Annotated in this window: 44 protein-coding genes (2 of these 44 cut by a window edge); 18 read left to right on the top strand and 26 right to left on the bottom strand. The window is 50.4% G+C overall.

Features of this window, described 5'->3' with window-relative positions:
• The 4 genes from G8768_RS09410 to G8768_RS09395 all read right to left on the bottom strand — a co-directional run.
• Nucleotides 1-2,430 carry the 5' portion of a TonB-dependent receptor gene (locus tag G8768_RS09410; protein ID WP_166844445.1) on the bottom strand. The gene continues 699 nt to the left of window position 1, outside the view, so only the first 2,430 of its 3,129 coding nucleotides appear in the window; the start codon lies at nucleotides 2,428-2,430; the stop codon falls past the left edge of the window.
• Between the two features lie 160 nt (nucleotides 2,431-2,590).
• Complete coding sequence (locus tag G8768_RS09405) at nucleotides 2,591-3,979, bottom strand: MATE family efflux transporter (RefSeq protein WP_166844443.1); 1,389 nt, start codon at nucleotides 3,977-3,979, stop codon at nucleotides 2,591-2,593.
• Nucleotides 3,980-4,030: 51 nt separating this feature from the next.
• Complete coding sequence (locus G8768_RS09400; RefSeq protein ID WP_166844441.1) at nucleotides 4,031-5,812, bottom strand: DEAD/DEAH box helicase; 1,782 nt, start codon at nucleotides 5,810-5,812, stop codon at nucleotides 4,031-4,033.
• 341 nt (nucleotides 5,813-6,153) lie between these two features.
• A complete protein-coding gene (locus tag G8768_RS09395; RefSeq protein WP_166844439.1) occupies nucleotides 6,154-7,005 on the bottom strand; it encodes a hypothetical protein in 852 nt (283 codons plus the stop codon).
• Nucleotides 7,006-7,374: 369 nt separating this feature from the next.
• On the opposite strand from G8768_RS09395, the gene G8768_RS09390 reads away from it, so the two are divergent.
• Entirely contained in the window at nucleotides 7,375-8,076 is a 702-nt protein-coding gene (locus tag G8768_RS09390; RefSeq protein ID WP_166844437.1) for a flagellin, read from the top strand.
• Nucleotides 8,077-8,096: 20 nt separating this feature from the next.
• On the opposite strand, the gene G8768_RS09385 is transcribed toward G8768_RS09390, so the two are convergent.
• The 7 genes from G8768_RS09385 to G8768_RS09355 form a co-directional block, all read right to left on the bottom strand.
• Nucleotides 8,097-8,522: a GNAT family N-acetyltransferase gene (locus tag G8768_RS09385; protein ID WP_166844435.1), complete on the bottom strand. Its 426-nt coding sequence runs from the start codon at nucleotides 8,520-8,522 to the stop codon at nucleotides 8,097-8,099.
• Between the two features lie 21 nt (nucleotides 8,523-8,543).
• A complete protein-coding gene (locus G8768_RS09380) occupies nucleotides 8,544-9,689 on the bottom strand; it encodes a cupin domain-containing protein (RefSeq protein WP_166844433.1) in 1,146 nt (381 codons plus the stop codon).
• A gap of 36 nt (nucleotides 9,690-9,725) precedes the next feature.
• Nucleotides 9,726-11,090 (bottom strand): adenylosuccinate lyase, encoded by a 1,365-nt coding sequence (purB, locus tag G8768_RS09375; RefSeq protein WP_166844431.1) that lies wholly within the window; start codon nucleotides 11,088-11,090, stop codon nucleotides 9,726-9,728.
• A 166-nt stretch (nucleotides 11,091-11,256) separates the two neighbouring features.
• Complete coding sequence (gene hflD / locus G8768_RS09370; protein ID WP_166844428.1) at nucleotides 11,257-11,886, bottom strand: high frequency lysogenization protein HflD; 630 nt, start codon at nucleotides 11,884-11,886, stop codon at nucleotides 11,257-11,259.
• Between the two features lie 5 nt (nucleotides 11,887-11,891).
• Nucleotides 11,892-13,049: a tRNA 2-thiouridine(34) synthase MnmA gene (gene mnmA / locus G8768_RS09365; protein ID WP_166844426.1), complete on the bottom strand. Its 1,158-nt coding sequence runs from the start codon at nucleotides 13,047-13,049 to the stop codon at nucleotides 11,892-11,894.
• A 120-nt stretch (nucleotides 13,050-13,169) separates the two neighbouring features.
• The gene (locus tag G8768_RS09360) at nucleotides 13,170-13,640 is read right to left on the bottom strand and encodes an NUDIX hydrolase (RefSeq protein WP_166844424.1); all 471 of its coding nucleotides are present in this window, start codon (nucleotides 13,638-13,640) and stop codon (nucleotides 13,170-13,172) included.
• A gap of 109 nt (nucleotides 13,641-13,749) precedes the next feature.
• Complete coding sequence (locus tag G8768_RS09355) at nucleotides 13,750-14,403, bottom strand: pseudouridine synthase (protein WP_166844422.1); 654 nt, start codon at nucleotides 14,401-14,403, stop codon at nucleotides 13,750-13,752.
• Nucleotides 14,404-14,596: 193 nt separating this feature from the next.
• Here G8768_RS09355 and G8768_RS09350 point away from each other — a divergent pair, with 193 nt between their 5' ends.
• Nucleotides 14,597-16,822 (top strand): NADP-dependent isocitrate dehydrogenase, encoded by a 2,226-nt coding sequence (locus tag G8768_RS09350; RefSeq protein WP_166844420.1) that lies wholly within the window; start codon nucleotides 14,597-14,599, stop codon nucleotides 16,820-16,822.
• Nucleotides 16,823-17,073: 251 nt separating this feature from the next.
• Here G8768_RS09350 and G8768_RS09345 read toward each other — a convergent pair whose 3' ends face one another.
• Complete coding sequence (locus G8768_RS09345; RefSeq protein WP_166844418.1) at nucleotides 17,074-17,328, bottom strand: cold-shock protein; 255 nt, start codon at nucleotides 17,326-17,328, stop codon at nucleotides 17,074-17,076.
• A 268-nt stretch (nucleotides 17,329-17,596) separates the two neighbouring features.
• Here G8768_RS09345 and clpS point away from each other — a divergent pair, with 268 nt between their 5' ends.
• Together clpS and clpA are read left to right on the top strand one after the other, a co-directional pair.
• On the top strand, nucleotides 17,597-17,980 hold the full coding sequence (gene clpS, locus G8768_RS09340; protein WP_166844415.1) for an ATP-dependent Clp protease adapter ClpS: 384 nt from the start codon (nucleotides 17,597-17,599) through the stop codon (nucleotides 17,978-17,980).
• A gap of 383 nt (nucleotides 17,981-18,363) precedes the next feature.
• Nucleotides 18,364-20,643 carry an ATP-dependent Clp protease ATP-binding subunit ClpA gene (gene clpA, locus G8768_RS09335; protein ID WP_166844412.1) on the top strand — a complete coding sequence of 760 codons (2,280 nt, stop codon included), beginning with the start codon at nucleotides 18,364-18,366 and terminating at the stop codon, nucleotides 20,641-20,643.
• Nucleotides 20,644-20,781: 138 nt separating this feature from the next.
• Here the strand turns inward: clpA and infA are convergent, their stop codons facing one another.
• The 4 genes from infA to trxB form a co-directional block, all read right to left on the bottom strand.
• Nucleotides 20,782-21,000, bottom strand: a complete 219-nt coding sequence (infA, locus tag G8768_RS09330; protein WP_166844410.1) for a translation initiation factor IF-1 — start codon at nucleotides 20,998-21,000, stop codon at nucleotides 20,782-20,784.
• 100 nt (nucleotides 21,001-21,100) lie between these two features.
• Nucleotides 21,101-21,829 (bottom strand): arginyltransferase, encoded by a 729-nt coding sequence (locus G8768_RS09325; RefSeq protein ID WP_371315436.1) that lies wholly within the window; start codon nucleotides 21,827-21,829, stop codon nucleotides 21,101-21,103.
• 98 nt (nucleotides 21,830-21,927) lie between these two features.
• Complete coding sequence (gene aat / locus G8768_RS09320) at nucleotides 21,928-22,635, bottom strand: leucyl/phenylalanyl-tRNA--protein transferase (RefSeq protein WP_166844408.1); 708 nt, start codon at nucleotides 22,633-22,635, stop codon at nucleotides 21,928-21,930.
• An 8-nt stretch (nucleotides 22,636-22,643) separates the two neighbouring features.
• Nucleotides 22,644-23,591 carry a thioredoxin-disulfide reductase gene (trxB, locus tag G8768_RS09315; RefSeq protein WP_166844405.1) on the bottom strand — a complete coding sequence of 316 codons (948 nt, stop codon included), beginning with the start codon at nucleotides 23,589-23,591 and terminating at the stop codon, nucleotides 22,644-22,646.
• A 273-nt stretch (nucleotides 23,592-23,864) separates the two neighbouring features.
• Here trxB and G8768_RS09310 point away from each other — a divergent pair, with 273 nt between their 5' ends.
• From G8768_RS09310 to cysG, 6 genes are all read left to right on the top strand, one after another.
• Nucleotides 23,865-26,168, top strand: coding sequence for a DNA translocase FtsK (locus G8768_RS09310; protein WP_341801014.1), 2,304 nt, complete (start codon nucleotides 23,865-23,867; stop codon nucleotides 26,166-26,168).
• Between the two features lie 89 nt (nucleotides 26,169-26,257).
• A complete protein-coding gene (gene lolA, locus G8768_RS09305; RefSeq protein WP_166844401.1) occupies nucleotides 26,258-26,890 on the top strand; it encodes an outer membrane lipoprotein periplasmic chaperone LolA in 633 nt (210 codons plus the stop codon).
• A complete protein-coding gene (locus G8768_RS09300) occupies nucleotides 26,880-28,232 on the top strand; it encodes a replication-associated recombination protein A (protein ID WP_166844399.1) in 1,353 nt (450 codons plus the stop codon). Before lolA ends, G8768_RS09300 begins: the two co-directional genes overlap by 11 nt.
• Nucleotides 28,233-28,403: 171 nt before the next feature.
• The gene (gene crcB / locus G8768_RS09295) at nucleotides 28,404-28,784 is read left to right on the top strand and encodes a fluoride efflux transporter CrcB (RefSeq protein ID WP_208020149.1); all 381 of its coding nucleotides are present in this window, start codon (nucleotides 28,404-28,406) and stop codon (nucleotides 28,782-28,784) included.
• A 41-nt stretch (nucleotides 28,785-28,825) separates the two neighbouring features.
• Nucleotides 28,826-30,106 carry a serine--tRNA ligase gene (serS, locus tag G8768_RS09290; protein WP_166844397.1) on the top strand — a complete coding sequence of 427 codons (1,281 nt, stop codon included), beginning with the start codon at nucleotides 28,826-28,828 and terminating at the stop codon, nucleotides 30,104-30,106.
• A 43-nt stretch (nucleotides 30,107-30,149) separates the two neighbouring features.
• Nucleotides 30,150-31,574 carry a siroheme synthase CysG gene (cysG, locus tag G8768_RS09285; protein WP_166844395.1) on the top strand — a complete coding sequence of 475 codons (1,425 nt, stop codon included), beginning with the start codon at nucleotides 30,150-30,152 and terminating at the stop codon, nucleotides 31,572-31,574.
• An 82-nt stretch (nucleotides 31,575-31,656) separates the two neighbouring features.
• Here cysG and G8768_RS09280 read toward each other — a convergent pair whose 3' ends face one another.
• The 3 genes from G8768_RS09280 to G8768_RS09270 all read right to left on the bottom strand — a co-directional run bounded on the left by G8768_RS09280 (nucleotide 31,657) and on the right by G8768_RS09270 (nucleotide 39,290).
• Nucleotides 31,657-32,739, bottom strand: coding sequence for a 3-deoxy-7-phosphoheptulonate synthase (locus G8768_RS09280; RefSeq protein ID WP_166844392.1), 1,083 nt, complete (start codon nucleotides 32,737-32,739; stop codon nucleotides 31,657-31,659).
• 104 nt (nucleotides 32,740-32,843) lie between these two features.
• A complete protein-coding gene (locus G8768_RS09275) occupies nucleotides 32,844-36,404 on the bottom strand; it encodes a UvrD-helicase domain-containing protein (protein WP_166844390.1) in 3,561 nt (1,186 codons plus the stop codon).
• A gap of 15 nt (nucleotides 36,405-36,419) precedes the next feature.
• Nucleotides 36,420-39,290, bottom strand: a complete 2,871-nt coding sequence (locus tag G8768_RS09270; RefSeq protein ID WP_166844388.1) for a PD-(D/E)XK nuclease family protein — start codon at nucleotides 39,288-39,290, stop codon at nucleotides 36,420-36,422.
• 144 nt (nucleotides 39,291-39,434) lie between these two features.
• Between G8768_RS09270 and G8768_RS09265 the strand changes: the two genes are divergently transcribed.
• On the top strand, nucleotides 39,435-40,238 hold the full coding sequence (locus tag G8768_RS09265) for an NUDIX hydrolase (RefSeq protein ID WP_166844385.1): 804 nt from the start codon (nucleotides 39,435-39,437) through the stop codon (nucleotides 40,236-40,238).
• Nucleotides 40,239-40,746: 508 nt separating this feature from the next.
• The gene (trmH, locus tag G8768_RS09260; protein ID WP_166844383.1) at nucleotides 40,747-41,430 is read left to right on the top strand and encodes a tRNA (guanosine(18)-2'-O)-methyltransferase TrmH; all 684 of its coding nucleotides are present in this window, start codon (nucleotides 40,747-40,749) and stop codon (nucleotides 41,428-41,430) included.
• A 29-nt stretch (nucleotides 41,431-41,459) separates the two neighbouring features.
• Here the strand turns inward: trmH and G8768_RS09255 are convergent, their stop codons facing one another.
• The 4 genes from G8768_RS09255 to G8768_RS09240 form a co-directional block, all read right to left on the bottom strand.
• On the bottom strand, nucleotides 41,460-41,942 hold the full coding sequence (locus G8768_RS09255) for an Lrp/AsnC family transcriptional regulator (RefSeq protein ID WP_166844381.1): 483 nt from the start codon (nucleotides 41,940-41,942) through the stop codon (nucleotides 41,460-41,462).
• Nucleotides 41,943-42,065: 123 nt separating this feature from the next.
• Nucleotides 42,066-43,382: a methyl-accepting chemotaxis protein gene (locus G8768_RS09250; RefSeq protein WP_166844379.1), complete on the bottom strand. Its 1,317-nt coding sequence runs from the start codon at nucleotides 43,380-43,382 to the stop codon at nucleotides 42,066-42,068.
• Between the two features lie 230 nt (nucleotides 43,383-43,612).
• Nucleotides 43,613-46,021, bottom strand: a complete 2,409-nt coding sequence (locus G8768_RS09245; protein WP_166844377.1) for a bifunctional serine/threonine-protein kinase/formylglycine-generating enzyme family protein — start codon at nucleotides 46,019-46,021, stop codon at nucleotides 43,613-43,615.
• 48 nt (nucleotides 46,022-46,069) lie between these two features.
• Nucleotides 46,070-46,942: a PP2C family protein-serine/threonine phosphatase gene (locus G8768_RS09240; RefSeq protein WP_166844367.1), complete on the bottom strand. Its 873-nt coding sequence runs from the start codon at nucleotides 46,940-46,942 to the stop codon at nucleotides 46,070-46,072.
• Between the two features lie 470 nt (nucleotides 46,943-47,412).
• Here G8768_RS09240 and G8768_RS09235 point away from each other — a divergent pair, with 470 nt between their 5' ends.
• The 3 genes from G8768_RS09235 to G8768_RS09225 all read left to right on the top strand — a co-directional run bounded on the left by G8768_RS09235 (nucleotide 47,413) and on the right by G8768_RS09225 (nucleotide 50,141).
• A complete protein-coding gene (locus tag G8768_RS09235) occupies nucleotides 47,413-48,321 on the top strand; it encodes an FHA domain-containing protein (protein WP_166844364.1) in 909 nt (302 codons plus the stop codon).
• Nucleotides 48,322-48,449: 128 nt separating this feature from the next.
• Nucleotides 48,450-49,799 carry a DUF5610 domain-containing protein gene (locus G8768_RS09230; protein WP_166844362.1) on the top strand — a complete coding sequence of 450 codons (1,350 nt, stop codon included), beginning with the start codon at nucleotides 48,450-48,452 and terminating at the stop codon, nucleotides 49,797-49,799.
• 93 nt (nucleotides 49,800-49,892) lie between these two features.
• Nucleotides 49,893-50,141, top strand: a complete 249-nt coding sequence (locus tag G8768_RS09225) for a glutaredoxin family protein (protein ID WP_166844360.1) — start codon at nucleotides 49,893-49,895, stop codon at nucleotides 50,139-50,141.
• A gap of 36 nt (nucleotides 50,142-50,177) precedes the next feature.
• Here the strand turns inward: G8768_RS09225 and G8768_RS09220 are convergent, their stop codons facing one another.
• A complete protein-coding gene (locus G8768_RS09220; RefSeq protein WP_166844358.1) occupies nucleotides 50,178-52,190 on the bottom strand; it encodes a transglycosylase SLT domain-containing protein in 2,013 nt (670 codons plus the stop codon).
• A 247-nt stretch (nucleotides 52,191-52,437) separates the two neighbouring features.
• Between G8768_RS09220 and G8768_RS09215 the strand changes: the two genes are divergently transcribed.
• Nucleotides 52,438-54,366, top strand: a complete 1,929-nt coding sequence (locus G8768_RS09215; RefSeq protein ID WP_166844356.1) for an ATP-binding cassette domain-containing protein — start codon at nucleotides 52,438-52,440, stop codon at nucleotides 54,364-54,366.
• A gap of 30 nt (nucleotides 54,367-54,396) precedes the next feature.
• On the opposite strand, the gene G8768_RS09210 is transcribed toward G8768_RS09215, so the two are convergent.
• The gene (locus G8768_RS09210) at nucleotides 54,397-54,831 is read right to left on the bottom strand and encodes a universal stress protein (RefSeq protein WP_166844353.1); all 435 of its coding nucleotides are present in this window, start codon (nucleotides 54,829-54,831) and stop codon (nucleotides 54,397-54,399) included.
• 153 nt (nucleotides 54,832-54,984) lie between these two features.
• On the opposite strand from G8768_RS09210, the gene G8768_RS09205 reads away from it, so the two are divergent.
• A complete protein-coding gene (locus G8768_RS09205) occupies nucleotides 54,985-55,509 on the top strand; it encodes a hypothetical protein (RefSeq protein ID WP_166844351.1) in 525 nt (174 codons plus the stop codon).
• Nucleotide 55,510: 1 nt separating this feature from the next.
• Here the strand turns inward: G8768_RS09205 and G8768_RS09200 are convergent, their stop codons facing one another.
• Entirely contained in the window at nucleotides 55,511-56,290 is a 780-nt protein-coding gene (locus tag G8768_RS09200; RefSeq protein WP_166844349.1) for a hypothetical protein, read from the bottom strand.
• Between the two features lie 356 nt (nucleotides 56,291-56,646).
• On the opposite strand from G8768_RS09200, the gene topA reads away from it, so the two are divergent.
• Nucleotides 56,647-57,671 carry the beginning of a type I DNA topoisomerase gene (topA, locus tag G8768_RS09195; RefSeq protein WP_166844347.1) on the top strand. 1,627 nt of this gene lie beyond the right edge of the window, so 1,025 of the gene's 2,652 nt are visible here — the first part of the coding sequence; the start codon lies at nucleotides 56,647-56,649; its stop codon lies beyond the right edge, outside the window.

Here is a 57,671-nt window from a genome sequence, read left to right as displayed (position 1 = left end):
GGTGTACGCATAAGAGAACGCGTAATCGAAGCCGTTATCAAACTCTTTGCTCAATGCGAAAGAAACAACGGTGCTTTCACCGGAGTCGCCTTTAACATTGGTCAGCAGGAAGTCTTGGCTGCGACCGTTGATGGAGCCGTAGATTGGACGACCGTCAGGTGCGGTACCTACGGTTTCACGAGTGGCGTCGATGATGATGGCGGAGTCTTTATTCTCGGAGTACAAGAAGTCAGCCTGGAACAAGTGGCCATCGTCAAACTCGTAGCTACCACCCAGTGCGTACTTAACAGAGTGAGGCAGTTCGAAGTTTGGATCCATGAAGTTCAAACCACCGTTGAAACCTTCACCACGACCTACGGCGTCGATCAAGTGCTGAGGAACATCACGGATAGGGGAGCCGCCGTTGGCATACTCGTAGCCAAACAGTGAATCACCACTGCGATCCTGAATCTGCAGAACACGTACGCCGTCGTTGGAGTAGTTGTTGGAAATCCAAACGTTCGGGTTACCACCGGAGTAGACACCGACACCACCGTGGATTTCCAGGTTGTCGTTAACATTCCACTCGAAACCAACACGTGGCTGGAACAGATCCTTGCCGTCCATGTTTTGAGCGTTAGAGAAACCATAGTTCTCTTCAACAGCTGGGTTAACGGTTGGCAGATCATCACTCTCGTACCAGTCATAACGTGCACCAACTACCAGAGTAACGTCAGCGCTGCTGAAGGAGTACTCGTCCTGGAAGTAAACGGTGTTTACGTCGTAACCGAACTCAGCTGCACCGTCGGCAGGAATGTTTGTGCCGCCAGCGTTACCGTAGTAGATACGTGAAGGGGTGCCAGCTTCGAAATCATCGATGCTGTTAAAGCGGAACTCACCCTGGGAGTGCTGAATAAACAGGTTAAATACATCGAACTCTTCACGTTCATAACCGAAAGTGAAGTTGTGATCGTTGTAAGTGTAGGTACCTGAGAACTTATAAGACATGGTCTCATAGCTCAGCTTGTTGGATTGACGAGAATCGTCACCACCCAGGAAAACATTGGCGCGGGCGCCATTGTTGGTTGTGCTGATGCGAACTTCACCAAAGCCTTCGGTATCGCGAGAAATCTGACGGTTATCCAGATCTACGTAACCGATTTTGACTTCAGTACTGAAGTTGTCGCTCCAGTCAGAGAAGAATTGGGCAACGTAAGAGTTCAGCTCGGCACCACGCTCATAGTAGTGATTGGTGAATTCGAACTCGTCGGAATCGCCATCTGCTTCACTGATGTTAAAGCCGTCGTTGTAGTTGTAGGTAAAGGCGGCACGGTGGTCATCGTTGATGTTCCAGTCAACCTTAACCAGGAACTTCTCGTCTTCGTTTGGAATAGAAGGAACCGGCAGGCCTGGATCGTAGCCGTAAACATCGCGTGAGATCTGCAGAATGCGATCGAAATCAGCCTGGCTCAAACCCTGAACTTCAACAGCCGCACCAGAACCAACGGGGCCACGGTTGAACAGGTTAGCGCTTTCCTGCTTGTAGTAAGAGGCGAAGAAGAACAGTTTGTCTTCAATCAGGGGGCCGCCAACGTTGAAGCCGTAACGTTTTCTGTCAAAGCTGCCGCGATCGATAGAATCGCCTTCCAGGCTGTCGCCAGACATGGAATCGTTGTTGAATTCATAGAATACGCTGCCAGTGAATTCATTGTCACCGGATTTGGTTACGGCGTTGATGTTACAGGCACTGAACTGACCGTACTGAACATCAAATGGCGCCAGCTCAACCGAAGTCTGGTTAATCGCGCGGAATGGAAAAGGCATGCGCTCGGTTGGGTAACCGTTGCTGTTCAAACCGAAGTTATCGTTCAAGCGAACGCCGTCTACGGTCAGAGAGTTGAAGCGAGGGTTTGCACCGGCACATTGAATGGCGTCGGAAAACGCTTCATCAATATAAACGCGGGGGTCCTGTTTGATCAGGTCTTTAATATCAGCGTTAAAGGTCGGAGCATTTTCCAGGTCCACAACGTCGAAAGAGCGGCTGATGCCCATGGCCGTGTTGGCCAGCTGAGTTGCGGTTACCGTAACTTCTTCAATATTGGAAGAAGAGTTCAGCTGAGTGGTGATCGGGTAGCTGCCACCCAGTTGCAGGAATACATTGTCGACAACAGAGGTGTTGCCATTTTTGCTGATGGTTACCTTGTATGGGCCGCCAACAGCCAAACCTTTTGCCACAAAACGACCAGAGTCATTGGTCTGCATTGTGCTGGTACGATTGGTCTTAAGGTTAACAATGGTCACGGAAGCTGAGGTGGCCGGGTTACCTTGGGGACCAAATACCTGACCGCGAATCGCGGAGGTGGTCTCCTGGGCCTGAACACCTGCGCTCAGGCCAACAGCAAGGCCAACAGCAGCAGCTAATAGTGACTTCTTCTGGTTGATACCAACCATAAATCCCCCTAGTGATTGAGTAAAACTTGAATTCAAATTTTCTATTTCTGCGAAACTTTTTGGCCGGACAGGGGTCAGGCCAGACTAATCGCCGCGATTATACGGAGGATATGATTACAATTAAATGACACATTTGTGTCTGATTGAAATTATGGCTATATCAGCCATTTATGGTGGTTGATATAGCCATATTTCTACGACTAATGTGTTGTAGACGCCACATTAAAAGCACTGCGGCGAGGCTCAGAGAAATGAGCAGGGAAATCCAGAAGCCCTTTGGGCCGGAAGCGGCTGTGATCAGGTCAGTGAGACCCAGCGTATAGCCCAGTGGCAGGCCCACACCCCAGTAGGCAAACAGGGTGATATACATGGTCACCTGAGTGTCTTTATAACCCCGCAAAGCCCCGGCTGCCGCGACCTGTAGCGCATCGGAGATCTGATACGCAGCGGCGAACAACAGCAAGCCGGTGGCCAGTTCCCGTATTGCCAGTTCGTCACTGTAGATTCCGGTAATCGGCCAGGCAAACAGATAGATTAAAATCGCATTTGTGGTAGCGATGGCGGTGGCCAAAAGCATGGCCTGGCGCCAGGTGCGCTGGGCTTCCATTGGCCGCTTTGCGCCAAGGCGCTGTCCCACCTGAACTGTAATGGCAATACTCACGCTCAAAGGCAGCATAAAGGTGATTGCCGAGACGTTCATGGAAATCTGATGTCCAGCAATAACCGTGGCCCCGAGAGAGCCGATCAGCAGGGCAATAATGGAGAAAATCACTACCTCGGCAAACACGGCTGCGCCAATGGGTAAGCCGAGGGCAAGGATCTGCCAGGCGGCATTCAATTGTGGGGGCATAAAGCCGCCACGGAAGAGTTTGAGTTCCCTGAACTGGGGGGCCTTGTGCATATACAGGGCCAGGGCAAGCGTATTCAGCCACATCACCGTTGCCGTTGCCCAGCCGCAGCCGGCGCCCCCCATGGCTGGTAGGCCGAAATAGCCGTGCACGAAGATAAAGTTCAGAGGGATGTTGGCAAAGAACGCCAGGAGATTGATCTGCATGACCGGCTTGCTGTGGCCGGTGCCTTCGCTGCTGGCTCGAAGCACTTGATAAACGGCTGCCGCAGGCAGGCCGATGACCATAGCATCCAGATAGGCGATCACAATCGGGTGAACACTGGGGTCAATGTCCATGGCTTTGAGCAAGAAGGGTGCCTGGGTTACCAGAGCGGCGGCGCCAATACCCAGAGCAATGGCTATCCAGATGCTTTGAATTGTGTGCAGCCTGGCGGTGCCGGGATCGCGGGCGCCCCAGGCATGGGCAACCAGGCTTGATGTTGCACTGAACAATCCGACTGAAAACATCAAAATGGGAAGCCAAAGACTGAACGCCACCGCCACGGCCGCCAGATCGATTGAGCTGACGCTGCCGGCCATAATGGTATCGACTACTCCCATGCCGGAAATGGCCAGTTGGGAGATCAGGATTGGCCAGGCCAGTCGGACCAACTCGGGGAGTTGGTCGAAGCGTGATGTTGCTTGTGGCTGTGTGTTCATAAGTCCATGTATTCAGTTAACACTGTGCATGTGCAAATCGGGTTCGCCTGTTTATTTCCCTTTGGGGGAGTCGCCTTTCGGGCGCTTTGGTTTGCCTTGTCGTTTGTCAGAGTTAGCGGCCTTGCCAGGTTTCTTTTTACCCTTGTTTTTACGTTCCGGTTTTGAACCGCTTTTTTCGTGTTGTGATTCGCCGGCTTCGTCATTGCGGCTGAAGTTACTCGGCTGCTGACGAATACGCATTTTGCGAAGCTGCTGGAAAATTTCCTTTGGCATACCCTCTGGCAGGTCAACGGTACTGTGATCACCGTGCAGATTAATTCGACCGATATAATCGCTGTCAATGCCGGCTTCATTGGCAATGGCGCCTACAATGTCGCCAGGACGAACACCGTGTTCTCGACCCACGTCAAGTCGGTAATTGATCCAGGTGACGTTTGAGGTGTCTTCACCGCTGCCTTGGCGTTTCTTTTTGTCCTTTTTCTCGCGGGGCTCGCGAGGTTCGCGACGAGGTTTTTCCTCTGGCAATTGCAATGGGCGATCTTTCTGGGCCATAAAGGCCAATGCGGCAGCGATTTCAGAGCCGGAGCGTTCGAACTGATCGCTGCATTGGCTAACCAGGTCCTGGAAGAAATCCAGAGTTTCATTTTCCAATACGGATTGCAGTTGTTCTTTAAACTGATCGGTGCGTTGCTGGGAAATTTCGGCAGAACTTGGCAAGCGGTGCTTGTCAATTTTCTGGCCGATGGCACGCTCAATGGTGCGCAGCATACGAGTTTCTTTGGCGGTGATAAACAATACGGCTTTACCACTGCGGCCAGCACGACCCGTACGACCAATGCGGTGCACATAGGCCTCGCTGTCGTATGGAATGTCGTAGTTAATTACATGGCTGACGGTCGCTACGTCGATACCGCGCGCGGCCACATCGGTGGCGACAATAATATCGAGCTTCTGTTGTTTCAGACGGTTAATAGCACGCTCGCGCAACTGTTGACTCATGTCGCCGTTCAGTGCGGCGCTGGCGTAACCTCGAGCTTCCAGTTTTTCAGCGACTTCGGCCGTGGCGTTTTTGGTGCGCACAAAAATAATGACGCCGGTAAAGGGCTCAACTTCCAACAGGCGTGTCAGTGTTTCGAGTTTTTCATGTCCGCGCACCTGCATATAGGATTGTTCGATGCGTTCAACGGTGGCCGTTTCGGCTTTAATTTTTACGGTAACCGGATCGTTAAGGTACTGCTCGGTAACGCGTTGAATTTCTTTCGGCATGGTGGCAGAGAAGAGGGCCACTTGTTTGTCTTCCGGGCAGTTGTCCAGAATCCAGTTGACGTCATCAATAAAGCCCATGCGCAACATTTCGTCGGCTTCGTCCAGAACCAGTGCTTTCAGTGCATCCAGCTTGAGGGTGCCGCGACGCATATGGTCCATAACGCGACCGGGCGTGCCCACAACAACCTGGGCGCCACGTTTCAGCTGGCGTAGCTGGCTGCCGTAATCCTGTCCGCCGTAAATGGGCAAAACGTGAAAACCTTTCAAGTTCGCAGCGTAACGACTGCACGCCTCGGCAACCTGGATAGCAAGTTCGCGAGTCGGTGCAAGAATAAGAATCTGAGGCTGTTTCAGTTTTACGTCGACTTTGCTCAATAACGGCAAAGCAAAGGCGGCGGTTTTACCGGTACCGGTTTGTGCCATGCCGAGAATATCCTTGCCCTTGAGCAGGGGTGGGATACTGGCGGCCTGGATGGGGGAAGCTTGCTCGTAGCCAACTTTGGCAACGGCTTTAACAATAGCGTCGGGCAAGCCCAATTCAGCAAAGCTGAGTGGTTGGTCAGTCATTCTGGTGTCCAATAAGTGGGTGTAATAATACTCCCGCCACTACCGTTCATGCACTATCGCTTACATCGCTAGTGCATGCAGGTGTTTTCGGTTAGCAGGAGAATGCGCGGCGCTCTAACAGGCGCCAATGTACCCAGCTTATGCACACTCATTCAGGAAAACCGGCTCAAGGCGGCGGGTACCAGGACGGGAAGAGGGGATACACCAGTGAAATGGATGTATAGATCTTCGATACTAAGCGGATACAACAAAGTGGCGAAATTATACGCGCTTTGTCATAAGCAACCAAGGAAAATATCTCTTTTGATCAACTCAATTGGGGTATTTTTTCCTGTGAAGGCTCAAGGTTTATCAATATGAAAATAATAACGCCCCAAAGGGGCTCGTTTTTGCGTTGAATATTGATTGGTATGGGCTGCTGTTTTGGTGTTCCCGGATTCAAAGACCTTATCCAGACTGTGCCAGCTGGAAAGTGCCAGTTGGCTGACTTGTTGCCGTTGCTCCAGCCAGCGCTGTTGAGTTGGGTCAAATTGCCATTGGCGAACCTTTATTTTGAGCTGCGCCTTGTTTTGCTGCAGTACCGTAAATGAAAAAAGGCGCTTGCTGTCGCTGTCAGGCTTCACCTTGAGCCAAGCGGGGAATGGCTTTCTGGGTGGTTTTTTGCTTAAGGCGTGTGTGTGCGTCGGTGATTTGTCTCCGGTAAGGAAGAGCTCAGCTGAACTCAGGCCGTGGGTGTCTTGTTTGCCTTCCCATAAATCCTGGCTGATTCGGGTTTCTTCGCCGATGGTCAGGAGATACTTGCGGGCTTTGCTGGAGTTCGGGCGATTGCTGTCGGTGCTGTAGTGGGTGACATTGTTCTGCTCGGTTGTTGGCTCCGAAATGATTTTTCCGGGGTGTTTGCCAAAGTACAGGGTGAGCTGGAAAGCTGAACTGGCCGCTTCGCTACGACGTAACCAGCTGATCAGTCGTGAGCATTCTGCTCGGTCCAGAGTGGCACTGACCTGGCCAGCTTGAACCAAAATAAAGTTTTTGCTGTTTCGGGGCCATTGATTCAAGGCTTTAAGGGCTTCGGCATCGCTCCAGTTTTGAAGCTGGTATTGGCAGTTAAAGCTTTGTGCGGGGGTTGAGGTGACCAGCGCGAAAAACAACAGTGTGTAGAGCGCGGTACTCAACAATCGTTTGTTACCTGGCATCGTTTCAACTCCGCTCAAAGCTTATCGAATGTGTGTTCATGGTAATCATAGCGGATTGCATGCCAACTTGAGAGGGCTGCGTAATTAAAGACGGCAAGGGTAAAAATGGGGCAGGGCTTGTAACGATGTTATCGGTGATTGAATGAGTCGACGAATATCTGACGTTTACCGGCTTGGGTTTTCATGGGTGGGTCTGGCGTCAATACGTCGACGGAGGTTGTGAAGCTTTAGCGCCATTGATCGAATTCTTCATCGGATACTCGCCACTTGTCCTCCAGGTCGGGAGTTTGATGTTTTTCCAGAGCATACTTTGTGGGTCATTTTTACAAGTTTCTGATGTTTTGAGTATGCAATCCTGAGGGTTTGGCTATGCCGGGTATTAACGATTTTGGTGGTTTTCCTCCTAGCTTCAATAATACGAATCGCGCCATTGAGGACAGTTTTCGTCAGCTCAGCAGTGGCAGTCGCATCAATTCCGCAGCCGATGATGCAGCCGGCCTGGCTCAGGACACACGTTTTGATTCTCAACTACGCGCCAATGCGGTGCTGAGTCGAAACTTAGGAGATCAGCTTGGATTAAATCAAATTTCCGAAGGCTACTTAAAAGGTGCGTTGGACGGCGTTGCCCGTGCTCGCGAGCTGGTATTGCAAGCCGGTAACGGCACCAGTGAGTCAAATGCCTTGCAACCCGAAGCGGATTATATTGTTGAAACGGTCAATGATCTCGCGGCCCAAGGGTTTGGCACCGACGCTGAAGCAGAGTCCTATTTGTCTTCATTTAATTTGCCAGGTTCGGTGGAAGATAATCTTGCCACGTTGGATGATTTACAGGGACGTTTGCTGGAGCGCGCTTCAGAGCTTGGCGCAGAGAGTAATGGCTTGGAAGTGCGTATCAATAATTACGAAGTGAGCAGCATTAATTTATCGGCGGCGAAAAGTCGCTTGTCGGACACCGATTATGCTCAAGCCGTGAGTGAGAAAAGTAAACAGCAAACGTTGCAGCAGGTTCAAATTACCTTGCAGAAAGAAAAGAATGAGCAGGCGGGAGCGATCATCGACCAGCTCATTTAGGGTGTCCAGCGACGCTGTAATTAGCCTTTGTTGAAAATCATATTGCGATGAGGGATGCCGGCATCCATAAACTCCGGGCCTTCGGCTTCAAACCCATAGCGTTGATAAAATCCAATTGCCTGTGTCTGAGCATGCAGAAAAATATCGCTATAGTTTTGTTCCAAAGCGTAATTCACCGCCACCATTAACAGCTCACCCCCAAGTCCGGTTCCGCGCTGTGATGACAGTACCGCCATGCGGCCGATTTGTCCGCCGGGCAGCAAGCGCGAAGTACCGACGGGCTTTCCGTTTTCATCGGTCGCCAGAAAGTGTGTGCACTGGGGATCTTTCGGGTCAATTTCTTCGTCTTCGGGAACGCCTTGTTCTTCGATAAACACTTCACGGCGAATGGCCATCAGTTGTTCCTCGGCGTCCTGCCAGTCTACTTTGGAAATGGTTACCGCCATTACATCACCGTCACTAGTTGGTTATTCTTCATCGTCTTCAAAGAAGGCGCCGCAACGCATCAGCCACTGCAAAAACTCAACACCGCTTTCGGTGTGTTCAAACTGCGTAGCTATCTGTTCGCTGTCAATACACTCAGACTCGCAAATCTCGATGGCCAGTGCAAGAGGGCACTCTCGTAATTCGCCATTGATAAACAATTGCGCCTGTTGATGATCTTTGCGAAAAAACAGGCAGCGGGCATCACTGGCTTTGAACAGTTGCTGAGGAATGATGCTCGTGTTTTCAGCCTGTTCGAAACTGTCGGGATATTTGGCTTCGCTGAGCAAGCGTCCCAGCCAATCAATGATGGCACTGTCCGAACGTTTCAACTGAGCTTCAAGAATCTTTCGAACTCGTTCAACATCTTCCGGCAGGAGTTCGTGGCTGTGCGCTCGTTGAGCAATGTTTGGGTCTTCATAGCGCTGAAATTCACTGAAATTTTCCGCCAGCGACTGAAAATGTTCCTCAAGCAATTGCCCCTGACTGGGCGCGCGAAAACCAACGGAATACGTGATGCAATCGCCCTGTGCAATACCCCAGTGTGCAACTTTAGGTGGGAGATACAAGATATCTCCAGGTTCCAGTATATAACTTTCCAGGCACTGAAACTCTTGCAGGATATTTAAGGGAGTGCCATCGAGTCGTTTGGAATCTTCATGGCAGCTCTGTCCAACTTGCCAGTGGCGTTTGCCCAGGCCCTGCAAAAGAAATACGTCGTAATGATCGTAGTGTGGGCCAACGCTGCCGCCGTCAACAGCAAAGCTTGCCATGATGTCGTCCAGACGCCAATCGGGAAGGAACTGAAATTGTTCGCGCAGCTCTTTGAGTTCAGGAACAAATAAGTCCAGCGCCTGAACTAATAGCGTCCAATTGGTTTCCGGCAGCTCTTGATAAGCCTTGTCGTCGAACGGTCCTTTGCGCAGTTGCCAGGGGGCGCCTTGATGGTTTTCCAGAATGATTCTGGATTCCACATCGTCTTCCAGGCTCAGTCCGGCGAGTTCATCGGGGCTTAAGGGGGATTCAAAACCGGGTAAGGCCTGGCGAATCAGTAGGGGTTTTTGTTGCCAGTATTCTGCTAAAAACTGTTCTACTGAAATGTCGCCAAGTTGTGTGAGTACCTTACCCATGCTTACCTGTGTTGCCTAAAGAGTGGCGGTTGGTTGTTAGATGTTTTCAGCTTGGCTGATGGCATTGCCAATGTAATTGGCGGGCGTCAGCTCGCGCATTGCCGCTTTGGCTTCTTCCGGCACATCCAATGTTTCAACAAAAGCCTGGATCGTTTTTTGGTTGATGGTTTGGCCTCGGGTCAGGTCCTTCAGCTTTTCATAAGCGCCTTCCACGTTGTAGCGACGCATAATGGTTTGGATGGGTTCCGCCAGGACTTCCCAGCTGTTATCCAGATCTTCTGCCAGGCGTTCGGTATTCAATTCCAGCTTACCCATGCCTTTCAAGGTTGAAGCGTAGGCGATGGCACTGTAAGCAAAACCGACCCCCATATTACGCAAAACGGTGGAGTCGGTCAGATCGCGCTGCCAACGAGATACTGGTAGTTTGGCAGCCAGGTGCTGGAATACCGCATTGGCCAGACCCAGGTTGCCTTCGGAGTTTTCGAAATCAATCGGGTTCACTTTATGTGGCATGGTGGATGAACCGATTTCGCCGGCAATGGTTTTCTGCTTGAAGTAGCCCCAGGCAATGTAGCCCCAGATATCGCGATCGAAATCCAACAGGATGGTGTTGTAGCGCGCGATGGCATCAAACAGTTCGGCAATGTAATCGTGTGGTTCAATTTGGGTGGTGTAAGGGTTCCAGCTCAGACCCAGGCTGTTGACAAAGGTTTCAGCATTAGCTTGCCAGTCGATATCCGGATACGCGCTAAGGTGGGCGTTATAGTTACCGACCGCACCATTGATTTTGCCCAGCAGTTCAACCGCTTTTACCTGTTTGATCTGGCGGCCAAGGCGAGCGGCAACGTTTGCCATCTCTTTACCAACGGTTGTTGGGGAGGCCGTCTGGCCGTGGGTGCGAGACAGCATGGGTACAGCGGCAAAGTCTTTTGCCATCTGGGCGATACCGTTGTAGATATCTTCCATCTGAGCCAGCAACACCTCGCGGCCTTGTTTCAGCATCAAGGCATGGGAAAGGTTGTTAATGTCTTCCGAGGTACAGGCAAAGTGTACGAATTCATTCACGGCCAACAATTCTTCATTGCCCGCAAATTGTTCTTTAATAAAGTACTCAACCGCCTTTACGTCGTGGTTGGTGGTTCTTTCGATTTCTTTGATGCGAGCTGCCTGTTCTTCCGTCAAATTATCAACCAGATTGTTCAACAGGGCATTGCTGGCATCGCTGAAAGGCTGCACTTCACTGATTTGCGGATGCTCTGCCAGGCGTTGCAGCCAACGAACCTCAACTTCAACGCGCGCACGAATTAGACCAAATTCGCTGAAAATGTCGCGATAATCGCTGGTTTTACTACCGTATCGGCCATCAATTGGGGAAACGGCATTAAGAGTGGTAAGGCTCATAGCAGGTGCTCACAGTTTGTCTGGCAATAGTGATGGGCCGGGGCCCATGGTTTCAAGGGGCGGCATTCTACCTGAAATACGCTCTCAGTTTAATGCCTCCGTCATAAAGCTCATATAGGAGATATGTGGAAGGTGGAGTGGTGGGGCGAGTTGAAGGGGGCGGCGCTTAGTTAATGTCATTCAACCACAGGTGCGCCGCTTTCAACAGTCGCTTGCGGTGGAACAGGATGTCGAGCCGGCTGCCCCCAACCTGGCGCCAGAGGGTCGCGCTACGCACAGAGGCCAGCAGTAGGGCTCGAACCTGTTCAGCGACACGTTGTTGCTGTAAATACGCTGCGTCGCCCATCACCTGAATGCGGAATTTGTAGTGGCTGAGGCTTTCGCTGTAGATGCCGGCGAGATTGGCAATCACACTGTCGTGGCTGATGTTGTCGAAATGATCAGCCTGGCGCTTGGCCTGACTCAGTCGTTCTCCTATAAAAGCCAGCAGCTCGGCGTCTTTGCTGAGTTTTTTTTGCAGGTGCAAAATGCCCATGACATAACGCATGGTATTCGGGTGTTCGCGATCGACTTTGTTATCCAGCAGTTGTGCCATAATTCTGAGCCCCATGTCCACACCGTGGGCACCGCCGTATACGGATTGGGTGTCGGAAGGGTTCTGTTCAAACAGGCTTTGGATAGCGCACTGGTAGGGCTCGGTCGGCAGGTAACCGGTGCGAGCAATCTGGTCGACCAGGGCGGTGCTTTGAAATACGCCAGCCAGGGCGAGGCTGATATCTTGCCAATTCTTTGCCATATGCTTTAGCTTGCTTCAGTGACCTGCGCAGCCAATTCCTCAATGAGTTCATCCTGGGCCTGGTCAATAACCGCGCCGCCCAGGCAGATGTCTTCTTTATAGAAGACTATGGATTGCCCCGGGGTGACTGCACGCTGGGGTTCCGCAAAGTTGATTTCCAGCCCGCCGTCAGCGCTTTCGCGAACCCAGCATTCCTGATCAGCCTGACGGTAGCGAATCTTGGAGTGACCATGGAATACATTGCCATGGGCGCAAGGGTTGTTACCAATCCAGTGACTTTGACTGGCGCTCAGGGATTGCTTGTACAGGCGAGGGTGATCGCTGCCTTGGGCGACCAGCAGAACATTGCGCTCCAGATCTTTATCGACCACATACCAGGGAGCTTCAGCCTGACCTTTAACGCCGCCGATGCCCAGGCCTTGGCGTTGGCCAATCGTGTGGTACATCAGGCCGCTGTGCTGGCCAAGTGCGTTGCCGTCGAGATCTTCGATTACGCCGGGTTGTGCCGGTAAATACTGCGCGAGGAAATCCTTAAAACGGCGTTCACCAATAAAACAGATTCCGGTGCTGTCTTTCTTGTTGTGGGTGATCAATCCGTGCTCTTCAGCCAGGACGCGAACTTCAGGTTTTTCCAGTTCGCCGACAGGGAAGAGGGATTTTGCAAATTCGGCTTCGCTTACGGCGTGCAAAAAGTAGCTTTGGTCTTTGTTGTTATCCAGGCCCTTGGCGAGATAAGTACGACCACCTTCATCCAGGCGGCGAACGTAATGACCGGTTGCGATGTAGTCTGCGCCCAGCAATTCGGCGTAATCCAGAAAGACCTTGAACTTGATTTCGCGATTACAAAGGATATCCGGGTTTGGGGTGCGGCCGGCTTTGTATTCCTCCAGGAAGTGCTCAAAGACATTGTCCCAGTACTCGGCAGCAAAGTTGGCGCTGTGCAATTTAATGCCGAGCTTGGCGCAGACAGATTCGGCATCGGCCAAGTCGTCCTTGGCGGTGCAGTATTCGCTGCCGTCGTCTTCGTCCCAATTTTTCATAAACAGCCCTTCCACCTGATAGCCTGCCTGGAGGAGCAGGAGGGCGGAGACGGAAGAGTCGACACCGCCGGACATACCGACAATGACCTTGGTTTCTGAAATGGGCTTGCTGCTGGGGCTCATGATGTTTGTACGTTAAATCAAATGGGGGGCGCATTCTACTGCTGTGGGGTATGGCTGTCCAACGAGCGAGCTCTTCGCTTACAAGCCTTTACAGAGGCATGAAAGAGGGCAAAGAATGGTCTAGGGTGCGATATAGGTGTCGGCCATTTCCAGTGGATAGAGCTTATCTTGTCTGTAGCGAAGAATATCCTGATAGACCAGAGGGCTGGCAAGGTGATCCCGGAGTGCTTCGATTTCGGTAATATCGAGCCAGACGGCTTCCACAATGCCTGAATCAAGAGCTCGCTCGGGTTCAAATCCCATTGCCCGCCCGCTGAAGCTGTGGCGTACATACGTTACTCCGTTCGCTGGAGCGCGGTACAGGCTGACCCCGAGATACGCTCGAATTTGCACATTCCAGGCGGTTTCTTCAAGCGTTTCCCGGGCAGCGGCTTCAATTAGGGATTCTCCAGCCTCCAAATGACCGGCCGGTTGGTTGTAGAGCAGGCGGCCATTGCGCTCCTCCAGAACCAGTAGATAGCGTTGCTGACGTTCCACTACAGTGGCAACGGTACAGTGAGGTGTGTATGGGGAGGAGGCTTCTTGATTCATGATCTATGGCCTAACGGTATCTGTCGTCAGAATGATTTTGTAGTTTTTTAACAAATGGCGGCTTTGTCTGTGTGTTTTGTAGGCTGCTTTATCAGGCCGTCCCGCTATTCTAACGTTTCCTGTCGGTACGGGTGTGAGTGCGTGGTCGACGTTTTGTGTGCTTACTACCGCGATTTGTAGGATTCGTATTGCGGCTTTTATGGTGCTTGTCCGGCAGATGAACCGTTTCCAGGTGATGCTCTCCGGGAGAGAGGTCGCCCAGTTGCCAATGCCCGATGGCGGCCCGTATCAGGCGAAGAGTCGGGTGGCCAACTGCCGCCGTCATGCGCCTTACCTGTCGATTGCGGCCTTCGCCGATACGGATTTCCAACCATTGGGTTGCTTGGTTTTTGCGCTCTCGAATGGGGGGCGTTCTGGGCCAGAGATTAGCTGGTGGGTCCATATGCCTGGCTTTGGCTGGCCGTGTCGGGCCATCCTTAAGCTCAAGGCCATTGCGCAGCGCTTGCAGGGCTTCCTCTTCAACTTCACCTTCGACCTGCACCCAATAGGTCTTTTCAAGCTTCTGTTCAGGGTGGCTGATGCGGTGTTGTAGCCTGCCGTCATCAGTGAGTAGCAATAAGCCTTCAGAATCTCTATCCAGGCGACCAGCCGGGTAAAAACCCTTAAATGCAGCAAGGTGGTCCATTAGGGTGGCTCGCTGCTCTTGGTCGGTGAATTGGCTTAATACGTTAAAAGGCTTGTTAAATAGAATGATTTGGGCCATGGAATTGCTTATTTCGACTATTGTTGTAATTTTACCACCTATACCTGAGCGCTGTCCGGTGTTATTATCGCGCCCGCTAAATCGCTCACCCATAAAGCAATATTCAATGTCCGTCCGCAGATGGGCTTGCCAAGCAAGCTAGCTTTTACCCAAAGCATCTGTCTGCCTTTATAGAGGACGCAAGGGAGATACAATGTCCGAAACACCTAAAATTATCTACACCCTTACCGATGAGGCGCCCGCTCTGGCGACTTATTCCTTACTTCCAATCGTACAGGCTTTCGCAGAAAAGGCTGGCGTTGAAGTAGAAACTCGCGACATTTCACTGGCCGGTCGCATCATTGCCACCATGTCAGACTACCTACCTGAAAAATTGCGCCAAAGCGATGCATTGGCTGAGTTGGGCGAACTCGCCGAGACCGCTGAAGCAAACATTGTAAAGCTGCCAAATATTTCGGCGTCCATTCCTCAGTTGGCTGCAGCCATTAAAGAGCTGCAGGTTAAAGGCTACCCGCTGCCGGATTACCCGGAAGAACCCGCTGACGCTGAGCAAGAAAAAATCAAAGCGCTGTACGACAAAGTGAAAGGCAGTGCGGTAAACCCGGTATTGCGTGAAGGTAACTCCGACCGTCGTGCAGCGGCTTCTGTTAAGGCTTACGCCAAGAAAAACAGTCACCGCATGGGTAAGTGGACTCCGGATTCCAAGTCCCACGTTGCCCACATGAGTCACGGCGACTTCTACGGTAGCGAGCAGTCCCACGTCTGTGACTTTAAAGGCAATGTGGTTATCAAGTACGTTGGTGATGACGGCGTTGTTAAGGTTTTACGTAAGAAGACCCCAGTGTTGGTCGGTGAAGTTATCGATACCGCCGTGATGAACCGTCAGGCTCTGCGTGCTTTCCTGGCCGGTCAGATCGAAGAAGCCAAGCAGGAAGACATTCTGCTGTCTCTGCATTTGAAAGCAACCATGATGAAGGTATCTGACCCGATCATGTTTGGTCATATGGTGCACGAGTACTATCAGCCAATCTTCGACAAGTATGAGACTCTGTTAGAAAACCTGGGTGTTGATCCGAATAACGGTATCGGCGATCTGTACAACAAGATCAAAGACCTGCGTCCTCATCAGCAGGAAGCCATCCGTGCGGATGTTGAAGCTCTGTATAAGATTCGTCCAGAGTTGGCCATGGTGAACTCTGATAAAGGCATCACTAATCTGCACGTACCAAGTGACATTATTGTGGATGCTTCTATGCCGGCGATGATCCGTGACTCCGGTAAGATGTGGGGTCCTGATGGTCAGTTGCACGACACGAAAGCGGTTATCCCGGATCGCTGTTACGCCGGTGTATACCAGGCGGTTATTGAAGACTGTAAAGAGAACGGTGCTTTTGATCCTTCTACCATGGGTAGCGTTTCCAACGTGGGTCTGATGGCGAAGAAAGCTGAAGAATACGGTTCTCACAACAAGACCTTCCTGGCGCCAGGTCGCGGTCGCATCATGGTTGTTGATCCGAAGGGTCAGATCCTGATGGAGCAGGAGGTTGAAGAGGGTGATATCTTCCGCATGTGTAAGGTGAAAGATGCGCCGATTCGCGATTGGGTTAAGTTGGCGGTAAACCGTGCCCGCGCCAGTGGCAGCCCGGCCGTTTTCTGGTTGGATGAAAAACGTGCACACGATGCCAACCTGATTGCCAAGGTTAACAAGTACCTGGAAGAGCATGACACCGATGGCCTGGAGCTGCACATTATGTCTCCAGTCGATGCGACCAAGTTCTCTCTGGAGCGTATCCGTCGTGGTCAGGACACTATCTCTGTTACCGGTAACGTACTGCGTGATTACCTGACTGACTTGTATCCAATTCTTGAGCTGGGCACCAGTGCGAAAATGCTGTCCATCGTTCCGTTGATGAATGGGGGTGGTTTGTTCGAGACCGGCGCAGGCGGTTCTGCGCCTAAGCACGTTCAGCAGTTTGTGGAAGAAGGTCACCTGCGTTGGGATTCTCTGGGTGAGTTCCTGGCTCTGTCAGAATCTTTCTCTCACCTGGCTCATGCCTTTGATATTAAAAAGGCTCAGGTTTTGGCCGATACTTTGGACAAAGCAAACGGCGTATTCCTGGATGAAAACAAATCACCTTCACGTAAGGTGAATGAGCTGGATAACCGCGGCAGTCACTTCTATCTGTGTTTGTACTGGGCGCAAGCCCTGGCGGAGCAAACTGAAGACGCTGAGCTGCAGGCGGCATTTGCGCCTCTGGCAAAATCTTTGTCTGAAAATGAAGCAGCAATTGTTGCTGAGTTGAATGATATTCAGGGTACAGAGATTGATCTGGGTGGTTACTATCGTATGGACGATGAGAAAACCTCTAAAGCCATGCGTCCAAGTGAGTTGTTCAACGCCGCACTGGAAGCACTATAATAGTGCGCTGAATGTGAGCTATGCGCTGACGTTTTTTGTCGGTGCCATTTGCGAGCGTAAAAAAGGGGCATTAAGCCCCTTTTTTTATGTGTTTAAAATGTTGAGTGATTCATTGAAATTGCAGCCAGATAAACAGTTGTTTGTGTACAAAGTTGTCGGCTGTCATTAAGAAGTGATGCTTATTTGCAGAGAGTGTTGATTCCGCAAATAAGCAGAGCGGGGTGCTAACTACTGGTGCAGTGTGATTTCAATCAGGCTTCCTGTAAGGATTGCTCGGATTTGTCCTGATTGGATTTACCGCTTTCAGCGAGTCGAATATTGATTGCGTGCATTCCTTTATCGCCTTTGGCGGTGTCGAATGTCACTGCTTGTCCAGCCTTGAGTGTGCGGTATCCTTCCATATCAATGGCTGAATAGTGTGCAAATAAGTCACCAGAACCTTCGTCCGGTAAGATAAACCCATAACCCTTGGCGTTATTAAACCATTTTACGGTACCCGTAGACATGGCATATTTCCCTTAACTGTAGTTTTATTATAAAAATGAATGAGGTTCCCTGTCAGGTGGGAGGCTCGGTATGAAGTTGTCCGTTTAATTCTCATAGCGAGCTTTAAACGAAGCCTCATGTTAGTCCTTTACAAGTACGCTCCTCACACAAGCCTAGTTATAACAATTGAGTGTAAGAAGTCAAGATAATTGGCGTCGGATATAACCGCAGGATGGGTTACAATAGGAGTATTAGTTGGAATGCGTCTAAAGAAAACTTTTAAACATTATGAGTAATCAATTTTTCCAAAACATCCAGTTGTCGGGCGGTGATTCTGACGACGATTTAAACTGGAATGGTGGTACGGTTCTTGAAAGGGCTAAGCCAAAGTTAAAAAAACCGCCAATGTATAAAGTCATCATGCTAAATGACGACTATACACCTATGGACTTTGTGGTTGAGGTTTTGTGCAACTTTTTCCGTTTGGACCCGGAAAGCGCTACGCGCGTCATGTTGAAGGTGCATACCGAGGGCAGTGCGGTATGTGGCGTGTATACTCGAGATATAGCGGAAACAAAAGCGGCACAGGTAAATCAGTTTTCCCAGGACAATGAGCACCCTTTGTGGTGTGAAATAGAGCCTGATGATGAAGGCGAGGGGGAAGATAACTGATTTGTATTTCGTCGTTTTCAGTGGCAGTGTTAAGGAAAGCGCGACACAATGATGTCAAGGCAAATGTTGAAAGCTGCGACCGTTTGTCTTAAGTTGGAACTGAAAAGGTGAAAATTAACTTTTGGTTTATTACAAAGTTAAACCGAAGGCAGTGAATTCAAACCGCTGAGATGGTTGCAAACCAAAAGAGCTTATTTTTTATAGTGGCACTATAGTCCTAAAGAAGAATTTGAATTCTCAAGAGTTAGCGTGTCACTTGTTATTGGTGCAGTGAGCAGGGTACTCATGAAATGCATGGGGTATGCAGAGCGGAAATGTAATGTAGAGCGGCAGTTCGAAATTAAACCGTACTGATTCATACTGTACTTGGATGGAGCATCGCGATGCTTAGCAAAGAATTAGAAGTAACTTTAAACACCGCATTCAAAGGTGCGCGAAACAAACGTCATGAGTTCATGACGGTTGAGCATCTTTTGCTTGCGCTTATTGATAATGAATCGGCGGCCTCCGTTTTAAAAGCTTGTGGCGCCGACCTTGAGGCCTTGAAAAAAGATTTGATCGAGTTTGTTGATTCAACAACGCCTCTGATTCCAGAAAGCGATGAAGATCGCGAAACCCAGCCCACTTTAGGTTTTCAACGCGTCATTCAGCGCGCTGTTTTTCATGTTCAATCTTCCGGCAACGATGAAGTTACTGGTGCGAATGTGTTGGTCGCTATTTTCAGTGAGCAGGAAAGCCAGGCTGTTTATTATTTGAAACAGCAAAACATTGCCAGAATCGATGTGGTTAATTTTATTACCCACGGTATTTCAAAAATGGCTGGGCACTCACTGGAAGGTGAGCAAAGTCAAAGCAGTGAGGAAGGTGAGAGTGATGGCGCCGCTGCCAGTCCACTGGATTCCTACGCAAGCAATCTGAACGAACAGGCCAAAGCAGGAAAAATTGATCCGCTGGTTGGCCGTGCGGAAGAACTTGAGCGTGTTGCACAAATTCTGTCTCGCCGCCGCAAAAATAATCCGCTGTTGGTCGGTGAGTCCGGTGTCGGTAAAACGGCAATTGCAGAAGGTCTGGCAAAGCGCATAGTTGATGGTGAAGTGCCCGATGTGCTCGCGGACAGTGTGGTGTACTCCCTGGATTTGGGAGCACTGCTTGCCGGTACAAAATATCGGGGTGATTTTGAGAAGCGCTTGAAAGGTTTACTGGCTGAACTTAAAAAACGTGAAGGCGCTATTTTATTTATCGATGAAATCCACACCATTATTGGTGCAGGTGCCGCATCGGGCGGCGTTATGGACGCCTCAAATTTGCTTAAGCCTTTGTTGAGTTCCGGTGACTTGCGTTGCATGGGTTCAACCACATTTACCGAATATCGCGGGATTTTTGAAAAGGATCGTGCGCTGTCACGACGTTTCCAGAAGGTGGATGTTAACGAGCCTTCCATTGATGAAACCTACAAAATCCTGAAAGGCTTGAAGCCAAGCTTTGAAGAGCACCATGGCCTGCGTTACTCAGATAAAGCCTTGTTTACCGCTTCAAAATTGGCTGCACGTTATATCTCCGATAAATTCATGCCTGACAAAGCCATTGATGTGGTTGACGAGGCTGGCGCTTATCAGCAGCTGCAGCCGGAGAGTAAACGTAAGAAATTAATCGGTGTGGGGGATATTGAATCCGTCATTGCCAAAATCGCGCGTGTACCTCCAAAAACCATTTCAACCTCGGATAAAGCGCAGCTGCAAGAGCTTGAAAAGAATTTGAAGTTGACCGTGTTTGGTCAGGACGAAGCCATTATGGACCTGGCAACTGCGATCAAGCTGTCACGCGCTGGTTTGGGCAGTCCAGACAAGCCAATCGGTTCGTTCCTGTTTGCTGGCCCTACCGGTGTAGGTAAAACGGAACTCTGTCGGCAGCTTTCAAAAGCCATGGGTGTGGAGCTGATTCGCTTTGATATGTCGGAATACATGGAACGTCACACGGTTTCGCGTTTAATCGGTGCACCTCCAGGTTACGTTGGATTTGATCAGGGTGGTTTGTTAACCGAAGCAGTAACCCAAAATCCCCATAGCGTTGTTTTGCTGGATGAAATCGAAAAAGCGCATCCTGAAGTTTTCAATTTGCTGCTGCAGGTTATGGATCACGGTACGCTGACCGACAACAACGGACGCAAAGCTGATTTCCGAAATGTCATTCTTATCATGACCACCAACGCCGGTGCTGAAGACATGGGGCGTGCCTCCATGGGCTTTACGAAGCAGGATCATACCAGCGATGGTATGGAAGCAATTAAGAAGCTGTTCACACCAGAATTCCGTAACCGTCTGGATTCCATTATTCAGTTCGGTGCACTGACTCTGGATGTGATCAAAACTGTCGTCGACAAGTTCCTTGTAGAGTTGCAGGCCCAGCTTGATGAGAAGCGTGTGCAGCTTGAGGCCTCGGAGGAGGCTCGTCAGTGGCTTGCTGAAAATGGTTATGACGAGAAGATGGGTGCTCGCCCAATGGCGCGTTTGATCCGCGAGAAAGTCAAAAAGCCATTGGCGGAAGCTATCTTGTTCGGCGGTCTGTCTCAGGCCGGTGGTACGGCTTATCTTGAGCTTGATGGTGACCAGTTGACGGTTCGTCTGGAAGAAGAGCCTGTCAAAGACAAAGAAGTAAGCGAGTAAGCTGGCTTAACGAAGGGCGGTATGAAAATGCCGCCTTTGAATATTTGCCAGAGTGCGTATCGAAAGGCGTTGATGCGAATGCAATAGCCATAAAAAAACTCCAGCTTTTCGGCTGGAGTTTTTTTATGGGGCGAGGATTTAGCGAGCGCGGTAGGTGATGCGGCCTTTGCTTAAATCGTAAGGTGTCAGTTCTACTTTAACCTTGTCGCCGGTCAGGATGCGGATGTAGTTTTTGCGCATCTTGCCTGAAATGTGTGCAGTTACCACGTGGCCGTTTTCCAGCTCAACACGGAATGTGGTATTCGGTAGCGTATCAATTACGGTACCTTCAAGCTCAATATTGTCTTCTTTTGCCATTCGGCCTTTTCCTCGGTCTCTTCAATCGATGGGCTAATAGGCAAGAGCCCCTAAAAAAGAAGGCGGCATTTTGCACTAAATCGCAGGAATAGCCAAGAGCTTATTGATCTTTCTGGCTGTTCTCGGGGAGTTTCAGGGTTTGCCAGCCGTTTTCGTCCAGCAATTCGAGAGGTTGGTAGTCGGTTTTGTAGTTCATCTTGCGGCATTGTTCGACCCAGTAGCCCAGGTACAAATATCGCAGTCCGAGTTCTTTGCAACGCTCAATTTGACTGAGAATGCAGAAGCGCCCCAGGCTGCGTTGATCAAGTTCCGGATCAAAAAAGGTGTACACCGCTGACAGGTGATCATCCAGCTCGTCGCTGACCGCAATAGCAACAACCTGGTCGTTCCGGTCGCTGAATTCATAAAAACGAGTGCTGGGGTGTCCGCTTGCCAGAAAGCTAACGAATTGAGAGCGTGAAGGCGGGTACATGTCGCCGCCGCGATGACGCTGCTCGATATAGCGTTGGTAAAGTGGGTAGTGTCTTTCAAGACTCAGGCGCTTCAGTACCTTCATCTGCAGATCACTGTTTCGCTTCAGGCAGCGTTTTTGGCTGCGATTAGGGGCAAACTGGTGTACTGGAATACGAACGGAAATACAGGCCTGGCAATCGTCGCAATTGGGGCGATAAAAATGATTGCCACTGCGACGAAAACCGAACTCCGACAACCTTTGGTAGGAGTCCACATCCAGATTTGCATCGGGATCGACAAAAACCGTGGTCGCGGTTTTGTCCTGCAAATAGCTGCATTGATGTGGTGGGGTGGCGTATAAACGAATTTCAGACATAAAGGCCAGTTAACCTCAAACTTTCCCCCATTTAACCACAGGCTTTGGTGCAACCCAACCGGGTTTCTGACAGTTCGTCACTAAGTGTAGTCAAAGTGTCAAAATTCGGACAGGTGGCTTCCAGAGGGGAATTCGCGGCAGCTTGCCTTCTCGGTCAGGCGTGAAAGCAGCGCTTCGAAATCACTTCTCTGCAAATCCTTACTGCCAAGGCTTTCCAGATGATTATTGTGGACTTGGCAGTCAATGAGTTCGATGCCGATATCTCGGGCAATCCGGCAAAGCGTGGCAAAGGCATATTTGGAGGCGTTGCTTTGTCTGGAAAACATTGATTCTCCAAAAAACACCGAACCGATCTGTATTCCGTAGAGTCCACCGACAAGATTGCCACCTTGCCAAGTCTCGACACTGTGTGCGTGCCCCAACTCGTGAAGCTCGATATAGGCCTCGAGCATTTCCTCGGTTATCCAGCTGCCTTCATCCTCGGCCCTTGGTTCTGCGCAGCCGAGCATGACCTCTTCAAAAGCTGTGTTGCAGCGGATTTTCTGATCGCTGCGGCGAATATGCTTTTTCAGGCTGCGGGAAATGTGTTCTTCGCCGGGAATAATCACAGCCCGGGGGGAAGGGCTCCACCAAAGGATGGGTTGGCTTTCGTCAAACCAGGGGAAAATTCCTTGGCGATAAGCGGATAGCAGGGTGGCGGGGTCGAGGTCACCTCCGGCCGCTAATAGGCCGTTGGGGTCTTCAAGTGCATTGGAGGTGGGGGGGAAATGGCTGCTGCCAGGCAGCAGCCAGGGTAGTTCGATCACAGCGTATCTTATTGTTCGTCCAGGTAGCGCTCAGCGTCCAGGGCGGCCATGCAGCCAGAACCGGCGGAGGTAACTGCCTGACGGTAAATGTGGTCAGCAACGTCACCGGCAGCAAATACGCCTGGAGTCGAGGTTTGGGTCGCATTACCTGTCAAACCGCTCTGAACCTTGATATAGCCGCCTTCCATATTCAGTTGGCCTTCGAAAATATCCGTGTTGGGCTTGTGACCGATGGCGATAAACACGCCGGCAACATCGATATTCTGCTCGGAATCATCTTGGGTGCTTTTCAGTCGAAGACCGGTAACACCGGCATCGTCACCCAGAACTTCTTCCAGAGTGTGGTTCCACATCAGGGTAACATTGCCGTTTTTGGCTTTTTCCAGCAGGCGATCTTGCAAAATCTTCTCACTGCGCAAGCTGTCGCGACGGTGAATCAAAACCACTTCCTTGGCGATATTGGAGAGGTATAGCGCCTCTTCAACGGCCGTATTACCACCACCAACAACGGCCACTTTCTGATCACGATAAAAGAAGCCGTCACAGGTCGCACAGGCGCTTACGCCACGGCCCATGAAGGTTTGCTCGGATTCCAGACCCAAATACTGTGCGGAAGCGCCAGTCGCAATGATCAGCGCATCACAGCTATAGGTGTTACTGCCCTTTAGAATAAACGGGCGTTGATCCAGCTGGGTTTCGTGAATGTGGTCGAAAATGATCTCGGTTTCGAAGCGTTCGGCGTGCTGCTGCATCTGGACCATCAGATCGGGGCCTTGCAATTCGGAAATGCCACCTGGCCAGTTTTCAACCTCAGTTGTGGTGGTTAATTGACCACCTTGCTGCATACCGGTAATCACAACAGGGTTCAGGTTGGCACGGGCGGCATAAATTGCAGCGGTGTAGCCCGCTGGCCCGGAGCCAAGGATGATCAATTTGTGGTGTTGAATGTCGCTCATACTGCTTCCTAAGGCTGTGTTCTGTGATTCAGGCCAAAAGTGGCTTGGCGCTGAAATGAAAGGCGCTAATCATAGGGGATAGTTGCGCCGAGGCCAAATAGAAAACGCAAATGCGCTAAATAGTGATGCGCTATAAACACCAAAGCGGTAATAGCGCAGCGACTTCCATAAACTACTGTTCAAATATACAATCCTCCTTTGATTTAACGATTTTGGAAGACCGTTTTGACAAAAGCCGCCCAACGTAATGATCAGAGTGCCCAAGAGCACGGTATAGACCCCCAGCAGCGTCTGTTTCGCTTGCTGAGAGAAGGGGCGCTTATCGGCCTGGTGTTGCTTTGTGCCTTCCTCTTGCTGTCATTGTTCTCCTACAGCCCTGCAGACCCGGGTTGGTCAAGAACCGGCTTGGGAGACGAGATCAGCAATACCGGCGGACCGACGGGTGCCTGGCTGGCGGATGTCTTCTTTACCCTGTTTGGCTACATCGCCTATGTTTTCCCAATGCTATTGATCTACCGAATCTGGAAGGTCTTGCGTGATCAGCAGCGCAGCTTCGATTGGGTGCTGCTCTCCTTGCGTACTGTAGGTCTGGCTTTGGTGATGGCTGGTGGTACGGGTATCGCAGCGTTGAATTTTGCTTCTGAGCTGTCAGCCTTGCCGTTTTCCAATGGTGGCATTCTCGGTGCATCGGTGTCTGGTTCGGCGTTGGCAGCCTTTGGTTTTGTTGGCGCAACGTTGTTAATGGTCGCGATTTTCCTGTTCGGTTTGACCATTTATGCGGATATCTCCTGGCTTAAGGTGATGGACGATACCGGCCGAATCACTTTGAATCTCAGTGGGCGTTTGATTGAAAAATATCAACACTGGCAGGAAAACCGGGTGCAGCAACAACAGGTTGAAGAGGTCGTCGAAAAACGTCGCCAAGCTGTGGCCGAGAGCATTAAGGTGGAAGCAGAACGTGTGCCGCCAATCATCACTGAGCCACCGAAAAAATCTAAGCCGGTGAGCAAACGGGTTGAAAAAGAGCGTCAGGTACCGTTGTTCGATGCTCCCGTGAGTGGCGAACTGCCGCCGTTAAATTTGCTGGATCCGGCAGACCCTCCAAGTGGCAAAGGTTTCTCAAAAGAAAACCTTGAGGCCTTGTCGCGTTTGCTGGAATTAAAACTGAAAGACTTCAACGTTGTCGCTGAAGTGGTTTCGGTATTACCTGGGCCAGTGGTTACCCGTTTTGAAATCCAGCCCGCTCCGGGAGTAAAGGTCAGCCGAATTACCAATCTCGCAAAAGATCTCGCCCGTTCGCTAGCAGTGATCAGTGTGCGTGTTGTGGAAGTCATTCCTGGCAAGTCGGTGGTGGGTATCGAAATACCGAATGAGCATCGCGAAATGGTGCGTTTGCGGGAGGTGCTTGAAGCGCCGGCCTATGAAGACTCCCGCTCGCCATTAACCGTCGCATTGGGGCATGACATTGCTGGTCAGGCGGTGGTTGCGGATATTGCGAAAATGCCACACTTGCTGGTAGCCGGTACAACCGGTTCGGGTAAGTCTGTGGGCGTAAACGTAATGTTGTTGAGCCTCTTGTATAAATCAACCCCGAAAGAAGTGCGTTTGATTCTGGTCGACCCGAAAATGCTCGAACTGTCGATTTACGAAGGCATTCCCCATTTGCTGACGCCGGTGATAACGGATATGAACGATGCCTCCAATGGTTTGCGTTGGAGTGTGGGTGAGATGGAGCGTCGTTATAAATTGATGGCCGCCGTGGGCGTTCGGAACCTGGCAGGTTTTAATCGCAAAGTTGAAGAGGCGATTAAAGCCGGCGAGCCGATGCCTGATCCACTTTGGGTGCCCGAAGAAAATTTTGAAGCGGGTCATGAGCAGGCGCCAGCACCAACCTTGGAGCCATTGCCCAGCATTGTGATTGTGATCGATGAGTTTGCCGACATGATGATGATCGTTGGCAAAAAAGTGGAGCAGTTGATTGCACGTATTGCCCAGAAAGCGCGTGCGGCAGGTATCCATTTGGTGTTAGCGACTCAACGACCATCCGTGGATGTCATTACGGGGTTGATCAAAGCGAACGTACCTTCGCGCATGGCGTTCCAGGTGTCTTCTAAAATTGATTCTCGAACCATTCTTGATCAGGGCGGGGCGGAACAATTATTGGGCCACGGTGATATGTTGTACCTGCCACCGGGCACCAGTGTGCCGACGCGTGTTCACGGTGCATTTGTAGACGATCATGAAGTTCATAAAATTGTAGACGATTGGAAGCGTCGCGGTGAGCCTTGTTATATCGATGGCGTTGTCGATGAGAGCACTAATGAAATTCCGGTTCCGGGACTGTCAACCGAAGGAGAAGACGGCGGTGCAGATGAAGCTGATGCGCTTTATGATGAAGCGGTTGCTTTTGTGACTGAGTCGAGAAAAGCCTCAATTTCCTCGGTGCAGCGTAAACTGCGCATCGGATACAACCGTGCTGCGCGACTTATCGAAACCATGGAAGCTGCGGGTGTGATCAGTGCAGCAGGGCACAATGGCAGTCGTGAAGTATTGGCGCCTCCACCACCGAAACATTAATTTACATATTGCCCGTTGAACGGTTCATGCCTCGTTAACCCGGGGCTCCGAAAATAATGACATCAACCGGTAAGATAGAGATCAGCAACATGAAAAAAATAACAACTTCGATTGTGGTGGCATTCGGCGTATTTTTAATGTCCGCATTAAGTTCAGCTGGTGAAAGTGTCACAAGTTCTGCGGCGTCAGATTTGTCAAAACGTCTGTTAGCTATTGACAGCCTGCAGGGTAAGTTTCAGCAAACCCTAACCGCCGATGACGGTGAGTTACTGCAGGAAAGTGCAGGTGATTTTGCATTAAATAAACAGGGACAGTATCGCTGGGAGACGAAAGAGCCCTTTGCCCAATTGCTGATTGGCGATCGGGAATCCCTGTTGTTGTATGATCCGGATCTTGAGCAGCTTAACCGTCGAAAATTGAGTGAAGCCGAGCGTCAAACTCCGCTGTTTATTTTGAGCAGTCAGGAACGAGCCCTGGATGAAAATTACGATGTTGAAATGATTGAAAAGGGTTTTCAGCTCAAGCCAAAAGATTCTTCAAATAGCTTCAGCACTATGGATTTACTGTTTGAGGCAAATCTACCCAGTGAAATTATCGTGCTGGATAGTCTCGGTCAGAAAACCCATATTCGCCTGATTGAAACCCAGGCAAATCAAGTATTACCGCCGTCCATGTTCAGCTTTGAACCGCCACCGGGAACCGATATCGTCGATGAAGGATGATCTGTTCGGAGGCGATGACAGCTTTCAACCGCTGGCCGCAAGAATGCGGCCGCGTTGTTTAGAGGATTATGTTGGGCAGGAGCATCTATTAGGTCCAGGAAAACCTATTCGGGAATCCATTGAGCGTAACAATCTGCACTCCATGGTGTTATGGGGACCGCCGGGAGTGGGCAAAACCACTTTGGCGAAAATGCTGGCTGAACTCAACGACGCCCACTTCGAAACATTATCCGCAGTACTGGCCGGTGTAAAAGATATTCGCGCGGCCATTGAAAAAGCGCGCCAGGTTGCTGCCAGTTTTGGGCGCAAAACCATTCTCTTCGTCGATGAAGTCCATCGTTTTAACAAAGCCCAGCAGGATGCTTTTCTGCCTTTCGTTGAAGACGGTACCGTTATCTTTATTGGCGCCACCACCGAAAACCCTTCCTTTGAGCTAAACAATGCATTGCTCTCCCGCAGCCGTGTTTATGTGCTGAAAAGCTTGTCCGCTGAGGATATTTTCAAGGCGCTTAAGAAAGCTGCAGACGATAAAGAGCGCGGTCTGGGTAGCCTGGCGATTCAAGTCGATGATGATGTATTGATGGTGATCGCCCAGTCTGCAGACGGCGATGTCAGGCGTGCCTTGAATTTACTTGAGATTGCCAGCGATATTGCCACCGAATCTGAGCAGGGCTTGCTCATTGATCAACAGGTTCTTGAGCAGGTGTTGGCGAATGAAAGCCGCCGCTTCGATAAAGGGGGAGACCTGTTCTATGAACAGATTTCGGCTCTGCACAAATCGGTGCGCGGTTCCAGTGTTGATGGTTCTTTGTACTGGTTCGCGCGTATGCTCGATGGCGGTTGCGATCCATTGTATATTGCTCGCCGAGTTGTGCGCATGGCTTCTGAGGATATTGGTAACGCCGACCCTAGAGGATTACGTTTGGCGCTGGATGCCTGGGAGGTGCAGGAGCGCCTTGGCAGCCCCGAAGGCGAGCTGGCCATTGCCCAGGCGATTGTGTATTTAGCCGCAGCACCGAAGAGTAATGCGGTGTATAATGCGTACAAGCGCGCCCGCGCTGATGTGGCAAGCTCCCCAAGCTATGATGTTCCCATGCATTTGCGCAATGCGCCGACCCGCATGATGAAAGATATGGATTACGGAGCGGAATACCGATACGCCCATAATGAATCAGAGGCCTATGCCGCTGGTGAGCGTTATTTGCCTGATGAAATGGACGAGGTGTGTTATTACGAGCCGGTCAATCGCGGGCTGGAGATCAAGATCTCCGAAAAATTGAAGCGTTTACGTCAGTTGGATGACGCTCACCGGGCGAATGCTGAAAAGGGGAGCGGCAACTGAGTGAATTTTGACCGCCGCCTCATCGTTATGTGCGATGAACCTGTGGTGGAAGGCTCAGCATATAAGGCTCAGCAATATCTATGTTGATGTTCTGACCGACTGAAGGCACAGTACTGTTTTCTGGCTCACTTGCCTGGAACAGTACTGGAACAAGAAATAGAGCGTGCAAACATGATCAATCAGTGGATAGCTGTCGCAGCAGGAGGGAGCCTTGGTGCCCTGTGCCGCTTTGCGGTCGCGAACTACTGGTTGGTGCCAGTGGCAGGGCGCCTGCCGCTGGCGACCATTTTTGTCAATTTGCTGGGCTCGGCCTTGATGGGCTTTATTTATGTACTGATTGTTGAAGAGCAGTGGTTTAATCCGGAGTGGCGGAATGTCTTGATGGCAGGTTTCCTCGGTGCTTTTACCACCTTTTCGACATTCTCACTTGAGGCCTTGAGCCTTTGGCAAAACCAGAATCATGAGCTGGCTTTGTTATATATAGCGTTGAATGTTGTTGGCAGTCTGTTGTGTGTCTTTTTAGGCGCGCAACTGGCCATGAAGATTATCTAGTTTGTCTGATCGTTAAGGCGATCATAAGAAGGTTAAAGACTATGTTGGACCCAAAAATCGTTCGTACTCAGGCTGAGGATATTGCCAAGGCTTTAACGAAACGTGGCTTTGATTTGGATGTCGCGACCATCCAGGCCCTGGAGGAAGAGCGCAAAGAGATTCAGGTGAAAACCGAAGCTTTGCAGCAAGAGCGCAACAGCAAGTCGAAAAATATTGGTAAAGCCAAAGCCCAGGGCGAAGATATTGCACCTTTGCTGAAAGAAGTGGAAGATTTGAAGGGTTCCCTCCAGGAAGCTGAGCAACAGTTGCACGCTGTGCAGTCCAAAATGGACGAACTGCTGAGTGGTGTACCGAACGTGCTGCACGAGAGTGTGCCAGAAGGGAATGACGAAGACGATAACGTTGAAATCGCCCGTTGGGGTGAGCCGCGCAATTTTGACTTTGATGTTAAAGACCATGTTGATCTGGGCTCAGATTTGGGTGGTCTGGACTTTGAAACCGCCAGTAAAATTACCGGCTCTCGTTTTGCGGTTATGCGTGGCGGTGTTGCGCGCCTGCATCGTGCCCTGATTCAATTTATGCTGGATACCCATATTAACGAACATGGCTATGAAGAAATTCAGGTGCCGTTTATTGTTAACAAGGATTCTTTATTTGGCACGGGTCAACTTCCAAAGTTTGAAGAAGACTTGTTCAAGTTGAATGATGACCGCGACTTCTACCTGATTCCAACGGCTGAAGTACCGATTACTAACGTGCTGCGCGATGAGATTGTGCAAGACGCTGCTCAGTTACCCATTCGTTACACCTGCCACACGCCGTGTTTCCGCAGCGAAGCAGGCAGCCATGGTCGCGATACTCGTGGCATGATTCGTCAACATCAGTTTGAAAAGGTGGAGTTGGTTCACTTCACCACGCCTGAACAATCCGAGCAGGCGCTGGAGGAACTGACAGGGCACGCGGAAGCGATTTTGCAAAAACTGGGGTTGCCGTATCGTAAAGTCATTCTGTGTGGTGGCGATACCGGTTTCTCCGCCGCGAAAACCTATGATTTGGAAGTCTGGGTGCCGAGTCAGGAAAAATATCGTGAGATTTCTTCCTGCAGTTTGTTTAACGATTTCCAAGCACGCCGCATGAAAGCACGTTTCCGTAATGCTGATGGCAAGCCGCAGCTGCTCCACACACTGAATGGTTCCGGTCTGGCGATTGGTCGTACGCTGGTGGCAATTCTGGAAAACTATCAGAATGCCGATGGCTCCATTGACGTGCCGGAAGCCTTGCGTAGCTACTGCGGTGGCTTGGAGCGAATCGAAGCGTCCTGAGCAGGACGCTGCTCGTCCCAATAACAGGTCCTGAGGTCCTGCTATGGATTATTTTCCATTATTTCATGATCTGCGCGGTCGCCACTGCCTGGTGGTTGGCGGCGGTGCGGTAGCCGCGCGCAAATTGCGTTTGCTGCTGAAAACACCCGTCCGTGTTGTTCTTTTTTCTCCCGATCTTCACCGCGAAACTCGTGAGCTTGTTGATGAAAACTCCAATCGAGTGAGCTGGACAGCCCAGCGTTTTGATCTGGATAAGGATTCGGCTCAGCTAGATCAGCAAGCTTTTGTTATTGCAGCTACCGACGACGCTGGTTTCAATAAGGCATTGGCTGCACTGTGCAAGCAGAAAAACGTCGCAATTAATGTGGTCGATCAACCTGAATTGTGCACCATCATTACCCCTGCGATTGTGGATCGCTCGCCAATTGTCATCGCGATTTCAACCGCTGGCAAAGCCCCGGTGTTAGGTCGGCGCATTCGTCGTCAGCTGGAAGAAAACTTGCCGGCCAATCTGGGGCGTTTTGCCGAATTGCTCGGTGATTTTCGAAAAAAAATCAGCAAAAAGATTACTGATGAAAAACAACGCTTGCGCTTCTGGCAGTGGTTGGTCGATGGCCCGGCACAGGAAGCTGCGTTAAAAAATCAACTTGATGAAAGCCGGGATATTATCGATCGAGCACTGGAGCACAGTGATAAAGAACTTTCATCTGAAGGCGAAGTTTATTTAGTGGGGGCAGGACCCGGTGACCCGGAGCTCTTGACCTTAAAAGCTCTGCGATTGATGCAGCAGGCGGATGTGGTTTTGTATGATCGTTTGGTGTCACCTGCGATTATGGATTTACTTCGCCGTGACGCTGATCGTATCTATGTCGGTAAGCGGCGCTCGGATCATGCCGTCCCCCAGGAAGATATTAATCAGCTTCTGGTGAAATTGGCGAAAGAGGGTAAGCGGGTTTTACGCTTGAAAGGCGGCGATCCATTTATCTTTGGGCGCGGCGGGGAAGAGCTGGAAACCTTGGCTGAATCGGGTGTCAGCTTTCAAGTTGTTCCCGGCATTACTGCGGCATCGGGTTGTGCCAGTTACGCAGGTATTCCATTAACCCATCGCGATTATGCACAATCGGTTCGTTTTATTACCGGTCATTTGCAAAACAATCAGGAAAACATTCGCTGGGCAGAATTAGCGGCGGCGGATCAGACACTGGTGTTTTATATGAGCTTGGTGGGCTTGCCGACAATTTGTAAAGCGCTGATAGATGCCGGTCGAGATAAACATACACCAGCGGCGTTGGTTGAAAAGGGGAGTTGTCCCGAGCAGCGGGTGCTGATTTCCGATTTAAATAAACTGCCGCAAGAGGCTGCGCAGCATCAGTTCCGAGCACCAACCTTATTGATTATTGGTGGTGTTGTGGCTCTGCATAAGCAGCTGCACTGGTTTCAGGGACAAGATCGATTGATCAGTGGTTGATGTGCGAGTTCAACATCCGGACATAAAAAAGGCCGCGTTATGCGGCCTTTTTTATTAGTTGGTTTTCAGTGATGAACTGAAATCAAGCCTGGCGCTCATGCAGCGCATCTTTAATTTTCTCACGCATGGAGCGCAAACTGGCTTCGGTGGTTTCCCAGTCGATGCAGGCATCGGTGATGGAAACACCGTAGGTCAAATCATCCAGGTTCTCAGGTACTTTCTGATTTCCGGGGCCGATATTGGATTCCACCATAATACCGATAATAGAGCGGTTACCTTCGAGAATTTGATTGGCCACATTGTCCATAACCAGAGGCTGAAGTTCGTGGTTTTTATTGGAGTTTGCGTGGCTGCAATCCACCATAATGTTCGGGCTGACACCGTGCTTTTCCAATTCCTGCTCGCACATTGCGACGCTTACGGAATCATAGTTAGGCTTGCCATTACCACCACGCAACACAACGTGACCATAAGGGTTGCCCTTGGTGTGGGTAATCGCCACCTGGCCGTTTTCGTTGATGCCCAAAAAGCGGTGAGGGCTGGAAACAGATTGCAGGGCGTTAATCGCGACGGTCAGGCCGCCATCGGTACCGTTTTTAAAACCCACTGCCGAAGACAGACCGGATGCCATCTCACGGTGGGTTTGGGATTCGGTGGTGCGAGCACCAATAGCAGACCAGGAAATCAGGTCTTGTAAATACTGAGGTGAAATCGGGTCCAGAGCTTCGGTGGAAGTGGCCAGCCCCATCTCGGAGACATCGATCAGTAGCTGACGACCAATGTGCAGGCCTTCCTGAATTTTAAAGGAATCATCCAGATACGGGTCGTTAATCAGACCTTTCCAGCCAACGGTGGTGCGTGGCTTTTCAAAGTAAACGCGCATAACAATATAGAGCGTATCTGACAGTTCGGCAGCCAGTTCTTTCAGGCGGCGAGCATAATCCTTGGCGGCGTCTACATCGTGGATGGAGCAGGGGCCGATCACAACCATCAGGCGGTGGTCTTTACGATCCAGAATGTCGCATACCGCTTGACGGCCTTCCTGTACGGCGCTTTTGGCTGCGTCGCTCAGAGGCAGTTCCTGCTTGATTTCCGCAGGAGAGATCAAAACCTCCTGGGAGTTGATATTAAGGTTTTCGATCTTGTTGCTATGGGTATTGCTCATGGTTATCTCTAAATCAGACTTGTTATTCTCACTATTCTACTCAATTCTTGCTGGCAGGGCTCCCCCTGCCAGCTAATTTTTATCAATTTGGGCGATAGCGGAGACTAATCAATGAGCTTAAGGGTTTGCATCAGGGGGAAGTAGAGCGCCCGCTGGACAGGTTCGTCACCGAGGCCCTTGAGCAAACGCTGATATTGGCTGAGTTGTTCGTGATAGCTGGTTTGTTCTTCGGCAAAGAAATCCTCTTCACTTTGCCCCGGGCTGGGCAGGCTGCTCTTGTAATCGATTAGCCAGCGTTTGCCTTCGCTGATAAAACAGCGGTCGATAATGTATTCCCGGTTGGATTGGGTATCCCAGAGGCGCCATTCGAAACGGCTGTCCTGATGCTGATTGTTTAATAACCAACGTCCTTGCTCATCATCAAGCGTCAAGGCAAGGGCTTTATCAATCAGCTGGCAGGCTTGCTCGCAGGCATTGGGCCATAAGCCAAGTTGTTGCAGTTGAACTTTCCAAAATGGGCGTGCAGCCTGTCGACGCTCCTCTGTCCAAGTGATGATCCCGTCTTCCCCGATTTGTTGCAGGCAACGATGCAGCACGGTGCCGAGGTGGCGATAAAATAACTGTTCGACGTTGTAACTGTCCGGCAGGTTGTCCTCATCGGCGAATTCACGTCCACGATAGCTGGCCAGAAGCTGGCTTTCCGGGAATTCCGGGCTCTGCCAACGTTCATCCAATTGCAAATTAAAATCTTCGCTGGGGTGGCGTTGTTGGACGTCAGGTCTTTCATCAGCACGAGCGCCGTTATCTTCCTGGAGGGGGTAAACGTTCAGTTCTTCGCTAATCGATGGCCAAATTTTGGCGAGCAGGGAGCTGCTTGAAGGCGTTTTCAGGGGCAGGTTTGATAGCGGTCCGTTTTCCTCGGCACTTGCGAGCGCTTTTTCATCGATGGGCAGTGCGGCATAGAGGTGAAGTTTCTTGATGGCGCGAGTGCAGGCCACGTAAAGTAGTCGTGTGGCTTCATACTCGGTTTTGAGTTTTTCTTCTTCCCGCAATAACTGGTAGAGACCGTTTTGTGCGGCGAGTGCTTTTTCGTCAAGCTGACTGTTAAATTCCCGGCTTGCCAATGGTGCCATCAGCAAATCACTGTGGCCGCTATCATTAATTCTCTGTTGCCAGAGAAAGAGGGCGTTTTCATTGCTTCTCGGACGGCGATCCAGTTCCGGAATAAAAACGTGATCGAATTCCAGACCTTTTGATTTGTGAATCGTCATCACCTGGAGTTTAGGATCACTGTCTGTGGCCGGGCGCGCAAACAGAGTGTCGACTTTGCTGCGGAAGAGTTGCCACTCTTTAATGTGCCAACCTTCGCTTTCCAGCAACTCGAAATAGGTTTTGGCGTTGTCGATGTCGGCCTCTTCCAAGAGGCAAGCTGGGCCGCCAACGCTAAGCCAAAAACCTTCTATCCACTGACGTAAAGGCTTTCGACCGCGATTTTCCTGAGCCGCCAGAAAGTGATCCATAAACCATTGCAGGCGTTTTTGGCTGGATGGCTTGAGTGCGTTGAGAAAATGGCTTTTCAGCAGTGTTGAAAAAATAAGCGGACGCTTAAAACCATCGCTGAGTCGCTCTTCTTCGGGGGTATCTTCGGACCAGTTGCACAGGGGCCACAGCTCTTGCAGATTAAAACCCAATAATGGGCTGCGCAGAACGCTGAGCCAGGCCAGCCGATCACTGGGATAGAGCAGGCAGCGGGTGAGATTGATCAAATCTTCGATGGCCATTCGACTGGCCAGAGGATCAATGTCGGTCGCTTGCCATTTCAAATTACGTTTTTCCAAAGCCTGCAAAACGGCGGTAAGGTGAGGGCGGTTGCGAACCAATATTGCAATGCTGTCTTCAGGGGCGTCTTGCCGAAGGTTGGCAATGGCTTCGGCGATATGCTCAGCTTGTTGTTCCCGCGCACGATCTTTGTCTTCATTGTCTTTGTAAGCGAGAATATGACTTTGGCAAGCTTGCCCCGGAAGATTGTCTTTAAAGGCGACACTGTCACTGTACCGTACGGCTCCACGACCAATGTCATCTTTTGCGGGAAACGCTTCCCGGAATACTCGGTTTACCCATTCAACCACACCGGTTTGGGAGCGAAAATTAACACTCAGATCCAATGCTTCAAGTGGAACAGAACCAATACCCTGACGCCGGGCCTGCAAAAAGATACCGACGTTGGCGTCGCGAAACCCGTAACAGGATTGCATGCCATCACCAACGATGAATAAGCTGCGGCCATCACCAGCCTCCCAGCCAGCGGTGAGCTTTTCCAGCAATTGCAGCTGTGGTTGTGCGGTATCTTGAAATTCATCAACCAGAATATGACGAATTTGATAATCCAGTTGCAGTGCAATGTCGGTTGGCTGTTCGTCACTGCCAAGCGCCTGCAGAGCCGCTTGGGAAACCTCAATAAAATCACTGGCACCCAGTCGACGGAAAACCAGCTTGAGTTCCGCAGCGATGACCACCATCAAATAACTGAGACTGAGCATCATGGGTTCCAGGCTTCGGCAGGAATCCAGTTGCGGCAGCAGTCGCAGTAATTGTAAATCTTCCTCAAGCCCTTCGCGTTCGCTGAGCTGACTAATGAGAGTTTTAAACGCTTTCTTTTTTTCGTCAGCTATTTGTTTTTCGGCCTTATCTTTTGGACTGATAAAGCCAATGTTTTTATTGAACTGTTTACGCCAACCGGTCTGACTCAATAACAAATGGCTGAGCTGTTGCCAGGCAGGGAGTTCTTCGGCATCGAGTTCTGGCAGTCCAGAACGTCCATGCCATTGTTCCAGATCACTTTTACCTTCCTGGGCCAAATTGTGCGCGGCATAGTCGGCCAGGGTGCTCAGTTCACTGGCCTCGTAGGCAATACTGTTGGCAATACGCTCGAGGCATTCCTCGATCCAGGTTTTCAACGCCTGGGTATTGAAGGGTAGATAACTGTCGGCTCGGCTCGGATCTGTTGGCGCCTGCTCATTTTCGGCGACTGCTTTGGCGTCAAAATACAGGGGCAGCAATGTATGTAACCACTGATCTCGTTTGGCGAGCAGGGCGACCATGAGTTCTTGCAGTTGGGGCAGTTGATTGTCCAGATGGCGTAGTGCGTGGCGCCAGTGGTAGTACAAGGTGTCGTCTTGCTCGATGCGGGAAAATACAGATTGCACAGCCTGCTCGTAGGCCTGATTTGGGTTATCTAAAGTATCTGGCAAGGCTCCCAAGCCTGAGGCGAGCGGCAGCTGCCGCGCCAGGCTGCGACAAAAGCCGTCAATGGTTTGTACACGAATTCGATTTGGGCTTTGTAATAACTGCCAATTGTTTTTGCTGTCCTGTTCCAGCACATTCTTGGCGAGTTTCCAGGTCAGGGCGTCATGGGGATTTTCAGGAGTTTGTTCGGTGCCACTGGCCTGAACAATCGCTTGATGTATCCGGTGCTGCATTTCAGCGGCGGCTTTACGGGTGAAGGTAATGCTGAGGACTTCTTCCGGGTGTTCGCACAGGGCAAGCAAGGTCAGTACTCTCTGGGTCAACAGGCCTGTTTTTCCCGAACCGGCCGGTGCGGCTACGGCAAAGCTGCCACCGGGTAAGATGGCCTGCTCGCGAGCTTGGTAATCCTGTACTTCCATAAACGGTTTGCGTCCTTAAAGGGAAAGATCAAATTCAGCCTGCTGTAAGGCGGCCGGCTTATCGTTCCAATAATGGCGTTTGGCATCGAACTCTTTGAGTCTTTGGATGCCTTGTAAATCCTCGCTGTAACGTTTCGCCAGCGCGTCTTTGAAATCCAGCTGTGCCTGCCCTTCGGAATAGTTGATCGCGAGTTGCAATAAATCTGACTGCCATTGCTCTCGCAGCTGAGACCATTGCAGCTCTTCTCCGCTGATCAATCTGGAATCCGCATTGCGAAATTTTTTCTGGAGGGCACCGTCCTGGCTGCTGTGTATGCCTGAAGCAGGTGATTGTTCTCGACTGATGCCGATATATTTCACAGCTTTGGCGTTCAGTTGGGCAAAACTGATCGCGCTGATCGCCGGATCACTCAGGGCATAGAGCGGCAACTGGGGCTCTTCGGGTCTTTCACCCAGCCAGCTTTTCAGATCACATTGTCCGGTTTTGTAATCGATTACGAGATATTGCTCGTCTTCCTGGCGCTCTCTCGATTCGGTACCGGCCTGCAATCTGTCAATTCTGTCGAGCCGCAAATGCAGTTGCAGGGGGCCCAGTCGCAATTCACGACTGCTTTCCAATCCAGCGATGTGAAAAGGTGGGCGTTGCTTATCCTGCTCAACAAAGGCCTGAACAATCGGCAGCAAGCGTTCAGCCTCAAGTGCGCGGTAGCGAGGGCCGAGGTCTCTACGGTAGAGCAGCCCACTCTCAATGGCGTTGTCGATGTGTTTACTGATCAATGCGTTGAGCATCTCATCGTCGAGCCCGAGCAAGGTCTCCTGGGAATCGAGTTCCTGCCAAAAGGTCTCCAGGGCCAGGTGCAAAATGTTTCCGCGTTCGATGGGGGAGATACCAATCTGAACCTCTGGCCAAGGGGTGGCACCCAAACGGTATTGCGCAAAGGCATTGAAAGGGCAAAGGGCTTGTTGCTTTAGCACGCCGCTGCCACCGAGTTTCTTTTCGAGATTGCTGAGTTTGGGCCCTTGGCGGTTATCCACCCAGTGAAAGTAACGGCGTTCAAAGCTGCTTCGGCTGAATTGTTCCAGTTCGTCGAGTGTGGAGCTTGGCAGTAGCTCAGTGGCGTTGGAAAGCGCTTTACTGTCGAGTTTCTCCACAAGTGGACTGCATTGCAATTGCTCTTCGCCCTCACGGCTTGGGTAACTGAAGATAACTTTTTCAGCGCAAAGGCGATAGGCCTCGATCAGTTGGCTGGCGAAGTACAGCTCACGCTCGACACTGGCGTGGGGCATATTGTGTTGTCGTTGCAGTTCAATGGGCAGTAGGGGATTGGCCTGGGGGCTGGGGGGCCATTGCTTTTGCTCCATTCCCATCACCCAGCAGGCATCAAATGCCTGGCCGGAGCCCTCAAGAATACCCAGAATCTGCACTGGACTGTCCGGGGTTTTCGCCTGGAAATGATGACTGCTGGCCAGTTGCTGAAGTTGGTTCAGAAGATCGCTTGCGCTGTACAGGCGACCGAGGTGGTCAAGGCTCAGGAGTTCTTCCAGCAGGCTTTGAAACTGCATGACTTGCTGGTATTCGTTACTGTCCAGACGGCGGCTGCCGGGCCAATTCAGTTCTTCCAGTTGCTGGTAGAAGATCTGTGACCATTGTTTGGCATTGTTGCGGTCCGGGCGTCGTTCCTGGCCGTAAAACAGGTTTTGCAAACGCTCGGCAATGCTGTGATAAGCATCCTCTCTGCTTGGGTGTTCCGCAAGTTTTTGGTCAACCTTGTCAGCGCATTGGCGCAGCTGGGCCGGGCGAATGCGCTCCTGTTGAAGCTTTCTCAGCTGGAATTCCAACTGCTGGCGTTCGGCCTGGGTATAGTCATTGTCCAGCTCAGCGTTTTGATGCCAGAAAGGGCTGTGAATCAATTGGCAGAGTTTTTCAACGTCCAGCTGTTTGAGGTTCAGGCCCAGCAGCCCAAGCGCAGCTTCAATCAATGGGCAGTTAGCCAATGGAAAGCCCGCTGAAAAGTTAAAGGGCAGGGTGTAACGTGCCGTTTTGCTGTAGAGATATTGAGGCTCTAGCACTTCGCTGAAAATTCTTTCAATTTTATCTCGGCGTTGGCCGAGCTTGGGGTCAATAATCCCAATTCTTGGCATGGGTTCTTCATTGTTCTGTGCTTGAGTGAGCTCTTCACGCACAAATTCGGCGCAGCGGCGAATTTCATCATCAGCATCATCACATGGCAGCTTGAAGACCGTATTGCTGTCCAGGTGTTTCAACTGTACGAAGAAAACCTCTTCAGCAATGTTCTGGCTGAGCTTCTCACGCAGAGGTGATAAATCGTCAAAGCCGATCATGATCAATCTGCTTTCGTTTTTTAGAACTTTTTCTGAAAATGCCTGAGTAATGATTCGACACTGTTCGGCGCTGTCGATCAATGAAAGCTTCTGGCAATTCTGGTCAAATTTTAAGCCCCATTGCGCAAGTATCTCACTTTCTTTGTGATTGTATTCAGCCAGAGTATTGCGATTAATTTCCCATTCAGACAAAAGCTGCCAAGCTGAACTTGCCTGTTTGGCCAATAGATCCGGGCAGATAAGTTCAGCGCTTTCTTCAGCGGATTCGATAATCTCTTGCCAAAGAACCAAGCTCTGTTGAGGGCTGATTAACAGCTGGGCTGCGGCTGGGTAGGCTTTGTTTTGCAGCTGTTGCCAGGCATCGTTGAGCCACTGCTGAAAGCTGAGCAGGCGGTCGGAGCTGAAGCTGCTTAAACCCTGTTTACCTTGCTGGGAAAAGTGCTTGAGCAGAAAGCGCCTCTGGCGACTGTTGGCGGTCAGCACGAGGCAATTGTCACCCATTAAGTGACTCAGTTCCCCAATGGACAGGGCTTGGTTTTCCATAGTTCGCCTATGCAGTAAACTTAAGGGCTGGATTCCTTGATCAGTTGGCAAATCCAGTACCGGCACAGTATACCCAAAACCGGGGACTGGTTTCAGAACGAAGGCAATTCAGCGGACATTTAACAGCTTGGAGTAGGAGTTAGTATGAGTACGCAGATTCGTGGGGTTAAGGCTGATTTTACACAGCAGAATACGGTGGATGCCAAGCCCTCGGCGAGTGTCATTTTACTGCGCTCCGGCGGTGATGGTCTGGAACTGTTCATGTTAAAGCGCAATGAACAGTTGTCCTTTTCTCCGGGACTTTGGGTTTTTCCAGGAGGCGCTTTAGAACAAAGCGAAGCCGCTGTGATTGAGCAGGGTTCGGCGGATGAAATTGATGCCGCTTTTAAGTTGGCTGCGATCCGTGAAACCTTTGAAGAAAGTCGTGTGTTGCTGGTAAAAAATGATCAAGGTGCATTGCCAACGCAAGAGGAATACCAGAATTTTTATCGCCAGCACGATTGGCCGAGCTTGGGCGATGGTTTTGATTTTAGCAATGAAATTTCCAAGAATCATTGGCAGGCCGATACCGGAAGCCTGACCCATATTTCAACCTGGACCACGCCCGTTCAGGCCAAGAAACGTTTTCTTACCCGTTTTTATTTGCGTTTTATGCCAGAGGGACAAATGCCTGAAAGTGATGGCAGCGAAACCACGGAAGCTCGCTGGCAGAAGTTAAGTGAGTTGAAAGACCTGATCGATCAGGGGGAGCTGAAGTTGATGTTCCCAACGGAAATGAACATCAGTTGGTTGAGTCAGTTTCAAAATAAAGAGACATTGCTGGAGGCTCTCGAAGAACATACGCCACCAGACGTTATGCCACGTATGGAAAAGCACCCGGAGGGTGTTATGTTGAATATTCCTATCGAGGCCGGCTACGGCATCAGCCAAAGGCTGATGCGCTTATAGTATTGACACATGGGAGTTGGGACTTTTTCGTGTTTTGGCATGTTACGTATCTCAACAGTTTGTTTGAAAAGCGGTAACGTTTTTCCGTCAAAGTGGGCGAATTATGCCCAGTCAAAGTTTGTAAAAATAGCTCAATGACGGTTTCACGGTTAATGGCTACTAACTTTTTATGCACATTATTTCTGCATTTAACTGAAGCCAATAATATTTCCGTGATAATTCTTGATTTGAGCTATTGACATTTATAAGTTGTTGAAAAATAACAAAAAAATATATTAGGTTAAAAAGTATACAATTTGTAGATTGCCCTGATTTTTACGTTATTGAGCCACTTTTCTAAAGTCTATCCACTGAGTTATCCACAGATTCTGTGGAAAAGTGTAAAGGCTCTGTTAAATGACGATTGAGCTGCCGGAATTTTGTCGCGGCAGGAGTTTGCTGTTTAAAAAGCAGCTCCCGCACTGAATAAGTTACTGTGCAATAGATTGAGAAATACCATAAGAACACTATGACCCCTGAACGACTGGAAAAAATCAGGGCGGTACTGAACCGCCGCCAAGCTGACCTCACTGTTATTAATGACGAAGTTCACAAGGGCCGTAACCTGGCCGCCATTATGAGAACTTGCGATGCGGTCGGTATCGACCATATGCACGTGGTCGAACCGAAAGATGGCTATCGCTCCTACCGGGGAACCGCCTCAGGCAGCAATAAGTGGGTTGAGGTATCGACTTACGATTCGGTAAGCGCTGCCATTCGCGAAGTGAAATCTCGAGGCATGAAGGTTGTGGCAGCCCACCTGGACGATAGAGCGGTTGATTACCGCTCGATTGATTACTGTGAGCCCACCGCCTTGTTAATGGGAATGGAGCGCGAAGGTGTTAGTGAGGAGGCTCTGGCGCTTGCGGATGAGACCGTTGTGATTCCGATGATGGGAATGGTCGAGTCTTTTAATGTATCGGTTGCGGCTGCGATTATTCTTTCCGAGGCGCAACGACAGCGCGACGCTCGCGGAATGTATGAAGAGTGTCGTTTGAATGGGGCCCTTTATAAGCGCCGTTTTTTTCAATGGGCGCATCCGCAGGTGGCGCGTTTTTGCGAGGAAAAGGGGCTGGATTACCCCGAGGTGGGCTTGGACGGAGAAATTATTGATGGTCCAGGTTGGTACCATCAAAAAGCCAGAGAAGGCTGATTCAGGCCGTAAAAAGCGGGGTTTTTAGTTTAATCCTCAATCAAATGCTCCAGTGGCATTTCGGTTTTGTACTGAACCTGTTTCAGAGAGAAACTGCTTTTAATGCTGGAGATGCCTTCGTATTGGGTGAGTTTTTCATCCAGAAAATGCTGGTAAGCTGCGAGGTCGGGCAGCGCCACTCGAATCAGATAATCAAAGTCGCCGGCCATTAAATAGCATTCCATAACTTCGGGCCACTGAGCAACGGTCTCTTCAAATCGCTGCAGGAGGTTTTTCACTTGGTGCCCAAGGGTTACCTGAATAAAGACGTGAACATTGACACCAATGGTTTCCGGATTCAGCAGAGTAACGTTGCCTTTAAAATAGCCGGCTTCTTCCAGCATCTTCACACGACGAGAGCAGGGTGAAGGGGATAGGGCAATCATGTCGGCAAGCTCCAGGTTTGAAAGGGAGCCGTCTTTCTGAAGGATTTCCAAAATCTTGCGGTCAGTCTTATCGAGCGTGTGGGCCATGAGTTAAGTCACCATAAACTTCTTGTTTTTTGGTGATTCTAACCAAGATATAAGCTAAAAGCGACCCGCTCCTTATTTGAGAGGCCACGGGTCGGCATGGATACGCTGTTGGCTGCTTATCGATCAGTTGGATAGGGACTTGGAGAACAGGTCAATAGCTGAGACCACCTCATTGGCCCCGGTTTGGATCTTGCCGATCACCTCGCCGGTTTGGCTGGCGAGATCGACACCCCGATTCGCCTGATCCAGGCATTTTTCCATACTGCTTGAGGCGCTGCCGGTGTCTTCTTGAATCTTGCTGATCATGGATGAAATTTCAGAGGTGGATTGGCAGGTGCGGGCGGCCAGCTGGCGGACCTCATCGGCAACAACCGCAAAGCCACGTCCTTGTTCGCCCGCTCGGGCAGCTTCGATGGCGGCATTGAGAGCCAGCAAATTCGTTTGATCAGCGATTTCCTGAATGGTGTTGATGATCGAGTTAATTTCTCCAGATTGCATGTTCAAGCGTTCAATATGCTGAGATGAAGCGTGAACAGATTCGGCAATTTTGTTCATCTCATCCACGGCTTCATTAATGACGCTGCCGCCGCTTTTGGCCACATTCAGGGTTTCATTGGAGATACGGTAAGCAATTGATGCGCTTTCCCGTTCCATTTCGGACTGCTGAGTCTGCTGTGTAACATCTGAGGCAAATTTAATGACTCGATAGAGATTTCCGTCGCCGTCATAGACCGGATTATAGGATGCCTCCAGCCACAGGGTCTGACCTTGAGAATTCACGCGTTTAAATTGACCGGATGAAAATTCCCCGTTGTTAAGTTGCTGCCAAAAGCGATTGTATTCCTGGGACGCAGCGTATTCGGGCTCGCAGAAAATGCGATGGTGTTTACCAATGATGTCCGCCTTACGATAACCCACAGTGCTTAGAAAGTTATCGTTGCAGTCGATGATGGTACCGTCTTTTTCAAACTCGATGATTGCGCTTGAACGATTTAAGGCATCGAGTTTGCTTTTATCTTCGATATCCGCGATGACCTTGGCGCTAATATCGGACGCAAACTTCACAACTTTGATTAACTTTTGATTGGCGTCAAATACCGGGTTGTAGGTAGCCTCCAGCCAAAGTGGCTGGCCTTGTTTGGTAACACGTTTAAACTGGCCGCTGAAAAATTCCCCACGATTCAGATGCGCCCAAAAATCACGATAGGCTTCGCTTGCGGCGTAATTATCTTCACAAAACAGCCTGTGGTGTTTGCCTTGAATTTCCGAAAGGTCGTAGCCTACGGTTTTTAGAAAATTATCATTGGCCGTTATGATTTCGCCACTGGGGCGAAATTCAATGACGGCCATAGAACGGTGAATTGCATTAATGAGCGAGGACTGTTCTGTATGTTCTTCATGAAGTTTTTCATACAGCACTTTGTATTGTTTACCAAACACCTAAGCCTCCGGACCTGAGCCGTTGATCAGTATTGAAAGGAAATCACGAGCGGTGTACTTCAATACTTCTCTGGCGGCTCAATGATTTTCCGCTGCCTTTATTTTGAGTGTAGATGAATAATTAGAGGATGCAGGGGTTTTGGAAAAAGGGGAAATAAATGCAGAAATAAGCCTTAACACTAGGTTGTTTTTTCAAAAAAACTGAACTGTCTTGCTATGCATAATAAAAATTACAGTTCGGCGAGGATGCGGAAACCGATGTTGGCACTGCGGTGTAAGCTGTCTATTCCGCCTCGGCTGTGGCTGCTGATATTTTCAACGCTGTCGCTGTGAGAACCGCCGCGAACCGTTTTTTGCAGGCACTGAGGGCTCTTTCTGGGCTCAGGTGATGTGCTGGCACCCAGGTAGTGGTCGGTGTAGCAATCCATAACCCATTCAGCAACATTGCCCGAGGTATCGTAAATACCAAAGGGATTGGCCGGATAGAAACCGAGTGGGGCCGTTTGACTGCCGAACAATTTGGCAAACTCACTGTTGCAACCGCGCCGACAGTTGGCCATGCGTCGACTGTTGTGTGGCCACCAGTAATTGCCGGCATGGTTTGCCCGGGCCACGTATTCCCACTCAGCTTCGCTCAACAAACGATAAACCCGTCCCGTTTTCTCGCTCAGCCAATCGGTATATTCAACAGCCTCGTGCCAGTTGATGTTGATCACCGGTCGATTTCCGCGTCCCCAGTTATTGTCATCGGGAGTTTTGGCCTTCTGGCCGGTGTCATCGAGATAGGTCTGGTAATCGGCAAAGCTGATTTCAAATCGACTGACCGCAAAATTATCGTCGATGGTCACCTGGCGAATCGGCAAACTGTTGCCATTTGCCTTGCTTCCCATGCTGAAGCTGCCGGTGGGAACGACGATCATTTCCGGGGCCGAGTGGTAGTTATCCAGAGGGTCGCTGAAGGTTTCACCGGCTTCAAATAACTTTTCCAGGGCATAATGCTGGTTGATTGCTTTATCGCTGACTTTGACCCAGCGTTTTAGGGTTTTGAATTTCCGTTTGCTGATCTCAACCAGATAGCTGCCAGCGGCGAGTGGAATCCCGGCTTTGTAGCGAGGCTTGATGTTCAGGATGCGAATGCGATCAGCCTTAGGGGTGCTGCTGATGGTGAGTGGGAAAGTTTCTACAGCGCTCTCCTGCACATCTTCATCGATTTCGGCGATCAAGGCTTCCTGAGTTTCAAGTTGTTCCTGGGTACCCGGGTTTATTGTGCCGGTCTCCAGCGGAGCTTCCGTTTCCGATGTTTCAGCTTGAGCCATATTGTTTGTTAATTCTGAGTGGCTTAAGTCCACGGAGGCATTGCTCAGTGTCGCTGCGAGGGGATCAGAATCGGCAATGCTGGATTCCTTATCTGTTATTGCTTCGGTTTCGGATCCTGCTTCTGTCAGGTTTTGCTCGGAACTTTGAGGTTCAATTTCATCTGTGCTGAGGCTACTGGCCGTTTGTTGCTGTTCATCTGCTAAGGGCCCTTCGGAGTGATTGTAGAAGGCCGCAAAGGCGATCAGGCAGAGAAGGCTTGCCAAAGTAAGCGTTCTGGGGAGATTGCTTTGGCGAGAAGCGGTTTCGCTTAAAATTTCCTCATCAAGCTCCGCTTCGGAAGTGTGTTTTTCGTTAATGGCCGTGGTATAGCGGCTCGCCTGTTGAATCAGGTCTGTGGGATTGTTTTTCTGGGGCGAAAAGAAGCTGAGTTTCTGCCCGATTAAAAACACGTAAGCCTGCAGGCGTTGGAAAAACCCCAATTGCAGTTCTCTGGACCCGCTGAGGGAGTTGTAACTGATTTTGGGAATCTGTAAACCGCTTTCCAGAACTTCAATTCGCTCAATTAATTCTTCACCGGATTGAATGCGTTCGTCCGGGTTTTTGGCCAGCAGGTCTTCCAGCAGAGGTTGGAACAATGCGTGCTGGGTAGGCAGTTTAGGAATTGGCGCTGTGAGGTGTTTGATGGCAATGGCCACCGCTTCTTCAGCCTGGAATGGCAGTTTGCCCGAGAGCATTTCATAGAACACGACGCCTAGGCTGTATAAATCTGAACGACCATCACAGGGTTGACCCTTGGCCTGTTCCGGACTCATGTAGTTGGGTGTGCCTAAAACGGTGCCGGCATGGGTGACACCAAGGTTTTGTTTGATGGCCTTGGCCACACCGAAATCGCTCAGGACGGCACTGTCGTCGGCACGGAACAAGACATTCTCGGGCTTAATGTCCCTGTGCACATAGCCGCATTGATGGGCATGGGCGAGGGCGCCGGCCAATTGCTTAAGAATTTTAACCGCTTCCAGGCCACTGATACCCTTGCGCAGCCTTTGGCTTAATGAGCCCTTCGCCAGGTAGTCCATGGCGATATAGTTGAGGCCCTGATATTTCCCGATGTCGTAAATACCAATAATATTGGGGTGGGAGAGTTGCCCGACGATGGTAGCTTCGCGTTGGAATCTCTCGCTGAAATGAGCATCCTGGGCGAGAGTAGGGCTCATTACTTTGAGCGCGACCTCCCGGCCAATACTTTGCTGTATGGCGAGATAAACGGATGACATGCCTCCCTGGCTGATCTTTCTGGTGATTTGAAATCCGGGAATCTGCATGATCGTTAATCAGTGGGTTTCAAGATGACTCGGTTTGTTCATGTGCAGTTACCAAAACCAAAAGGCACTGGCCAATATTAAAAAGACGATTAGCAATATAAATGCCAGAACCGAAACCGAACTTTGTCCAGAGGCATTTTCGAAATCCAGACTGTCTGGAATTTCGCTTTTATTGCTGCGTTTGCTTCGACTCAGGGGGCGTGTGCGCTGAGTTTTGGGCTCACCATAGCTGATGCCCACCATACTGATGTTGTCTTTGCCGCCAGACTCCAGTGCAGCCTCCTCTAAGTCTAACAGCTGCTGCTCAGGCTCATCGCTCAGAGACAAAATTCTGGCGATCTCCTTGTCGTGCAATTCATCATTGAGGCCATCGCTGCACAAAATGATCAAGTCTCCTGGCAGCCAGAAGCTGTTCAGGGATTCAACTTCAATAGCGTCGTACTCAATTGCGCCGAGGCACTGGGTAATAATGTTCTTTTCCGGATGTTCTCTGGCTTGTTCGGCGGTGATCTGACCAGCATCAATCAGAGACTGCACATAGGAATGATCACGGCTTAATTGCTCAAGCTCTCCATTACGCCAGCGGTAAGCGCGGCTGTCGCCAACCCAGCTGATTTGAAACTGTTCATCGCTGAGTTGCTGCAGGCAGATAAGGGTCGAGCCCATTCCGCTCTGCTGTCCCTCGGACTGATCCAGAATCAGCTGATGGGCAAGACTGAATGCCTCTTTCGGCTCGCTTCCTGTACGAATTGATTGGCTGACAATCTGGCAGGCCAGTTGCGCGGCGACCTCGCCAGCTTGATGGCCACCCATACCGTCGGCAAGCAGCCACAGTCCCTGGTCGCCCATACAGGCGACATAGTCTTCATTGTTTTGTCTTAAACAGCCGGGGTGGCTGCGCGATGTCCAGCTCAATTGCATGCTATTGTCCGTACAATACTGATCTCTATTCCTTGAAATGGACGGCTTCCCTGAGCTGTGCTGCCTGGATATTGCTTGTTGATGCTACTAATGGGACCGCTTCCTGTTGATTCTTTCTAACTCTGTACATACTCAACATAGCATGTTGTTTTGATACGGCGGCTTAACAAACCCGTTGATTATTCTAGTGATAAATAGCTTAGGTTTAGTTAATTCTGGTAATGGCTAATCCGGATTAGGCCAGCTACCTTTGCCTTATGCCAATAGGGTATTAATACATTAATATTAAAAATGCAAAGTTCATAGGCTAGAATGCAAGGCATGTCTCATAATTTAAAGGCTATTCTCGTAAAATTGGCTAAGTGACTGTTTTATGTCTTAATTGCAGGGGTGGAACTTGGCTGGCACTTGGTGCTGAGATCAGGTTCAGGAGTGTCCTACTTCAGGGAAACTAACACAGAGAATAAAGAATGTTAAAACTGCGTTTACGCAATCAATCCCAAAGTTCAGGTTTGCACGAAGTTTGGCTGGTAGAGCCGCGTTTGGTCATTGGTACTGCCAAAGAATGTCAACTTGTGCTCAGCGACGACGGCCTTAAAAAACAACATGCTGTCGTTGATATCAGTGGTGAAAGTTTGCGCCTTCGGGCAATGGGGCCTTTGATTGAAATTAATGGTCGCCCCATTAATGAAGGTGATATGTGCGAGCTGAACACCGGTGACAAGCTGTCGATTGCATCGGTAGTTATGGATGTGGTTGATCCCAAATTGGAACGCAGAGACGTCAAGCCGGTGAATGTCGGAGCCCAGGCTGCTAAAAGTAATAAGCAGGAGTGGGCACTGAAGGCGAATCATTCGGCGTTATCTGATCGAGTGTATACCTTGTCCGAGCAAACGGTAGTCGGTCGCTCCAGTGAATGTGACATTGTATTGGCTGCGGCGCATTTGTCGCGCCAGCACGCCCGTTTGTTTATCGATCAGGGTGCCCTGTATGTGCGTGATCTGGGTTCCTCCAATGGTACTTTTTTGAATGGTGTGCGAGTCGAAGAAGCCCGTGTCAGACGTGGTGATGAGTTGGCGTTCGACAGCTTGAGCTTTGGTGTGTTGGGCCCGGCCGAAACTGTGGATAAAACCCTTCTTCGGGCTCCGGTAAACCCTACGGTGGCGCGCCCGGTACGAGCTAAAGCCGCAGCTGCAGAGGATGCAGGGTCTGCAACTACGCCGGACCTGCAGAGAGCTCGCCCCCAGCTGGATAAAGCTCCTGAGCATGACAAGGCCTCCGAGGCCAAGAAAGGGGGCTCTGCGGGCACCGTATTGGCAATTACAGCCGTGCTGGTATTGGCGGTTGTAGTGATTGCGAAGTTCACCAACATTATTTAGTTTGAATCTCGAGCAAAATCAGGGCTGAACAAGGTTTTAAACCTGTTTAGCCGCTGATCTGTAATACTCTAGAAATCCTGCCTTTGGCCGTTAAAGGGGTTAATGATTAATCTCTCTTGGCGGCCACCATGATTGTTCAATATTCACAAAGCAGCTCCTCTTTCTTACAAGAGTCCTTTCTCTTCAGGGGTTCCAATGCCTCAAACGAGCCCGCGCAAGGGCAGGGTTCACGGGAATACCGAGGGGACTCTGCAGCAGAGTCTCGTGGAAAGGTGGTTGAGTTGCAGGTGCAGCGCTACAGCGATGAGCAGAGTTTTGCGTTGTTTGAACGCCGCCTTGCGGTTAGCCAATTCACGTCCAGTTCTCATTCCACCGCTAAGCTGACTTCAGCTGAGGCTCCCAAGGATGGTAATTCCGCGCAGGCTGTGGCCGACAGCATTCTGGGGTTTATTGCCAACCGTCTGGAACAAGACAAACAAAACGGTGCCAGTCCGGAGCAGCTTCAATCACGACTCGAAGCAGGCCTGAAAGGTTTTGAGCGTGGTTTTGGTGAAGCCAGCAGTATGCTGGAAGATCTGGATTTGTTGAGCAATAAGGTCGAAGCGGATATTGGTGAAACCTACCAGCGCGTTCATGACGGCATATCCCAGTTGGCAGAAGATTATGATTTGCAGTCTCCATTAGCGGATGAAGCGGATGAGGCTAAAGACATTACGCCCATTACAAACAGTGAAGCCCCGGTTAAAAAATCGGAAGCACCCAGCCATGAAGTCGGCGTAAGTGCAGCCCGTCAGGAGCAAATTGCCAGCATTGTGTCCCAATCCCAACCGTTGCAAGCGCCAGAGCGTTTGCAGACGCCGGCTGCCGAGTATCAATCCTACGAGTTGGACTACAGTCGTGGTCGCAGCTTTCAGTTTGAAGTGCAAACTCAGGATGGCGATACCATCAGTATTGATGCAGCGAGTCTTATCCGGTACCAGGAGAGTCAGCATTATCTTAACAATGGCGGTGATGAATTTGCTTCGGCTTCCTTCAAATCCAGTGAAGATTATGCGGCCTTGATCAATATCGAAGGGGATATCGATGAAGGCGAATGGCAGGCCTTCACCGAATTGTTTGATCAGGTTCTGGATCTGGCTGAAAATTTTTATGAAGGTGATGTGGCCCAGGCTTTTGATCAGGCGTTGAATTTGGGTTACAACGGCGAAGAAATTGCTCAGTTCAGTTTGAACCTGCAGCAAACAACTTCAGTAAAACAAGCGGCGGTCTATCAGGCCATCGAGCCCCAGAGCAGTCCGTGGCAGCAAGTCAGCAGTCCGATTTCAACCTTGCAGCAATACGCCGAAGACCTGTTGTCTGCAACCCGCGACTTTTCCAATAAAGGCTTGCCTCTTGAGCTGTTGCCTGAATTAATGGAAGCCAGTCAGGAGCAAAGTTCCAAAGAGCAGCAAAGCTTTTTGAAAGCCCTGTTGAGCTAAGGCGCTTGAGTTCATTGTTCGTGGCCGTAGTGCTACGTGGTGCTGCTATTTTCAGGGTAGAATAAGGTTTTTTCTGGAAGCGCATTCTACCTCATGTCCACTGTTTTTATTCTCTATACCACCGCGGGCTGCCACCTATGTGAGCAGGCTAAATCTGTATTCTGGCCCTGTGCTGACGTCCTGGGTGTAACGCTTCGAGAAATTGATATCGCGGAAAGCGAAGAGCTGGTCGAGCGCTACGGTATTCGAATTCCAGTGATCGCAAGTGAAAGGGGGGAGGAAATTGGCTGGCCTTTTGATCAGCAACAATTGCTGGAATTTCTCAAGGGCCAGCTAGGTTAGTGGCGTTAGAAATTGTCTGGGTAAAAACTCAGGCAATTATTTGATGACCAATTCATTGCTGTGAATCAAACGACCTTTGTCGCCCATGCGGTAGGCATAAATAACGGAGTAAGACAGTACATTTTGTACGTAGCCCCGGGTTTCACGGTAGGGAATGGTCTCAATCCAGCTGTCCAATTCCAAATTTGCCGACGCATTTTTCAACCAGCGATCCACTCGGCTTGGGCCGGCATTATAGGCAGCCGCGGCCAGGGCTCGGTTGCCATTAAAGCGCTGCAACAGCTGATTTAAATAGCTGCTGCCCAGGCGAATGTTCGAGCTTGGTTTGTATAAATCCTTATAGCGATATTTTACGCCGATTTTTTTTGCAGTCTGCTTTGCCGTTGCGGGCATTAACTGCATCAAACCCATTGCGCCAGCGGAAGAGCGAGCTTGAGCGGCAAAGGCACTTTCCTGTCGGGCAATGGCGTACAGCAGAGTTTGTTTTACCTTGGTGGCATCAGCAGCTTTTTTCAGCTCGTCTTTGTAGGCGAGCGGAAAACGCATATCCAGATCATCCCAGTATTTCAGCTGGGCCATGCCTTGAATCGTTTTGATGTGCCATTGCCAATCGTGAGTCAGCGCGGCCAGAGCTTTTAATTCATCCTGCTCAAGTTTCTGAGCGAGGTAAAACCATTCGCGGTTGGCATTCAAATTATCGCCCAGACGAAAATACTCATGGGCGCGACGCAAGGAGGCGTTGTCAAGCAAGCGGGTTTTCTGCTCGCTGTCCACCGTCAGGGGAACGTGTTGCAGCTGATATTCCTGCTCAACATGATCGGCTGAGAGGAAACCGTAAAAACTGCGTTCCTGGGCAAGCTTGCGATAGATGGCGTCAGCTTGTAGTCCCGGAGTGGGTTGTTGATCGCCTTTTTCGAGACTGCGGGCTAACCAATATTGCCAGCGCTCAGATTGGCGGGCTTTTTCGGGAAGCTTGTCGATCCAGTAGCGCACCATCTGCCAATCCTGAATCGCCAGTGATTCGCGAATCAGGGATTCCATCAAGCGGGTGTTATCGATCACCTTGTATTGCGCCAGCAATTGCTTGGCTTCGTCACGATGACCTTTTTGATAGAGTTTGCGAGCAAGGGTGTAGAGGGTTTCCTGACGCTGTTTTTCCTCGAACAGGTTTTTACTGTCGTAACGCAGCCACAGGCGGTAAGCCGCTTTGGCGTCTTTATAGGCATAGCGACGGAAACCGTGCAGCACAATCTGATTCAGCTTGCTTTGCAATGAGGCGTCTTTGGTGCTGAACTTGGACATGTTTTTCAGTCGAGCCGGATAGTGGTGTGCTTCCCGGTAAAGCGCTGCCAGTTTTTGCAGCTTGGGTGACAGCTGTCGACCGATGTACTTTGTCAGAGGGACTTTACGAGCCTGCATGGCTTTGTGAAAGCGCTGCCAGGCAATATCGTCGTCGATGCCTCCAACCTTTTTCCAGGCTGCAAAGGCCGGATCGCAGGATTTGTTCTGGGAGTAGGGCACATTCCACAATTCGGCGATTTCGTCTTTGGGCAGAGCGCGGCCGGTTTTCGCGTGGGCGCTGACCCAAAGGCAGCGCATGCGATCGGACTTCATGGTTTCGTGATCGAAATCCCGCAAAAAGCTTTTCCAATGTCCTCTTTTGGCCAGGGCTTTCAACCAGATATAGCGCATTCTCTGACCGAGCTGATTATTGCCTTGTTCGGCGAGAAAGTCGTGAACCTCTTTTGTTGGCAGCCGATGAATTCGTCGCTGTATGTCACGGTACTGAAGGTCAGGGTACAGAGGGTAGAGGGGCAGCATGGCCTTGAGGCGTTTGAATTGCTTCATATCACCTTTATTCAGTGCCTTCATTGCTTGCTGGTAGACTTTTCGCTGGGGCTCCATATCCTGCAGGGCGAGCAGCTCCTGAGTGGCGAGGCTGGGCACGGCGATACAACTGAGTAAGGTGCTGAGCCCTAGCAGTTGGATAAGGGGGCGCTTGTTGCCGAGGCGCCGAGAAAACAGGGGCTTGAGAATTCGTTTCAACATACTGACTGTCGCGGGGAGTCTATACTGGACTCCGGTTAATCCTGTCTCTAATCATGCAAGCTTTGTGTTGCTTAAACAAGGGCTTATGGGAATTTCTTTAGCGCTTTTCAAGCCGCTATCCAGAAAGCTCGAAAATCCGTATCATTCGCCCTCCGAAAGCCCTCCTTTGTGGCTTTGCCACTGATTTGCCGGTTACGAAAATCCGGCAACGCTCAAACTCTATACCCTTGATGGGAACGCAACATTCATGCCGATAGTAAAAATTGAAAATGCCCAACTGAGTTACGGACTGCAAGTCATATTGGACGGGCAGCAGCTTAATCTGTATCGAGGCCAACGCCTGTGTATTATCGGGCGCAATGGGGCGGGGAAATCCAGTCTCATGAAAGTGATCGCCAAAGAGGTTGAGCTGGACAGCGGCAATGTTTGGCACAAGCCGGGCTTGAAGCTCGCGCGCCTTGAGCAGGATCTCCCTTTGGCGGATGAGTTGACCGTTTTTGCCGCTGTGGCGGAAGGTCTTGAAGGATTGGGGCAATTATTGACCGACTACCACCATTTGGCGAGTAAGAGTGATGAGGCCAGCCTGACCCGTCTGGGACAGCTGCAATCTGAAATCGAAGCCCGTGATGGCTGGCGTCTGCAGCAACAGGTTGAATCCATTTTGAGCCGCCTGGAATTACCTGCTGATGTCACTATGAAAGAGCTTTCCGGTGGTTGGCGTCGACGGGTTTCATTGGCCCGTGCTTTGGTCAGTGAACCCGATATATTATTGCTCGACGAGCCCACAAACCACCTCGATATCGAAGCGATCCAATGGCTGGAACAGCAGTTGCTCAGCTATGCCGGTTGTGTGGTTTTTATCACCCATGATCGAGCCTTGCTGCAAAACCTCGCGACTCATATTGCCGAGCTGGAGCGTGGGCAGCTGAGCATGTGGGAGGGAGACTACCAAAGCTTTCTTGAGTTTCGCGAGCAACAGCTGGCCGCTGAAGAAAAACACAATGCCTTGTTCGATAAAAAATTGGCGGAAGAAGAGCGCTGGATTCGTCAGGGCATCAAGGCACGACGCACCCGTAATGAAGGCCGAGTGCGTGCGCTGAAAGCCATGCGAGAAGAACGTGCCGCTCGACGGGAGCGGCAGGGCAATGCCCAGCTGTCAGCCAATCTGGCCGACAAGTCCGGTAAGTTGGTGGCCGAAATTCATAACATCAGTCATGCTTTCGAAGCCCACAATCTGATTAATAATTTCAGTGGCCGCATCATGCGCGGCGATCGCATTGGTTTGATTGGCGCCAACGGTATGGGTAAGTCAACGCTGCTGAAGATCATTCTTGGGCAGTTGCAGCCAGAACACGGCAAAGTGGATTTGGGAACCAACCTTGAAATTGCCTACTTTGATCAGCTCCGTGAGCAATTGGATCTGGAAAAAAGCGCCGTTGATAACGTTGCGGGCGGTCGTGAGTCCATCGACATCAATGGCAACAATAAACATATCATCAGCTATCTCAGCGATTTTCTGTTCACCGGTGAGCGGGCTCGTACACCATTGAAAGCCTTGTCCGGCGGTGAACGTAACCGAGTACTGCTGGCAAAGCTGTTTTCCAAGCCGGCCAATTTGCTGGTACTCGATGAACCAACCAACGACCTTGATGTTGAGACACTGGAATTGCTAGAGGAAATGCTGGCAAATTTCCAGGGCACGATGTTGTTGGTCAGCCACGATCGCGCCTTTCTGGATAATGTCGTTACCAGTACTTTGGCCTTTGAAGGAAAGGGGCGAGTGATCGAGTACGTTGGGGGTTATCAGGATTGGATTGCCCAGGGCGGGAAATGGTGCAGCCTGGCAGAGGATTTATTGCAAAGCGATGGGAAAGGCGCCTCAATTGAAAACCATGACAGTGCCGTAGCGGTTGTTGAAAATAGTGCGTCTGTAACAAGTGCCGAGCCTAAAAAAAGCAAAAAACTCAGTTATAAGCTACAACGAGAACTCGATGCATTGCCGGGACTAATTGAAGAGCAGGAAGGCAAAGTGGAAGCCTTGCAGGCGCAAACAATGGCTGCTGATTTTTACCAAGGCGATCATCAGGAAGTGGCTCAGGTTCTGGCCGATTTGGCTGAACAGGAAGCGGCTTTAGAAGCGCTTTATCAACGTTGGGAAGAGCTGGACAACAGCTAGCCCAGCTCGTTTTTAAAAATTTACAGCACTTTAATCGCTGGGATGAACTCGTACGGCTAACACATCACAGTTAGCGCCGTGCAACACGCCATTGGAGGTTGAGCCAAGTAACAGGGCCAAGCCCGAGCGACCGTGACTGCCGACAACGATCAGATCAATATCGGATTCGTCGGCGATACGATGGATTTCGGAGGCCGGCTGGCCAACCACAACTTGGCAGTCATCCACGCTAATGCCATTGTCGCTGGCGAGTTTGAAGAGTTTGTCCTGGGCCTGATTTTGCAGCTGTTCCTGCACTTCGGACAAATCCATCGGAATGTCGCCACCGTAAGCGAAGGTGAGTGGTTCAATTACGTGCATCAGGGACACTTGGCAACCATTGGCTACGCTGAGCCCGCGCTCGATAACTTCGTTGGATTCCTGGCTCAAATCGACGGCGATAAGTGCTTTTTGATAACTGGCCATGGGCGGTCTCCTGTTAGGACATATGTGATGATCTTAGCGGGAAATGCCTCTGGCTGTAAATTTTTACCCAATGGAATTATGACCTGAGTCAATTGCCGGAGCCTGTATATAGAATGGGCCTGGCAATAGACACTTGCACAAGAGGATCGACAGGTGAGTATTGGAATTGTATTTGTGATTTTGGCCATTGCCATGGTTTTGGGGCCGGTGATGTTGATGAAACCCAGTGGGCGGCAGCGTCAACTGGCACGTCTGCGTCAGGAGGCTTTGGAAAACGGCTTGCAGAGTCGCATAAGCAGTGTTCCAAAAGAGCTGGGCAGCTACACTGCAGCGCCAACCATTGCGGTTTATCAAAAGCGTTGGTTGGATAGGCGCTACACAGGTACAGAGACACTAATGCTTTATCGTACCGCTTACAGTCACGATATTCATTTTCATGGCGTCTGGGATTGGCAGGAGGGAGTAACAATGTCCTCAATGCCGAATGAAGCACTGAAAAACAATTTGGACGCCTTGCCAGATTCTGTTCTGGCGGTTGAAATCAGTACTCTGGGTGTGGGTTTATTCTGGTTGGAAAAGGGCTGTTCGGTGGAAACCCTGAGTTCGTTTTACCCGGCGATTATGAACTGGGTGGAAGAGCAGGGAATGCTTGAAAAAAATGTGGAAACTGCCTCGTAATTTAATGTTGAGGTTGTTCGAAACCGAGACCATCTTCCAACGTGGTTCCTGGATTATTTTCCGGTTTTTGTTCCGGGTTGTAGAGGGTTTCCGGCATTAAATCTTCACTCAAGGCGAGGCGTTCGCGATTGATGATTTCGCCCAATTCTTCAACCAGGCGCTGGCGATTCGGGTGAGTCGTTTTTGATTGCATGCTCAGTTTTTGGGCATGAAAGTAGTGTGAATTTGCATCCACAAATTCGCCTTCGTTATAGAGTTTATGTCCTTGTGCGACGCCTGAAATCACTTCGACGGCAAGCTGAACATATTCCAATTCCTGCATCAGTGGCGCCAGCTCTTTGTCATCAATAAGTTTGATATTAAACATGTGGACAAAGGTATCGATGATTTCCTGCAATTGCCGTTCGGTTTTGTGGATGGCCTGATCGCTGGAGCAAATGCGATTGATAACTCGATCGTTGCCTTTACTCTGGTAGGTTTCCAGCAACTGTTCGGCTCTCTGGATGCGAACTTCGACATTGTTCGCATTGGGGTCAAATTGATGCAGGTCCTGATAGCGGCGAATCAATTCCTTGCTCAGTGTACAAAAAAGCGGCTTGAATTTACTCAGCCCCTCAAGGGTATTTAGCATGTCTTCAACGGTTTCTGCCGCGACAGACATCTGCCTGACTTTGAGTTGATGTTCCGTGCGTTTGCGCTCGCGATAGTTCACAAACGCGAGTAAGCCAAGGGAGGATGCCGCCAGTGCCACGGCAAGATATAAAACAAACGGTGCGGACATAAAGTGCGTATTCAGTTCAGTCTTGCTTAAGTATTCAAGGCATACACTGCTTCGTGTTAGCCGGCCTATACAATCATCGGCCGCAAATAATACGGCTTTAGTTGAATCAAATTATGGCTTGAAATCGAACGGAATTATGGTATTCCTAAAAAAGGACTTGTTCCAGTACCGTCTATGATTTGCAATTTTGGACGATGCCCGTTGGTCAAAATGTCACCACTTTGATGTTGGGCTCTTGACCAAAAGGTCGCTTGCCTATATATATGCGCCCCTTGGCCTGAATGAATATAGAGCAGAGCTACCCAACTGGGCCAACCGTGTGATTGCAAGTAAGTGTATTTGTTAAGAAGGATAATATGGGAAAATCCCTGGTAATTGTGGAATCGCCTGCCAAGGCCAAAACAATCAATAAATATCTTGGCAAAGACTTTGTCGTTAAATCCAGCGTCGGTCATATCCGCGATCTGCCCACCTCCGGCGGCAAAAAAGCGCCCGTGGACGCCAAAGAGCGCGCCCGGCAAGCGGCCATCACTCGTAAGTTGTCGCCTGAAGATAAGATCATACACAAGCAACGCAAAGCGAAGGCACAGTTAATCAGCCGTATGGGTATTGACCCGGAAAATGGTTGGGAAGCCCAGTATGAAATTTTGCCCGGCAAGGAGAAAGTCGTTGCCGAATTGAAAGCCCTGGCCAAAGACGCCGACACTGTCTATCTCGCGACGGACTTGGATAGAGAGGGGGAGGCCATTGCCTGGCACTTGCGTGAGGCGATCGGTGGAGACGATTCCCGCTATCGTCGTGTGGTGTTTAACGAGATTACCAAGTCCGCCATTCAGGAAGCCTTTAAAAGCCCTGGCCCCATTGATCAAAATCGTGTGAACGCCCAGCAGGCTCGCCGCTTTTTGGATCGAGTTGTGGGTTACATGGTGTCCCCGTTATTGTGGGAAAAAATTGCTCGTGGTTTGTCGGCGGGTCGAGTTCAATCTGTCGCCGTACGTTTGGTGGTTGAGCGAGAGCGTGAAATTCGTGCCTTTATCCCTGAAGAATATTGGGATATTTTTGCGGACTTGAAAACCGAAGACGGCGAGAAAATCCGTTTCGAGGTTAAAAAAGAAAACGACAAGGCGTTTAAGCCTGTCAATGAAGCGCAGACCATGGCAGCTGTTGCCAAGTTACAGGACGCCAGCTATCAAGTTGTTTCGCGCGATGATAAGCCTACCAAGGCTAAGCCTGGGGCGCCGTACATCACGTCTACGCTTCAGCAGGCGGCCAGTACTCGATTGGGCTTCTCGGTGAAGAAGACCATGATGATGGCCCAAAGGTTATACGAAGCGGGTTATATCACTTATATGCGTACTGACTCGACCAATTTGAGCCAGGA

The sequence above is a fragment of the Pseudoteredinibacter isoporae genome (assembly GCF_011602085.1).
Taxonomy (GTDB): domain Bacteria; phylum Pseudomonadota; class Gammaproteobacteria; order Pseudomonadales; family Cellvibrionaceae; genus Pseudoteredinibacter; species Pseudoteredinibacter isoporae.
Note: the sequence above shows the minus strand (reverse complement) of the source record. Positions and strands in the feature narration are given on the sequence as shown.

What these genes read in the sequence shown, in the direction of transcription:
- G8768_RS09405 (WP_166844443.1), bottom strand. Translation starts at nt 3,979, where the DNA reads ATGAACACACAGCCACAAGCAACATCACGCTTCGACCAACTCCCCGAG.
- G8768_RS09400 (WP_166844441.1), bottom strand. Translation starts at nt 5,812, where the DNA reads ATGACTGACCAACCACTCAGCTTTGCTGAATTGGGCTTGCCCGACGCT.
- G8768_RS09395 (WP_166844439.1), bottom strand. Translation starts at nt 7,005, where the DNA reads ATGCCAGGTAACAAACGATTGTTGAGTACCGCGCTCTACACACTGTTG.
- G8768_RS09390 (WP_166844437.1), top strand. Translation starts at nt 7,375, where the DNA reads ATGCCGGGTATTAACGATTTTGGTGGTTTTCCTCCTAGCTTCAATAAT.
- G8768_RS09385 (WP_166844435.1), bottom strand. Translation starts at nt 8,522, where the DNA reads ATGGCGGTAACCATTTCCAAAGTAGACTGGCAGGACGCCGAGGAACAA.
- G8768_RS09380 (WP_166844433.1), bottom strand. Translation starts at nt 9,689, where the DNA reads ATGGGTAAGGTACTCACACAACTTGGCGACATTTCAGTAGAACAGTTT.
- purB (WP_166844431.1), bottom strand. Translation starts at nt 11,090, where the DNA reads ATGAGCCTTACCACTCTTAATGCCGTTTCCCCAATTGATGGCCGATAC.
- hflD (WP_166844428.1), bottom strand. Translation starts at nt 11,886, where the DNA reads ATGGCAAAGAATTGGCAAGATATCAGCCTCGCCCTGGCTGGCGTATTT.
- mnmA (WP_166844426.1), bottom strand. Translation starts at nt 13,049, where the DNA reads ATGAGCCCCAGCAGCAAGCCCATTTCAGAAACCAAGGTCATTGTCGGT.
- G8768_RS09360 (WP_166844424.1), bottom strand. Translation starts at nt 13,640, where the DNA reads ATGAATCAAGAAGCCTCCTCCCCATACACACCTCACTGTACCGTTGCC.
- G8768_RS09355 (WP_166844422.1), bottom strand. Translation starts at nt 14,403, where the DNA reads ATGGCCCAAATCATTCTATTTAACAAGCCTTTTAACGTATTAAGCCAA.
- G8768_RS09350 (WP_166844420.1), top strand. Translation starts at nt 14,597, where the DNA reads ATGTCCGAAACACCTAAAATTATCTACACCCTTACCGATGAGGCGCCC.
- G8768_RS09345 (WP_166844418.1), bottom strand. Translation starts at nt 17,328, where the DNA reads ATGTCTACGGGTACCGTAAAATGGTTTAATAACGCCAAGGGTTATGGG.
- clpS (WP_166844415.1), top strand. Translation starts at nt 17,597, where the DNA reads ATGAGTAATCAATTTTTCCAAAACATCCAGTTGTCGGGCGGTGATTCT.
- clpA (WP_166844412.1), top strand. Translation starts at nt 18,364, where the DNA reads ATGCTTAGCAAAGAATTAGAAGTAACTTTAAACACCGCATTCAAAGGT.
- infA (WP_166844410.1), bottom strand. Translation starts at nt 21,000, where the DNA reads ATGGCAAAAGAAGACAATATTGAGCTTGAAGGTACCGTAATTGATACG.
- G8768_RS09325 (WP_371315436.1), bottom strand. Translation starts at nt 21,829, where the DNA reads ATGTCTGAAATTCGTTTATACGCCACCCCACCACATCAATGCAGCTAT.
- trxB (WP_166844405.1), bottom strand. Translation starts at nt 23,591, where the DNA reads ATGAGCGACATTCAACACCACAAATTGATCATCCTTGGCTCCGGGCCA.
- lolA (WP_166844401.1), top strand. Translation starts at nt 26,258, where the DNA reads ATGAAAAAAATAACAACTTCGATTGTGGTGGCATTCGGCGTATTTTTA.
- G8768_RS09300 (WP_166844399.1), top strand. Translation starts at nt 26,880, where the DNA reads ATGAAGGATGATCTGTTCGGAGGCGATGACAGCTTTCAACCGCTGGCC.
- crcB (WP_208020149.1), top strand. Translation starts at nt 28,404, where the DNA reads ATGATCAATCAGTGGATAGCTGTCGCAGCAGGAGGGAGCCTTGGTGCC.
- serS (WP_166844397.1), top strand. Translation starts at nt 28,826, where the DNA reads ATGTTGGACCCAAAAATCGTTCGTACTCAGGCTGAGGATATTGCCAAG.
- cysG (WP_166844395.1), top strand. Translation starts at nt 30,150, where the DNA reads ATGGATTATTTTCCATTATTTCATGATCTGCGCGGTCGCCACTGCCTG.
- G8768_RS09280 (WP_166844392.1), bottom strand. Translation starts at nt 32,739, where the DNA reads ATGAGCAATACCCATAGCAACAAGATCGAAAACCTTAATATCAACTCC.
- G8768_RS09275 (WP_166844390.1), bottom strand. Translation starts at nt 36,404, where the DNA reads ATGGAAGTACAGGATTACCAAGCTCGCGAGCAGGCCATCTTACCCGGT.
- G8768_RS09270 (WP_166844388.1), bottom strand. Translation starts at nt 39,290, where the DNA reads ATGGAAAACCAAGCCCTGTCCATTGGGGAACTGAGTCACTTAATGGGT.
- G8768_RS09265 (WP_166844385.1), top strand. Translation starts at nt 39,435, where the DNA reads ATGAGTACGCAGATTCGTGGGGTTAAGGCTGATTTTACACAGCAGAAT.
- trmH (WP_166844383.1), top strand. Translation starts at nt 40,747, where the DNA reads ATGACCCCTGAACGACTGGAAAAAATCAGGGCGGTACTGAACCGCCGC.
- G8768_RS09255 (WP_166844381.1), bottom strand. Translation starts at nt 41,942, where the DNA reads ATGGCCCACACGCTCGATAAGACTGACCGCAAGATTTTGGAAATCCTT.
- G8768_RS09245 (WP_166844377.1), bottom strand. Translation starts at nt 46,021, where the DNA reads ATGCAGATTCCCGGATTTCAAATCACCAGAAAGATCAGCCAGGGAGGC.
- G8768_RS09240 (WP_166844367.1), bottom strand. Translation starts at nt 46,942, where the DNA reads ATGCAATTGAGCTGGACATCGCGCAGCCACCCCGGCTGTTTAAGACAA.
- G8768_RS09235 (WP_166844364.1), top strand. Translation starts at nt 47,413, where the DNA reads ATGTTAAAACTGCGTTTACGCAATCAATCCCAAAGTTCAGGTTTGCAC.
- G8768_RS09230 (WP_166844362.1), top strand. Translation starts at nt 48,450, where the DNA reads ATGATTGTTCAATATTCACAAAGCAGCTCCTCTTTCTTACAAGAGTCC.
- G8768_RS09225 (WP_166844360.1), top strand. Translation starts at nt 49,893, where the DNA reads ATGTCCACTGTTTTTATTCTCTATACCACCGCGGGCTGCCACCTATGT.
- G8768_RS09220 (WP_166844358.1), bottom strand. Translation starts at nt 52,190, where the DNA reads ATGTTGAAACGAATTCTCAAGCCCCTGTTTTCTCGGCGCCTCGGCAAC.
- G8768_RS09215 (WP_166844356.1), top strand. Translation starts at nt 52,438, where the DNA reads ATGCCGATAGTAAAAATTGAAAATGCCCAACTGAGTTACGGACTGCAA.
- G8768_RS09210 (WP_166844353.1), bottom strand. Translation starts at nt 54,831, where the DNA reads ATGGCCAGTTATCAAAAAGCACTTATCGCCGTCGATTTGAGCCAGGAA.
- G8768_RS09200 (WP_166844349.1), bottom strand. Translation starts at nt 56,290, where the DNA reads ATGTCCGCACCGTTTGTTTTATATCTTGCCGTGGCACTGGCGGCATCC.